The sequence below is a fragment of the Bacillus sp. AK031 genome (genome assembly GCF_053903065.1).
In genome coordinates, this window is sequence record NZ_CP096424.1 from 3,787,109 (window position 1) to 3,844,779 (window position 57,671).

The 57,671-nt window shown below is 43.0% G+C and carries 53 protein-coding genes (2 of these 53 running past the window's edge); 14 read left to right on the forward strand and 39 right to left on the reverse strand.

Going from position 1 to position 57,671, the window contains the following annotated elements:
* The 7 genes from M1E09_RS19335 to M1E09_RS19365 form a co-directional block, all read right to left on the reverse strand.
* Positions 1 to 445, reverse strand: the 5' end (the start) of a protein-coding gene (locus M1E09_RS19335; protein WP_456272450.1) for a histidine kinase dimerization/phospho-acceptor domain-containing protein. Its footprint begins 1,535 nt before the window's first position; 445 of the gene's 1,980 nt are visible here — the first part of the coding sequence; it begins with the start codon at positions 443 to 445; its stop codon lies beyond the left edge, outside the window.
* 79 nt (positions 446 to 524) lie between these two features.
* On the reverse strand, positions 525 to 1,211 hold the full coding sequence (locus M1E09_RS19340) for a response regulator transcription factor (RefSeq protein WP_456272451.1): 687 nt from the start codon (positions 1,209 to 1,211) through the stop codon (positions 525 to 527).
* Positions 1,212 to 1,960: 749 nt separating this feature from the next.
* Entirely contained in the window at positions 1,961 to 2,287 is a 327-nt protein-coding gene (locus M1E09_RS19345) for an antibiotic biosynthesis monooxygenase (RefSeq protein WP_456272452.1), read from the reverse strand.
* Complete coding sequence (locus M1E09_RS19350; protein ID WP_456272453.1) at positions 2,284 to 2,697, reverse strand: ankyrin repeat domain-containing protein; 414 nt, start codon at positions 2,695 to 2,697, stop codon at positions 2,284 to 2,286. Before M1E09_RS19350 ends, M1E09_RS19345 begins: the two co-directional genes overlap by 4 nt.
* Entirely contained in the window at positions 2,682 to 3,482 is an 801-nt protein-coding gene (locus M1E09_RS19355; protein WP_456275037.1) for an ABC transporter ATP-binding protein, read from the reverse strand. The genes M1E09_RS19350 and M1E09_RS19355 overlap by 16 nt, the downstream gene beginning before the upstream one ends.
* A complete protein-coding gene (locus M1E09_RS19360) occupies positions 3,466 to 4,512 on the reverse strand; it encodes a FecCD family ABC transporter permease (RefSeq protein WP_456272454.1) in 1,047 nt (348 codons plus the stop codon). Before M1E09_RS19360 ends, M1E09_RS19355 begins: the two co-directional genes overlap by 17 nt.
* On the reverse strand, positions 4,512 to 5,510 hold the full coding sequence (locus M1E09_RS19365; protein WP_456272455.1) for an ABC transporter substrate-binding protein: 999 nt from the start codon (positions 5,508 to 5,510) through the stop codon (positions 4,512 to 4,514). Before M1E09_RS19365 ends, M1E09_RS19360 begins: the two co-directional genes overlap by 1 nt.
* A 647-nt stretch (positions 5,511 to 6,157) precedes the next feature.
* On the opposite strand from M1E09_RS19365, the gene M1E09_RS19370 reads away from it, so the two are divergent.
* The 5 genes from M1E09_RS19370 to M1E09_RS19390 all read left to right on the forward strand — a co-directional run bounded on the left by M1E09_RS19370 (position 6,158) and on the right by M1E09_RS19390 (position 10,528).
* The gene (locus M1E09_RS19370; protein ID WP_456272456.1) at positions 6,158 to 6,298 is read left to right on the forward strand and encodes a hypothetical protein; all 141 of its coding nucleotides are present in this window, start codon (positions 6,158 to 6,160) and stop codon (positions 6,296 to 6,298) included.
* Between the two features lie 291 nt (positions 6,299 to 6,589).
* Entirely contained in the window at positions 6,590 to 7,645 is a 1,056-nt protein-coding gene (locus M1E09_RS19375; RefSeq protein ID WP_456272457.1) for an iron-siderophore ABC transporter substrate-binding protein, read from the forward strand.
* Positions 7,645 to 8,679, forward strand: coding sequence for a FecCD family ABC transporter permease (locus M1E09_RS19380; protein ID WP_456272458.1), 1,035 nt, complete (start codon positions 7,645 to 7,647; stop codon positions 8,677 to 8,679). Before M1E09_RS19375 ends, M1E09_RS19380 begins: the two co-directional genes overlap by 1 nt.
* Complete coding sequence (locus tag M1E09_RS19385) at positions 8,676 to 9,713, forward strand: FecCD family ABC transporter permease (protein ID WP_456272459.1); 1,038 nt, start codon at positions 8,676 to 8,678, stop codon at positions 9,711 to 9,713. The genes M1E09_RS19380 and M1E09_RS19385 overlap by 4 nt, the downstream gene beginning before the upstream one ends.
* A complete protein-coding gene (locus M1E09_RS19390; RefSeq protein WP_456272460.1) occupies positions 9,713 to 10,528 on the forward strand; it encodes an ABC transporter ATP-binding protein in 816 nt (271 codons plus the stop codon). Before M1E09_RS19385 ends, M1E09_RS19390 begins: the two co-directional genes overlap by 1 nt.
* Before the next feature lie 426 nt (positions 10,529 to 10,954).
* On the opposite strand, the gene M1E09_RS19395 is transcribed toward M1E09_RS19390, so the two are convergent.
* The 5 genes from M1E09_RS19395 to M1E09_RS19415 form a co-directional block, all read right to left on the reverse strand.
* On the reverse strand, positions 10,955 to 11,623 hold the full coding sequence (locus M1E09_RS19395; RefSeq protein WP_456272461.1) for a DNA-binding response regulator: 669 nt from the start codon (positions 11,621 to 11,623) through the stop codon (positions 10,955 to 10,957).
* Between the two features lie 428 nt (positions 11,624 to 12,051).
* Positions 12,052 to 12,702: an SDR family oxidoreductase gene (locus tag M1E09_RS19400; RefSeq protein ID WP_456272462.1), complete on the reverse strand. Its 651-nt coding sequence runs from the start codon at positions 12,700 to 12,702 to the stop codon at positions 12,052 to 12,054.
* A gap of 182 nt (positions 12,703 to 12,884) precedes the next feature.
* A complete protein-coding gene (locus M1E09_RS19405; protein WP_456272463.1) occupies positions 12,885 to 13,175 on the reverse strand; it encodes a DUF2087 domain-containing protein in 291 nt (96 codons plus the stop codon).
* 581 nt (positions 13,176 to 13,756) lie between these two features.
* The gene (locus M1E09_RS19410; RefSeq protein ID WP_456272464.1) at positions 13,757 to 14,848 is read right to left on the reverse strand and encodes a D-TA family PLP-dependent enzyme; all 1,092 of its coding nucleotides are present in this window, start codon (positions 14,846 to 14,848) and stop codon (positions 13,757 to 13,759) included.
* A gap of 3 nt (positions 14,849 to 14,851) precedes the next feature.
* Positions 14,852 to 16,804 carry a DUF4910 domain-containing protein gene (locus M1E09_RS19415; protein ID WP_456272465.1) on the reverse strand — a complete coding sequence of 651 codons (1,953 nt, stop codon included), beginning with the start codon at positions 16,802 to 16,804 and terminating at the stop codon, positions 14,852 to 14,854.
* Positions 16,805 to 17,092: 288 nt separating this feature from the next.
* On the opposite strand from M1E09_RS19415, the gene M1E09_RS19420 reads away from it, so the two are divergent.
* From M1E09_RS19420 to M1E09_RS19430, 3 genes are all read left to right on the forward strand, one after another.
* On the forward strand, positions 17,093 to 17,518 hold the full coding sequence (locus M1E09_RS19420; protein ID WP_456272466.1) for a universal stress protein: 426 nt from the start codon (positions 17,093 to 17,095) through the stop codon (positions 17,516 to 17,518).
* A 262-nt stretch (positions 17,519 to 17,780) separates the two neighbouring features.
* The gene (locus tag M1E09_RS19425; protein WP_456272467.1) at positions 17,781 to 19,226 is read left to right on the forward strand and encodes a DEAD/DEAH box helicase; all 1,446 of its coding nucleotides are present in this window, start codon (positions 17,781 to 17,783) and stop codon (positions 19,224 to 19,226) included.
* Between the two features lie 626 nt (positions 19,227 to 19,852).
* Positions 19,853 to 22,285 (forward strand): penicillin acylase family protein, encoded by a 2,433-nt coding sequence (locus tag M1E09_RS19430; RefSeq protein WP_456272468.1) that lies wholly within the window; start codon positions 19,853 to 19,855, stop codon positions 22,283 to 22,285.
* Positions 22,286 to 23,350: 1,065 nt separating this feature from the next.
* On the opposite strand, the gene M1E09_RS19435 is transcribed toward M1E09_RS19430, so the two are convergent.
* The 5 genes from M1E09_RS19435 to M1E09_RS19455 form a co-directional block, all read right to left on the reverse strand.
* Entirely contained in the window at positions 23,351 to 24,058 is a 708-nt protein-coding gene (locus tag M1E09_RS19435) for a nitroreductase family protein (RefSeq protein ID WP_456272469.1), read from the reverse strand.
* A 125-nt stretch (positions 24,059 to 24,183) separates the two neighbouring features.
* Entirely contained in the window at positions 24,184 to 24,597 is a 414-nt protein-coding gene (locus M1E09_RS19440; RefSeq protein ID WP_456272470.1) for an RrF2 family transcriptional regulator, read from the reverse strand.
* Between the two features lie 204 nt (positions 24,598 to 24,801).
* The gene (locus M1E09_RS19445; RefSeq protein ID WP_456272471.1) at positions 24,802 to 25,530 is read right to left on the reverse strand and encodes a polymer-forming cytoskeletal protein; all 729 of its coding nucleotides are present in this window, start codon (positions 25,528 to 25,530) and stop codon (positions 24,802 to 24,804) included.
* Positions 25,531 to 25,548: 18 nt separating this feature from the next.
* Positions 25,549 to 26,205 carry a bactofilin gene (locus M1E09_RS19450; RefSeq protein ID WP_456272472.1) on the reverse strand — a complete coding sequence of 219 codons (657 nt, stop codon included), beginning with the start codon at positions 26,203 to 26,205 and terminating at the stop codon, positions 25,549 to 25,551.
* Positions 26,206 to 26,841, reverse strand: a complete 636-nt coding sequence (locus tag M1E09_RS19455) for a YhbD family protein (protein ID WP_456272473.1) — start codon at positions 26,839 to 26,841, stop codon at positions 26,206 to 26,208.
* Between the two features lie 173 nt (positions 26,842 to 27,014).
* Between M1E09_RS19455 and M1E09_RS19460 the strand changes: the two genes are divergently transcribed.
* Positions 27,015 to 27,563: a ribonuclease H-like YkuK family protein gene (locus M1E09_RS19460; RefSeq protein ID WP_456272474.1), complete on the forward strand. Its 549-nt coding sequence runs from the start codon at positions 27,015 to 27,017 to the stop codon at positions 27,561 to 27,563.
* Positions 27,564 to 27,655: 92 nt separating this feature from the next.
* Here the strand turns inward: M1E09_RS19460 and M1E09_RS19465 are convergent, their stop codons facing one another.
* From M1E09_RS19465 to M1E09_RS19485, 5 genes are all read right to left on the reverse strand, one after another.
* The gene (locus M1E09_RS19465) at positions 27,656 to 27,901 is read right to left on the reverse strand and encodes a hypothetical protein (protein WP_456272475.1); all 246 of its coding nucleotides are present in this window, start codon (positions 27,899 to 27,901) and stop codon (positions 27,656 to 27,658) included.
* Between the two features lie 92 nt (positions 27,902 to 27,993).
* Positions 27,994 to 28,557, reverse strand: a complete 564-nt coding sequence (locus M1E09_RS19470) for a hypothetical protein (RefSeq protein ID WP_456272476.1) — start codon at positions 28,555 to 28,557, stop codon at positions 27,994 to 27,996.
* A 352-nt stretch (positions 28,558 to 28,909) separates the two neighbouring features.
* A complete protein-coding gene (locus M1E09_RS19475; protein WP_456272477.1) occupies positions 28,910 to 30,481 on the reverse strand; it encodes a diguanylate cyclase in 1,572 nt (523 codons plus the stop codon).
* Between the two features lie 1,259 nt (positions 30,482 to 31,740).
* The gene (locus M1E09_RS19480) at positions 31,741 to 32,592 is read right to left on the reverse strand and encodes a DegV family protein (RefSeq protein WP_456272478.1); all 852 of its coding nucleotides are present in this window, start codon (positions 32,590 to 32,592) and stop codon (positions 31,741 to 31,743) included.
* Positions 32,593 to 32,659: 67 nt separating this feature from the next.
* The gene (locus tag M1E09_RS19485; protein WP_456272479.1) at positions 32,660 to 32,926 is read right to left on the reverse strand and encodes a hypothetical protein; all 267 of its coding nucleotides are present in this window, start codon (positions 32,924 to 32,926) and stop codon (positions 32,660 to 32,662) included.
* 201 nt (positions 32,927 to 33,127) lie between these two features.
* Here M1E09_RS19485 and M1E09_RS19490 point away from each other — a divergent pair, with 201 nt between their 5' ends.
* From M1E09_RS19490 to M1E09_RS19500, 3 genes are all read left to right on the forward strand, one after another.
* A complete protein-coding gene (locus M1E09_RS19490; protein WP_456272480.1) occupies positions 33,128 to 34,228 on the forward strand; it encodes a Fe(3+) ABC transporter substrate-binding protein in 1,101 nt (366 codons plus the stop codon).
* Between the two features lie 193 nt (positions 34,229 to 34,421).
* Positions 34,422 to 36,008: an ABC transporter permease gene (locus M1E09_RS19495; protein WP_456275038.1), complete on the forward strand. Its 1,587-nt coding sequence runs from the start codon at positions 34,422 to 34,424 to the stop codon at positions 36,006 to 36,008.
* Entirely contained in the window at positions 36,008 to 36,694 is a 687-nt protein-coding gene (locus M1E09_RS19500) for an ABC transporter ATP-binding protein (RefSeq protein ID WP_456272481.1), read from the forward strand. The genes M1E09_RS19495 and M1E09_RS19500 overlap by 1 nt, the downstream gene beginning before the upstream one ends.
* A 551-nt stretch (positions 36,695 to 37,245) precedes the next feature.
* Here M1E09_RS19500 and M1E09_RS19505 read toward each other — a convergent pair.
* Together M1E09_RS19505 and M1E09_RS19510 are read right to left on the reverse strand one after the other, a co-directional pair.
* Entirely contained in the window at positions 37,246 to 39,042 is a 1,797-nt protein-coding gene (locus M1E09_RS19505) for a YhgE/Pip domain-containing protein (protein ID WP_456272482.1), read from the reverse strand.
* Positions 39,039 to 41,096, reverse strand: a complete 2,058-nt coding sequence (locus M1E09_RS19510) for an efflux RND transporter permease subunit (protein WP_456272483.1) — start codon at positions 41,094 to 41,096, stop codon at positions 39,039 to 39,041. The genes M1E09_RS19505 and M1E09_RS19510 overlap by 4 nt, the downstream gene beginning before the upstream one ends.
* Before the next feature lie 165 nt (positions 41,097 to 41,261).
* Between M1E09_RS19510 and M1E09_RS19515 the strand changes: the two genes are divergently transcribed.
* A complete protein-coding gene (locus M1E09_RS19515; protein WP_456272484.1) occupies positions 41,262 to 41,828 on the forward strand; it encodes a TetR/AcrR family transcriptional regulator in 567 nt (188 codons plus the stop codon).
* Positions 41,829 to 42,296: 468 nt separating this feature from the next.
* Here the strand turns inward: M1E09_RS19515 and M1E09_RS19520 are convergent, their stop codons facing one another.
* The 6 genes from M1E09_RS19520 to M1E09_RS19545 form a co-directional block, all read right to left on the reverse strand.
* The gene (locus M1E09_RS19520; RefSeq protein WP_456272485.1) at positions 42,297 to 42,623 is read right to left on the reverse strand and encodes a hypothetical protein; all 327 of its coding nucleotides are present in this window, start codon (positions 42,621 to 42,623) and stop codon (positions 42,297 to 42,299) included.
* 479 nt (positions 42,624 to 43,102) lie between these two features.
* The gene (locus M1E09_RS19525; RefSeq protein WP_456272486.1) at positions 43,103 to 43,354 is read right to left on the reverse strand and encodes a zinc-ribbon domain containing protein; all 252 of its coding nucleotides are present in this window, start codon (positions 43,352 to 43,354) and stop codon (positions 43,103 to 43,105) included.
* Entirely contained in the window at positions 43,351 to 43,845 is a 495-nt protein-coding gene (locus tag M1E09_RS19530) for an RQC-minor-1 family DNA-binding protein (protein WP_456272487.1), read from the reverse strand. Before M1E09_RS19530 ends, M1E09_RS19525 begins: the two co-directional genes overlap by 4 nt.
* Positions 43,845 to 44,123, reverse strand: coding sequence for a hypothetical protein (locus M1E09_RS19535; RefSeq protein ID WP_456272488.1), 279 nt, complete (start codon positions 44,121 to 44,123; stop codon positions 43,845 to 43,847). Before M1E09_RS19535 ends, M1E09_RS19530 begins: the two co-directional genes overlap by 1 nt.
* Positions 44,124 to 44,128: 5 nt before the next feature.
* Positions 44,129 to 45,793 (reverse strand): SWIM zinc finger family protein, encoded by a 1,665-nt coding sequence (locus M1E09_RS19540; RefSeq protein ID WP_456272489.1) that lies wholly within the window; start codon positions 45,791 to 45,793, stop codon positions 44,129 to 44,131.
* A 72-nt stretch (positions 45,794 to 45,865) separates the two neighbouring features.
* Positions 45,866 to 47,122 (reverse strand): IS1096 element passenger TnpR family protein, encoded by a 1,257-nt coding sequence (locus M1E09_RS19545; protein ID WP_456272490.1) that lies wholly within the window; start codon positions 47,120 to 47,122, stop codon positions 45,866 to 45,868.
* 631 nt (positions 47,123 to 47,753) lie between these two features.
* Here M1E09_RS19545 and M1E09_RS19550 point away from each other — a divergent pair.
* Positions 47,754 to 48,335 (forward strand): hypothetical protein, encoded by a 582-nt coding sequence (locus M1E09_RS19550; protein ID WP_456272491.1) that lies wholly within the window; start codon positions 47,754 to 47,756, stop codon positions 48,333 to 48,335.
* Positions 48,336 to 48,569: 234 nt separating this feature from the next.
* Here the strand turns inward: M1E09_RS19550 and M1E09_RS19555 are convergent, their stop codons facing one another.
* The 9 genes from M1E09_RS19555 to aceA all read right to left on the reverse strand — a co-directional run.
* Positions 48,570 to 49,154, reverse strand: coding sequence for a nitroreductase family protein (locus M1E09_RS19555; RefSeq protein ID WP_456272492.1), 585 nt, complete (start codon positions 49,152 to 49,154; stop codon positions 48,570 to 48,572).
* A gap of 113 nt (positions 49,155 to 49,267) precedes the next feature.
* Positions 49,268 to 50,278 (reverse strand): siderophore ABC transporter substrate-binding protein, encoded by a 1,011-nt coding sequence (locus tag M1E09_RS19560; RefSeq protein ID WP_456272493.1) that lies wholly within the window; start codon positions 50,276 to 50,278, stop codon positions 49,268 to 49,270.
* Between the two features lie 65 nt (positions 50,279 to 50,343).
* Positions 50,344 to 51,102 carry an iron ABC transporter ATP-binding protein gene (locus M1E09_RS19565; RefSeq protein ID WP_456272494.1) on the reverse strand — a complete coding sequence of 253 codons (759 nt, stop codon included), beginning with the start codon at positions 51,100 to 51,102 and terminating at the stop codon, positions 50,344 to 50,346.
* The gene (locus M1E09_RS19570; RefSeq protein ID WP_456272495.1) at positions 51,096 to 52,049 is read right to left on the reverse strand and encodes an iron chelate uptake ABC transporter family permease subunit; all 954 of its coding nucleotides are present in this window, start codon (positions 52,047 to 52,049) and stop codon (positions 51,096 to 51,098) included. The genes M1E09_RS19565 and M1E09_RS19570 overlap by 7 nt, the downstream gene beginning before the upstream one ends.
* Entirely contained in the window at positions 52,039 to 52,992 is a 954-nt protein-coding gene (locus tag M1E09_RS19575) for an ABC transporter permease (protein WP_456272496.1), read from the reverse strand. The genes M1E09_RS19570 and M1E09_RS19575 overlap by 11 nt, the downstream gene beginning before the upstream one ends.
* 278 nt (positions 52,993 to 53,270) lie before the next feature.
* Positions 53,271 to 53,711, reverse strand: coding sequence for a MarR family winged helix-turn-helix transcriptional regulator (locus M1E09_RS19580; RefSeq protein ID WP_456272497.1), 441 nt, complete (start codon positions 53,709 to 53,711; stop codon positions 53,271 to 53,273).
* 212 nt (positions 53,712 to 53,923) lie between these two features.
* A complete protein-coding gene (locus tag M1E09_RS19585) occupies positions 53,924 to 55,183 on the reverse strand; it encodes a GntP family permease (RefSeq protein ID WP_456275039.1) in 1,260 nt (419 codons plus the stop codon).
* A 1,419-nt stretch (positions 55,184 to 56,602) separates the two neighbouring features.
* Positions 56,603 to 56,731: a protein YhfH gene (gene yhfH / locus M1E09_RS19590; RefSeq protein ID WP_456272498.1), complete on the reverse strand. Its 129-nt coding sequence runs from the start codon at positions 56,729 to 56,731 to the stop codon at positions 56,603 to 56,605.
* A gap of 50 nt (positions 56,732 to 56,781) precedes the next feature.
* Positions 56,782 to 57,671 carry the 3' portion of an isocitrate lyase gene (aceA, locus tag M1E09_RS19595; protein WP_456272499.1) on the reverse strand. 400 nt of this gene lie beyond the right edge of the window, so 890 of the gene's 1,290 nt are visible here — the last part of the coding sequence; its start codon lies beyond the right edge, outside the window — the gene reads right to left on this strand; its stop codon occupies positions 56,782 to 56,784.

Genomic DNA, 57,671 nt, shown 5'->3' on the forward strand with positions numbered 1-57,671 from the left:
TTTCAAACTGTTCCTTTTCTGTCATCGTTGTGTTAGAAAACACATTTTCGCCATTACTGGCATAGAACAGTGGTGCTTCATAATCTTCAAGATTTTGTAAAAGTGCATGAAATTCTTTTAGGTCCTGCTTAATCATCTCATTCTTTACCTGAGAGATTTCGTCAGCGTATTCTTGTAGAAAAGTTTCATAATTTCTTTCTTCACTAAACTCAGGATTATAACTTCTGGATTGGTGTTGATAATTCATAAATAAGTTCTCTTCTTCATTTCTCCAATCATCCTCATTGATTGTTCCGCCGTTTTTAATATATTCCTCACTCTTATAGTCATCTATCAAGGTCGTGAGAGTACCAATGAGATTTTCACTTTCCTGAACATAGGTCCTGCTTTCAAAATAATGGTCATCACCCACGCTGCTAAAGTCTCCGTCATTTACGATTTCCACCTCTACACATGCCTTTATAATACCCGTAACGCATAAAACAGCGAAAATAAAAACCACTATTTTTGTTAGGACTGAATGGCTATATTTTTTCAACTTTGTACCCAACTCCCCACACCACCTTCAAATATTTTGGCTCCTTTGGATTGATTTCTATTTTCTCTCTGATTTTTCTTATATGAACGGATACAGTGTTTTCCGGACTATGAGCTGGTTCATTCCATACCTTCTCATAAATCTCTTCAATGGAGAAAACTCTGCCAGTGTTTGAAATCAAAAGCTTTAAGATCTTATACTGTACAGGAGTAAGATGGACTTCCTCCCCATCGACGGTGATCGTTTTACTTTCATCATCGACCATCAGTCCCCCGGTTTGATATACAGAGCTCTTCGTTTCAAGACCTCCAAAGGTTGTATATCTTCTCAGCTGAGATTTAACCCTTGCTATCAATTCCAAAGGATTAAACGGCTTGGTGATATAGTCATCCGCCCCTAAATTCAACCCGATAATTTTATCCGAATCCTCAGACTTGGCAGACAGCATGATCAAAGGAATATTATTCTCTTCTCTAATCTTCATGGTCGCTCTGATTCCATCCATTTTTGGCATCATAATATCCATGATAATAAGGTGAGTCTCATTCTCTCTAATTACCTCGATCGCTTCCATTCCATTAAAAGCTTTCAATACTGTATAACCTTCATTTTCCAAATAGATTTCTATCGCATCGACAATGGCACGGTCATCATCACAAACCAATATATTCATGAAAATTCACTCCTTAATAGGCTTCAACCTTTATCCCCTCTTTATTATAAGTTCTAAAAGAATCATACCAATCAAATCTTAACAAACACTTTATGCATTTCTTAAGATTTTCTTAGTATGTTTCAAAAAGACCACCAATCGGCCGCGCGGTAAGGGGCCAGGCACCTTCACCTCTTTGAAGATTTTCGAAAAATAAGGGGAGAAATTCCTCTTATTTAAGAAAAAACACGAAAAACAGCTAAAATAAGCGGAAAAATTCCCCTTATTCTCTTAAAAAGATGCGAAAGTGGTTCATTTTGCTGTGCTTAAGGGGAAAAATACCGCTTATTTACTCTAAATCGAATGCTATTCCACAGCTTAACGGGAAAATTTCCCCTTATTATAGATAGGACTTATTCATGTCCTTCACAGGGCATACCTCCTGCTGCAATGGAATGAAGTGCTAGGGAAACCTGATTATCCTTTCATGGAGGGAGAATTTTCCATACCACGCTATAAGCTCTCTTGTCCCCCACGGCATAGCCAGGGAATTTCAGAACCATGAAGAAAAGGGCCTGTCCCCCGATACGTTAGTACGGGGGGCAGGCCCAGATTTCGGAGCTCACCCTTTGTTTCGCTACCAATTCTATTCGGCTTTTAAAAATACCTGAATCGAATCCAGTAATAATTGAAAGAACAAGCCTTCATATTTAAAAATAGGGGACGGTCCTCCCCGCCTCATTCTGAAGCGGAAGAACCGTCCCCTTATTTCATTCATGCTCATAGACGATTTCTGATTTGGTCAGGTATGCTCCTAGAATAGGACTCTCTCCTTTTTCTTGTGAAGAACCTTCTTCGTTTCGTTTGCTATGGGCTTCTTTGAACGCATTACTTTGCGTCCACGCTTTAAACGCTTCTTCGTTCTCCCAAGTCGTGCTCACATGTAGTACATCATGTTCTTCTTGGTCTGTAGAGATTAACAGCTGCATCTTCACAAAGCCAGGTGTCTCTTCAATCCCTTTTCTCTTTTTGAAACGCTCGGCAACCTCGTATGCCTTGCCTTTTTTAATTTTAATATTATTGGTGACCAAAATCATGCCAGCATGTCCCCTTTCATCAATCCTTCTAAGTAGTAGACAACCTTTAATGCTTCTTCTCCACCCATCATAGCATGACGAAGCAATGGAATTCCATGTGGGCCTGGTGTATGCAAGGCACTTGGTTGGACCGCCAGGATTTCTTGTACGATGGATAGCTTACCAAGCATCGCCGCTGTAAAGATATCTATTCGTGCACCATTCTTCAGTAAAAACAACGCAATATCCTTTCGGCCTACATGCGCTGCCGCTCCCAGAGCACTTTCCCAGTCGTCTCCTCCCCAGTTGACGACAGCATGCAGTAAACCGGGTTCGGCATTAAAAAGCTCTACGACACGATCAAAATCACCGTGGGCGGCTCGAACAAATTCGCGGACCAACTCTTCCTTAAGCGCTACCTGCTGCTGCATAAAACATCCTCCTCTTTTCTCATGCGTTTTGGTTTATAAAATAGAGCGCCATCACTTTTATGAATATCGACATCAATATGAAACACCGACTGAAACATCTCTGCTGACATTACTTGATCTGGTGCACCCTCATATTGAATCTTTCCGTGGTTCATCACAAACAGCTCATCGCTATACTCTGCCGCTTGATTGATATCATGCAGCACCATGATAATCGTCATATTCTGCGTTCTGTTTAACTGCTGAACGAGCTCCATCACCTCTAATTGGTGAGCAATATCCAAGTAAGTTGTCGGTTCATCCAGCAATAGAACATTCGGTTGTTGCGCAATCGCCATACTAATCCATGCTCGTTGACGTTCACCGCCAGAAAGCGATGGCAGCAGGCGGTGGGTATATCCCTTCATATTTGTTACCTCTAACGCCCAGTCCACAACATCCCGGTCCTTATCGGTTAACGCAGCACGAGACTTTTGATGAGGATAACGACCGAATTCCACTAGTTCTTTCACCGTCAAATCAAGAAAATGATCATGCATTTGAGGGAGCATTGCCATCTGCTTCGCTACATCTCTCGTCTTCATCCGATGAATCGCTTCACCATCAAGCAGGATACTCCCTTCCTTAGGTGCTAATAAGCGCGCCATCAACCGTAAGAGCGTTGATTTACCCGAACCGTTTGGACCTATGAGACTGATAATTTCACCAGTGGAGATCGTCATACTAATTTCTTTTAACTCGAAATGCTCGGAATGATCGTACGTCACCCTATCCAAATGAAGCATCATCGTTCCTCCTTCTCGAAATCAATAGCATAAAGAACGGCCCGCCGATAAATGAAAGCAGAATGCCTACAGGCAGTTCAATCGGGTCAAACAACGTTCGCGCAAGGGTGTCGGCAAAAACAACAAGCACACCGCCGCCAATCGCAGAAAAAGGAAGCAGATATCGAAAATCATTTCCAATCAGGAGACGAATGATATGCGGAACGACGAGTCCTACAAACCCGATGAGACCGGAAACACTCACGGCAATTCCTGCTAGCAGGGAGCTTAGGATAATGAGGTAAAAGCGACTTCGCTCTACTTTGTGACCTAACAATTTAGCGACCTCATCCCCTAATTGCAGGATTCGGATATGCTTAATCGAAAGCATGGCTAACGCAAAGGCCGCAAGCGTGTAATAGATAATCATCTCGAACTGAAGCCAGCCTGTTCCCGCAATCCCGCCAGCCAGCCAAGGTAAAATTGCCTGAACACGGTCACTATACAACAGCATGATCGCACTCATCACCGCTCCAATCAGCGCATTGACCGCCACACCTACTAAAATAATTCGCACCGGGCTCGCTCCCCGTTTCCAAGACATCGCATAAATGATCAGTGTCGTTAACAACGCCCCCAAAAACGCTCCCAATGGCAAAAAGTGAATCATTGTCGGGAAAAGGATCATAATAAATGTTGCGACAAGACCTGCTCCTGATGATACCCCGATAATTCCTGGATCAGCGAGAGGATTTCTCATAATCCCTTGTAATATCGCTCCCGCTGCCGCTAAGCACATCCCAACGATAAACCCGATCAGTACTCTTGGAATCCGTAAATCCCACACAATCCGCCGCGCAAAAGAGTCTTCCGCGTTCACAACCCCTTTGACCGCTTCAGAGATTGAAACCGAAACTGCACCGGTCATGACGCCAAAAGCTAAAGATAATAAAATCAGTCCTGATAAAAGAAAGAGCAGAACCCTTCGCCTTTTCGCGAAAGGGTGTTCCTGAACGTTCATCTGTAACGATTGCGCTGCTTCTTCACTCATTACTTCCTCACCGAGTTCACACTATCACGCATAAACTCTACCGATTCTGTAATCTTCGTTCCTGGGTTCGTTCCGAATAAATGAGAAGGTAAAATCACGACATTTCCATTTTTGACGGCATCTAAGTTTTTCCATGCAGCATTTTGAGACATTTCTTCCTCAAACGCTGCCTTTACCGCTTCCGGCTCACCATGGGTAATCAAATAGACGACTTCAGGATTTTGTTCAATGATTCGTTCAACATTTAGGGTCGCATACTGTGGATACTCTTCATGCTGCGGGAAAGCACTTGCAATGTTCACTCCGCCGGCATACGTTAAAATATCTCCAGGCAGGGAATTTGGTAAAGCCGCAAGATACGTGCCAGGAGCTCCGTAGACAAGAAGCGACCGTACTCCATCTCCTTCAATTTTCTCGCCGATTTCCTTTTGAATGCCTTCTACAATTTCCTCTGCTTGATCACCCTTGTTTAATAACGTTCCAAACAACGTAATCGTGTTCGTAATATCTTCAATTGAATTTGCTTGTGTGTACACAATCTTGGTTCCTTGTGATTCAAGCGTATGAGCTTGGGCTTGGAAGCTCGGGCTTGCCACCAGTACATCCGGATTCAACCCGGCAATCACTTCAAAATTCGGTTGGTGAGGGTTACCGATCTCTTGAACACTCTTCAAATCGTCTGCCACAGGAGCATGTGAAGTCGGTCTTCCAACGAGTTCCCCACCTAATGTATGTATAATATCTAAATCTCCAGTGCTCAACGCAGCAAAAGTTGCAGGTGCCTCTTCAAAAACCAATTCCTGACCAATAGAATCAAGGACTTTTAATTCTTTCGATTCTGCCTCTGTTTCTTTTTCTTCAGAGGAAGCTGTAACGGATTCCGTTTGTGTTTTGACCTCTTCCGTTTCTTCTTTAGAAGTTGAAGCCTCCTCTGTACCGCAAGCTGCAAGCATGAGAGTAAACAAGAATAGTAAACTTAGAAAATAGTTATTTTTCATATGATGACCTCCAAATTTATTTAATTGATAACCGTTATCATTTATGACTATAATTGATAATGATTATCAATGTCAATATAATTTTCGTTATTTTTTCCATAAAAAAAGCACAAAAACATCGGGACGGTTCTCCTGCTTCACTTTGAAGCCGTCCCCATGTTTCTATTACAGAGGCTCTGGTTCCTCTTCCGTCACTCCTTTTTGGTTGGTACCGTTTGACCATCCTTCTTCATACAATCTTTCATATAAACCTTTGTAGTTTTAGAAGAGACAATTTCTTGCTTGCTCCATACCCTTCATCCAGATCCAATTCCCAGTAGTTGTTTTCGCCTTTTTTCGTGGCTGCAGGATCATTACAGAAAAAACCAGCACTTTCTTTAAGCGTAGGCTGCCTCTCTGCACCAAAGTGAGAAAACAAATATTAACCCAACTTCAGTTGACATTGAGAATCATTATCACATATAATGAACACAACAAATGATAACAATTCTCATTTGTTGTGTTCCCTGCGTTCAGAACTTGATACCCCCTCTTTTATCAGGTTCATGTGACTGTTTCTTATTACTTCTGCTACAGAAGTAATAAGAAACAGATTTAAAATAATCCTTTTAAAACATGCTGTTAGCAGGAAAGGCAGGAGAGGAATAATGGAATTTATTATGTGCCAGTGGTGCTTTTATATCTACACACAGGAACTTGATGAAGGTGAATATGGAATTGATGGTGAGCTCTGTCCCTGCTGTGGTTCGGAAAATTGTTTAGAACAGGTACCATTTAATGAAAGCTGAATTTGCTGGGCAGGACCTGCCCCACAACGCCTCCACTCTCTTTAACTAGTATCTTTGAATAGGGAAAGTTCACCTGTCCCTCTGCCCCCCCACTCTCGTTTCTGCATACAAAAACTCTCCATTATCAGAAAAACAATAGTTAAAAATATGAATCTAACTATCTTATTACTAATCTGTAACATTTTTCTCAATTACCTTACCAATATTGTATTGACAACATCATCTATAAGATATATATTTATGACAATGATAATCATTATCAAATAAAATAGTTTAAGGAAGGGTTTACATATGAATTCAAAACGCAAATTCTCATTTATCTCTACATTATTAATTGCATTACTTCTGCTTTTACTCGCCGGCTGTTCTGGTGAGGAATCGAATTCTGATTCGGAACAAGCTTCTGATGAATCATCTGGTTCTGAAGAAACCAACACGGAGTATCCTATTGTGATTGAACACGCATTCGGCGAAACGACAATTGAAGAGAAGCCGGAACGCGTTGCTACTATTGCATGGTCAAACCATGACGTTGCGCTGGCTCTTGGTGTCATGCCTGTTGGATTCTCAGCGGCAAACTACGGAGTTCAAGATGATAGCGGAATGCTGCCTTGGACGGCAGAGAAGGTAGAAGAGCTTGGCGAAGAAAACCCGAATATCTTCCAAGATACAGACGGACTGGATTTTGAAGCGATTTCAGATTCGAATCCGGATGTCATTCTGGCAGCATACTCAGGCATTACGCAAGAAGAATATGATACATTAAGCCAGATCGCTCCAGTTGTTGCTTATCAAACTAGTCCTTGGGTTGCTTCTTGGAGAGAACAAGTAACTTACAACTCAATGGGTATGGGAATGGCAGAAGAAGGGGAAAAATTGATTGCTGAAACTGAACAGTTGATTGAAGAAAGAGCAAGTGAACACCCTGAATTCGAAGGCAAGAAAGCTGCATTCGTAAGCATTGATGCTGCTGATTTATCCAAGTTCTATATTTACTCAGAAACAGATCCACGCGGAGCTTTCCTTACTGAGCTCGGATTTGAATATCCTGAAAGTATTTCCAGCCAGATTGATTCAAGCAGCTTCTATATAGAAGTAAGTGCGGAAAATTCTGATATGCTGAACGATGCTGATATCTTCGTTTCGTATGGTAATGAAAATACACTTGAAGCTCTGCAGGCTGACCCTATTCTTGGAAAGATTCCAGCGGTGGAAAGAGGTTCTGTTGTAATCATTGAAGATAACACACCACTTGCAGCGGCAGGAACTCCAAGCACGCTTTCAATTAATTACACAATTGACAAGTACGTAGAACTGCTCTCAGAAGCTGTAAGCAAAGTTGACTAATGAGTACTATATCCGGTTCAGAAAATAAGCAGTTAATTTTACCAAAAAACTTCATTAAGGTATTGATCCTGTCTATTATCTTACTCGGCATTTGCGTATTGGCTTCACTTGCCTTTGGATCTCGTACAGTAGGATGGAATGAGCTGATGAACGGCTTATTCCACCCTGAGGTACAAACACACGGAGCCAATGTAGTCCGCCAACGAATTGCGAGGACGGTATTTGCCCTTATGTGTGGGGCTGCATTAGGGGTTTCCGGGGCACTCATGCAATCCGTTACCCGGAATCCAATCGCAGATCCCAGCATATTAGGCGTAAACATAGGAGCAGCACTCTTTGTCGTTATTGGTATATCCTTTTTAAATATTGGTTCTGCCAGCCAATACATTTGGTTTGCATTAGCAGGAGCATTCATAACTGCCATTTTTGTATTCGGAATTGGTTCAATGGGGAGTGGCGGCGCCACGCCCCTTAAACTCGTTTTAGCAGGGGCTGCGACAAGTGCTGCGTTATCCTCTCTTGTCATCGCAATTATGATTCCCCGCTCAAGTGTCATGGACCAATTCAGATTCTGGCAAGTAGGCAGTGTCGGAGCAGGAAACTGGGATTCCATCTCCATTTTCCTTCCTTTTCTCAGTGTTGGGATCCTGATCGCCTTATTCACGGCACCAGCATTGAATGCCTTAGCATTAGGTGATGAAGTTGCCACAGGATTTGGAGTGCGAACTGGCACACTTCGTCTTATCGCTTCTTTTGGCGGTGTTTTATTGTGTGGTGTAACAACCGCATTAGCAGGTCCCATTGGCTTTATCGGATTGTTGGCTCCTCACTGGATCCGGCTCATGATTGGTCCGGATTTACGTTTTGTTATCCCGATGTCAGCACTTACAGGGGCTATTGTTTTAACGATTGCCGATGTGAGCGGCAGGCTTCTCGGCAGTCCTGGTGAGTTGGAAGTTGGCGTCGTTACAGCCTTTATTGGTGCACCTATATTAATCTTACTAACTATGAAAGCGAAAATGCGTGCCTTATGATGAATGAATCCATTACTCTAAATACAGTTATGACAGGCAGAATAAAGAGACGCCGCCGTTTCCTATTCGTTACTTCCATACTTGCCATCGTTTCCTTAGCCCTTTGCTGTACGATGCTTATGATGGGAAATACGGTTTATCCCGTTCAGGATGTCGTCCGTGTCCTTCTGGGTGAAGATGTAAAAGGGGTATCATTTGCAGTTGGGACAATCCGGCTGCCAAGAATGATTGCCGGTGTTTTTGCCGGGTTTGCTTTCGGTGTTGCCGGAACGGTATTTCAGACCATGTTGCGGAATCCCCTGGCAAATCCGAATGTAATTGGAATTACAGCTGGTTCTAGTGCTGCCGCTGTGTTCTGCATCATTGTCCTTCATGCCAGTAACATGGTGGTGTCCATTGCCTCTGTTGTTGGCGGACTTGCTGCAGTCGTCATTATTTTTCTACTATCTAAGAGCACTTCTTTTTCAATTGGACGATTAATCTTAGTGGGGATTGGAATTCAAGCGATGCTTGACGCCGTCATTTCCTATCTGTTGCTGATTGGGCAGCACCACGATATCCCTACAGCGATGAGATGGCTGAGCGGCAGTCTGAATGGAGCCAAGATGGAGACTCTGTATCCTCTGATCCTTATGGTTCTGATCTGCGCACCTATTATCATGGTGTTTGGGAAACAATTAGAGATGTTGGAACTTGGAGAGCAAGCTGCCACATCACTGGGAATCCATACAGATAAGACGAGGCTCATCCTCATAGTCAGCTCTGTCCTTATGATTGCGTTAGCTACTGCTGCAACAGGACCCATCGCTTTTGTTGCATTCCTTTCAGGGCCTATCGCCATAAGACTGGTTGGTGTTGGATTCTCACCTCTTATTCCGGCTGGCCTTATTGGAATCATCTTAGTTCTAGGAGCGGACCTTATTGGACAGTTCGCTTTCGTTGCCCGATATCCTGTAGGGGTCATCACAGGCATTCTCGGAGCACCTTATCTCATCTACTTGCTCATTCGAATGAACCGAAAGGGAGATTTATAGTGAAACCAACACATACTTTTCAATCTGAAGGAATCACCGCCGGCTATGATGACAGGACCATCTTGCATGATGTGAGTCTTTCCATACCCAATAACAAAATCAGCGTGATTATTGGCGCCAACGGCTGTGGGAAATCTACACTGCTCAAAACGATGGCCAGGCTGATTAAACCGACTTCCGGACAGGTCACGTTGGATGGGAAACCGATTAATAAAATTCCCCCGAAACAGCTTGCTCGTGTGTTGGGCCTCTTGCCGCAATCCCCGATCGTTCCAGAGGGAATAACGGTTGCGGATTTAATTGGACGAGGCAGGTACCCGCACCAATCGTTTTTGAAGGGTTGGACCAAACAGGATTATGAAGCTGTTGCCGAGGCAATGGATATCATGAACATCGCTGAATTTGCCGACAGGAGTATTGATGAACTTTCAGGCGGACAAAGACAGCGTGTCTGGATCGCTATGGCACTTGCACAGCAAACAGACATCTTGTTTCTTGATGAACCGACGACCTACTTGGACATTACCTATCAGGTCGAAATTCTGGATCTGCTGACAGACCTCAATCGAAAACGCGGAACCACGATTGTCATGGTCCTTCATGATATCAACCTATCAGCGCGGTATGCAGACCATATCTTTGCTCTTCAAAAAGGGAGGCTTGTTGCAGAGGGCGAGCCGTCCAAGGTCATTACAAGCACATTGATAGAAGACATCTTCGGCCTTCATTGTACGGTAGTATCAGACCCAGTTGCAGGTTCCCCTTCAGTGGTACCGATTGGCCGTTATCATAACCGGGTGAAGATGTATTCTTAGTAATATTGTATATAGGAACAGGTAGTGGAACAGCACCTTTGATAAGGGGCATTTTCACTACCTGTTTCTATTTATGGAGTGCAAGTATCCCGTTACACTAAGCGGATACTTCGCAAGTGCGAACCCTTCACTGGCTCCACGGTAACTTCTAATAAGCCTCATTACTGTATGGTACAGTTCTCCGGACCGTCTCTAAGCTCCCCGCCTCCATCTCACTTCCTTTGAACACTAGCGAAAAAATAAGAGAAAATTTTTCCGTTAAATCCAGATTTTTACTTACTTTGGGATAAATAAAGGAACTTTTTTCTCTTATACGCAGAAAATTGCCTGTTTTAGAGTGTTTCAAGGCAAATAAGGGAAATTCTTTCCTTTATTTTACCTGCTTTCAATGTTTCTTCCCGATTAAGGGAAATTCTTTCCGCTATTTTAGTTTAAGTGAAAGTATTTTAGTTGAGCCCCTAACTGGTAGGAGCGAACTCTCACTGTCCCGGATGCCGGAGTCAACATCTGTTTATCGACAAGTTGAGAAAGTATTTTACTAACTGTCCTGGTACTTAAATTAACATATTCCGCAACTTCTATAGGGGATATGGCCTCTCCTTTTCGAATCGCGAGCCGAAGTACTTCTTTTTCGACTAAGGAAAGAGTTATCTGATCCAGTTCATCCCCCAGCCATCGGCCAATCACTTGCTGAATAATTTGCTGGCATCGGCGTGGCTTCTCTTTCACTTGGTCATATGAGAAGCGAATCACGGTCCATCCGTCAATCACCAACTGGTTTTGTCGTTCCAGGCTATCGGAAAATTGCCATCTGCTTATTTTCTGTAAATGTGGGCCGTATCCGTCAATCTCAAAGCAAATCTGCATGGTTGGACGAATATAAGCAAAGTCCAAGTACCTTTTTCCATCCTTAAAATCATTGACTTCATATTCCGGATGCAGATACCGAAAATGCTGAAATAACGGCCACCACACTTGTTTTAAAAACAACATTTCAGCATGTTTGTGACCTTCCTGTAAGCGCCGCAGCCGTTCACCGGTCCTTGTCTGTAAGTGACTATTCATAAAGGCCTGATATTCTTCTTCAAATCCCATAGCATCCCTCTTCCTATCCAATGTTCATGTTCATTATAGGGCCCTTAAATTTGATATCCGGAAAACTTTTTGTGTTAATGCGAGTAAGAAAAACAGTTTCGAGTGGTATTATCCTGGGGGGAATTTAAGCAAATTAAGCTTAAGGAAGCAACTTGAGGGGAGAACTATTTTTAGTTTAATAGAATTCCTATATTTGTCAATCTAATTCTCTTTATATTTCAACGCTTCTATTCTTACCATTCTACTTGGACCAGCCTCTCCAACACTAAAGGAGAGGCATTCTTCTAGAAATAGAGTCACAGTGACACTCCGGCATATGTCGATTATGTGTGAGCAGTTTCAGGTTTTTGTTTCAGGCTTGGGGAGATGACTCCTTCTATGAAAAAGGGACAAAGTGCTTTCACTGCACTTTGCCCCCTTTAACAATCCTAAATATTGCTTAAAGCTTCTTTAATTGATGTAGCCCCACTCACCACTTGAAACTCTTTTCCAATCGTCGAATCATTCTCCAAACATCCAAAGAGAACCTGTGCAACATCCTCACGCGGTACGTCTCCTCTTTCAACTTTCCCGGCGATTTGTACTTTTCCGATTCCGTTCTCATTAGTCAGCCTTCCTGGATGAACGATTGTGTAATCCAGGTCTGTTCCCCGCAGCCACTCATCTGCATAGTGCTTTGCGACGACGTATGGCGCAAAGGATTCAGGTGCTTCCTGTATCGCTTCACGGGTGGTATCGAATGAACTCACCATCACGAACCGCTTCACGCCTGCCTTTTCAGCTGCTTTTATAGTTTTTACAGCACCGTCCAAATCAATCATCAGGGTTTTGTCTGCACCAGTGTGCGGGCCGGATCCCGCTGTGAATACGATGGCGTCGACTCCCTGGGCTGCTTTTGCAATATCTTCAATTTCGCCTTCTAAATCCACAAGGGTCGTCTCAGCACCTGAAGACTCGAAATGTGATGCCTGCTCTTTTTTACGTATCATCGCTGTGGCCGTATGGCTGCCGCTGTCCTGAATCAGTCCGACTAACTGCTTTCCGATTTGTCCGTTTGCTCCTACAACAAGAATTTTCAATGTATCCACCCTTTCTGATTTATGTCTATTAATATCGTAAACCCCATACAAGCCCAATGTCTAATGTCCTGTCTGAAAGCTTGTTAGCTTCCCAACACCCAGAAGGCTGCCCCATATCATTGAGGCAGCCTTTAGAGATTAATCCACTATACGAATGGGGAGTCAAAGCTCCCGCTTCAAATTTAGTTATTCAACCAGTACTTGCTGCAATCCCGGTTACGGGACATGAACTTGTATTCAATGAAATAGCGGCGGATGGTCACAAAGTCATAAAAGACAGCCTTGATCACCTCGTTGACTTCTTTTTCGGTGTACGCTTCTTCCGGATCAAAACGCTTAATTAAGTGCTGGATGATAATGAATTTCCGTTTTTCTTTACTCGGAAACTCGCTTAACGGACCCTCAAGACCCTCCTTGAAGTAAGTTGATAAAACTTTTTCCCTTTCCTGGTTTGTAACGTTGTATTTCTCCATTTTAAAAATTCCCTCCTTAAAAAAAAATGGATTGCGGCCAATTAGATTAGATGAGTATCTAAGTACTTATATTTTATATATTAGATTATTATCTAATTAGATTCAAGTCTAATCGGAAATTTTTTTAATTATTTTTACAGTTCTTCCGGTGATCAGAAGTGTTTATTAAAAAAAGGCTTTGTAAAAGAGTAATGTTGTTGCCAGATTTCCGCTCCAGGTGTGCGACTCCGCGGGGCGGGCGGTGAGCCTCCTCAGCTTCGCCTGCGGGGTCTCACCTGTCCCGCTAATCCCGCAGGAGGTCGCACACCTTCCGCTCCAATCAACCATTGTTTCTATATCTCACTGGAACATTGGGATCTTGAACTTAGAGGGTTTGGTGATTTCTATAAAAGGGTTCATAATACCTATCCACTAATAGCAAAAGTAGCAGCAGAACCAATGCAATTATTAATGGATAATATTTTCAACCTTTCAATCGAAATTACAACATCATCAACTAACAGAGCACAAAAAAATGCTCAACCCTTTGTTATCAAAGAAATGAGCATTTATTATTAATTTATTTTTTTACATCAAATATTTTATCCTTCGACTTTCCAACTACCGACTACCCGTCCATTCTCATGGACCACATACTCCTCAAACATATTGGCAACGGTACAAGCATGGTTAGGAATAATCTCCACCTTATCACTCAATTTCAAAGAAGTTTCTCCTGAAACAACTCCGATCCCATGCTCTTCGGATAATCGTTCTATCGTCATTTCCGGATGGCCGAGGATGTGGCCGAATCCATTAACTGTCGCATTTCCATGCGCTCCCTTATCCAGGCAGAGCGTTTTGCTCCCTGTATCAAAGACAATTCGATCTGGGTACACACCAATGACGGAAGCCAGTACGGTCAGGGCACAGTTTTCATGTGTTGTCACACCTAATCCCGCTTGAATGGCATCAAAGAACACAGCATTCCCCGGCCTGATTTCGGTAATTCCCGGTACCTTTCCAGAAATCTTAAAGGTAGGTGTTGAACCGACACTTCTTACTGGGATTGGGATTCCTGCTTTTTCACATTCCTCTGCACTTTCAACGACTGCCTGCCCTTCCTGAAGTCCAATCCTTTCTATTTCATCGAAACTGGAGGCTGCATAAGAATGCCCGGCATGGGTTAAAATCCCTCCCAGTTTGAGCTTCGAATGCGTGGAAATTTCCCTAGCTAAAGCCAGCGCAGCCTTTCCTGGATCGACCCCGCAGCGGTTCAGCCCGGAGTTGACTTTGATCCATACCTCTAAAATAAATGGCGTGTGCTCCAGTTCATTTTGCAGATAAGCTAACTGGTCCCTGTTATCTACTGATATTTTAAGTTTTACATCATGCTCTAAAAGTTTGATCAATCTCTTAATCTTCTGAGGACTTGAGATTGGATAGGCAATCAGGATGTCGTTGATCCCTCCGGCAGCCATGACTTCCGCTTCCGGGATGGTCGCAGTGGTGACACCGACTGCACCTGCTTTTATTTGCAGCTTCGCAATATCCAAGGATTTATGCGTTTTGATATGGGGTCGGTAAGAAAGTTTATGTTCCTTAGCGAAGCTCGCAATCTCGTTAATATTTTTCATCAGTTTCTGGTAATCAAGCAGCAATGTCGGCGTGTCGAGGCTTGTAAATATCGTCATGAGTTATTCCTCCCCCACTTCTTGTATGACATCCAGCAATAAGTAGATGTCTACGAGAGCCAATACATATTCCGGAAAATGCTGACCTGTTTCGTAATAGGTTAATCGGAGGATTTCCGCCATGGTCCGCTTCCCGTCCATCCAATATAAAATGAAGTCTGCATAGCCCATCGGGATTCCTGATTCCACCTCTTTTAACCATCCGTATCTTGTATTAAGGGACAAGCGGCTGATTTCATCGACCAAGCGGATCGGCCCCTGATACCTTCTTTTGTACGTCCCTTCCATCCAGTTCTTCTTTTCTTTCTGTCTTCCCCCTTCTGTTAATCGATGCACACCAATAGTAGAAATAATTTCAGCTTGCTTTTCAACCAGGTTTTGCAGCTTCCCGATTTCCTCTTGCAAACGGTTAAAACCGCGAATCCTCGCATACTCTTTCAGCTGAGTTAAGGAATCTTTCTCATACTGAACATACAATGAAAACGCATCGCGGAATTCTTTTTTAGAAGGATTCGATTTCATCAGCCACTCTTTGGCATCATTTAAGTGTGAGCTGACTCTGCCCATATGCTGCAAGGTGTACGAAACCCATTCCTCCTCTTCCCCGTTTGCCAATCCGTAACTATATAAGGCCGTGACAGTTCCCACCAGCTTCATCATGTGTTCATCGAGATGGTCCGTAGAATCCGAGGTTGTGTGGTAATGCTTGTCCGGCCATTGAATCAGCATCGGGCATGGGATTCCGATGGTCGGGTCGGAAATGATATAGTGATCACTTCCGCCGGAGAAACGTGTTTTGACATAGTGGACTGTACTGTATTGGGAAGTGCCGGTGAAGTTGGATGTATTGTTGGCTGTTTGCTCAACTAATCCATAGGCAAACCTGTCGAGGAACGTCGGCGCAGCCATTGGCGGCTGTTCAATGCACAGCGGCCCGCCGCCCTTCGTTTGATCCGCTCCGACCATATCCAGGTTTAACGCTGCGATGGTGTTGGCTATCCGGTCTTGGTGCTGTTGGAAGTAAGCTGCTGTTCCCGTCATTTCCGGCATCATCAAGAAACGGATTCCAAGTTCCGGCTGAGACAGTTTTCCTTCTTTTATCAGCCTTGTTAATGTCCGCATGACTTCCATTAATGTACCGGGCCCGGATGCGTTGTCCTGTCCCCCTGGATACGGATGGCATAGGTGGCTGACGAGCAGGATTTCCTGTTCTTTTTTACCGGGAATGAAGTATTCAATGTTTTCGAAATGGCCGTCTTTCAGGTCTGCTTTTACTGAAGCCTTCAGATGGACTGTTTCCTTTTTAGCCAGGTTCCTGAGTTCCTCCCCGATTCTTGGGGATACGACAAAACCGAAGGACTTCACTTCCTCTTCATGATGCCACCAATAAGATGTGTACTGGCGTGTGTCCGGCAAGTCCATGCGAGTTCGCACTGGTTTGAATTCAGCAAGGTTGTCAAAGATCAGCCCTGCACACTTATATTTTTCAACCGCCAAGGCATGGATGATGAACTGATTCCCTCTTACAAGCGCGATCTTCCCTTCGAGGTCCAAGCCATCATAACTGCTTTCTTCCTCTGCGTTTTCGATGACAACCAGCTCAGCCTCCAGTCCTTCTTCCGGTGTGGAGATACTTCTTTGGACGACCGAAATCTCTTCTTCTTGGAATCTGGCAATCCGTTTGCGCTCCGGGGCTTCTATCCACAGCTCGGCACTCTCGCACGACCATTCTTTAAAGGAATGGTGGGATATGAACCGCTCGCCGAATTGTGCCGGATACGAGATCAGTTCGGCATTGACGCCATCTCTTTTTAATAGTTTCATCACTTCATGAGCTGCTTCCCGGTACCCCGGTGATGCCTGAATACGGTGATACTGCGCAATCCGGTCTGCATATCGGAAAGCCTGTCTCCCTGACATCTCTTCTTCTATGATTTTCTTTATTTCTTTGAACATCCGAATCCCCTCCAATGGTATACCTTTTCTATTCGGGTTTTTCCGGAGTAAATCCTTCTTGTTTCCGACGGCATGTACGGAGTAAAGAGCCTTAGTACGGTAGCGTGCTTGGGAGCTGGGCTGATTCTCCACTTCGAACCTAAATACTTCTCTAACGATAAAAAACACCCTCATGAAGGATGTCGCAAAAGCTGCTACTTTTTTCAACAAACTTAAACAAAACCATCCTATATAATGTAGGCAGAAGTATCAGTTCTCAATATACAAATAAGAAAGCGGTGGATAATTGTGAACAAACTTTTAGTACCTATTGATGGATCGGCACACTCCAAAAAGGCATTTGATTTGGCACTTTCCATGGCGAAAGGACCGGACTCAGAAATTGTTCTTCTCAATGTGCAGCCATCTTTCAAGACACCGAATGTAAAACGCTTTGTAAGCCAGCAGGAGGTTCGTGAATACCAGGAGGAACTAAGCAAGGAAGCCTTTCAAAAAATATTGTCTGATGAGACACAAACTGATGATGTCAAGATCAGCAAGAAGTTCAGGTTAGGTGACCCGGGAACAGAAATTTGCAAAGAAGCCAAAGAAATCCAAGCATCCGTTATTGTTATGGGGCATAGAGGTTTGGGCGCTATTAAAACTGCCGTATTGGGAAGCGTGAGTTACAGTGTTATCCATCATTCATCCTGTCCAGTTACCATTGTCCCTTAATTGATATTCACAAGCGTTTATCCCCTTGTCCCTTCAGAGGTGAAATAATAGGAATGGATATATGTTGTGCCAGCCCTTACTGCTTAAAGCTTTAGCAGCTGTGTGGGCAGGTACCTTATTTCTGTTCCTTTTTTTATTTAAAATAAAAGGCAATATGTCCCGCTCTTTTCAAGTATAATGAACCATATTCAGATCATGCATATGATATTTCTTGGAGAGAATCCTATACATAGGACGAAAAAACAAATAAAGAGGTTAAAAAATGAGTAAAAGAAGTTTTGCGGATTATCATGTAAGCGATGAAATTAAAAGAGCGCTGGCTGTGTTAAAATACGAAACGCCAACAGAAGTTCAAAGTAAAGTTATCCCGGCAGCACTGGAAAACCAGGATCTTGTCGTGAAAGCCCAAACAGGAAGCGGAAAGACTGCCGCCTTTGGCATCCCGGTTTCCGATATGATTGAATGGGAAGAAAAAAAGCCACAGGCCCTGATTCTTACCCCAACCAGGGAACTTGCTGTTCAAGTCCGCGAAGATATCACGAATATCGGCAGGTTTAAACGCATTAAAGCAGCGGCCGTTTATGGAAAAGAACCTTTTTCAAAACAAAAGGAAGAACTGAAACATAAAACGCATGTAGTCGTTGGTACGCCTGGCCGGGTCATGGATCACATCGACAGGGAAACGCTTGAGTTGGATCAAATCAAGTATCTTATCATCGACGAAGCGGATGAGATGCTGAATAGAGGGTTCATTGATGAGGTGGAAGCGATCATCAATAAGCTGCCTTCAAACCGGGTAACAATGGTGTTTTCTGCTACCCTGCCTAAAGATGTCGAAAATCTTTGCCATAAATATATGAAAGAACCTCTTCAGATTGAGATCGAATCAACCGGGGTAACGGCTGATACCATTGACCATTCTTTGATTGAAGTGAAAGAAGAAGAAAAGATTTCACTCCTTAAAGACATCACGGTTGTAGAAAATCCGGACAGCTGCCTGATTTTCTGCCGTACGAAAGAAAACGTTGATAATGTGTACAGCGAGCTGGACAGGGCTGGCTATCCTTGTGAGAGACTTCATGGCGGTCTGGAACAAGAGGACCGATTTTCTGTTATGGAAGGGTTCAAATTGGGGAACTTCCGCTATTTGGTGGCAACCGATGTAGCTGCCAGAGGCATTGATATTGATAACGTGACACTTGTCATCAACTATGACGTTCCTATGGAAAGAGAGAGCTATGTCCACAGAACCGGAAGAACCGGCCGTGCCGGGAAGAAAGGAAAGGCGATTACGTTTTCAACGCCTTATGAAGCAAAGTTCATTAAAGCCATCGAAAGATACATTGGCTTTGAACTGCCTGCTGCAGAAGCTCCGAGCTATGTGAAAGTGGCTGCTGGAAAAGCGGCTTTTGAAGAAAAACTCAGCGGCAGGCGGGTCGTAAGGAATAATAAAACAGCCCGTATCAATCAGGATATTCTGAAACTCCATTTCACTGGTGGTAAAAAGAAGAAGATCCGTGCCGTTGATTTTGTCGGAACGATTGCAAAAATCCCTGGAGTCACTGCAGAGGATATCGGCATTATCACCATCCATGATCAAATGTCCTATGTTGATATTTTGAATGGAAAGGGCTCACTGGTTTTACAAGCGATGGAGAATGCGACGATTAAAGGGAAGAAGTTGAAGGTTAGTAAGGCGATTAAATAAGTAGTAAAAGCAGCATCCCGCTCACATTAGCGGGATGCTGCTTTTTTAACTATAAACCCGAACCCTACACTAGAGATTTAATTTAATTCATGCAGTTCTCCGTACCGTTTCTAAATTCCCTGCCTTCATCTTCCTTCCCTTAAACACTAGTGAAAAAATAAGAGGAATTTTTCCCGTTAATTCCGGATTATTGCTTTTTTCAGGAGAAATAACGGGAATTTTTCCGCTTATATATGTAAAATTTCCTGTTTTTGAGTTTTTCAAGTCAAATAAGAGGAATTTTTCCCTTTATTTTAGCTGTTCTCAATGATTTTTCTCAATTAAGGGGAATTTTTCCCGCTAATTCAGTTAAGTGAAAGTGTTTTAGTTGAGCCCCTACCTGGTAAGAGCGAATTCTCACTGTCCCGGATGCCGGAGTCAGCATCTGTTTATCAACAAGTTGAGAAAGTACTTTTCTAACTGTCTTGCCATCCAGCTTCAGACACTTTGCGACTTCTATAGGGGATATTAAACGACAAAACGCAGGGACGGTACTCATGTTCCAAAAGAACTTCTCCACTAACCAACAACATCCTTTATACTAGTATAAAGTGGGAATATTTCAACTATTTAGGGAGGGATTATTTTTGGCTGAAATACTATTACAGAAAAAACCCGTATTTAAAAGGAAATGGGTTAAGATTACAACCATTATCATCAGCGTAGTGCTCTTTTTACTTATGCTGACTGCTGCCTTTGGCTACTGGTTTGTTACGAAAAGTTTGCCAGATTTAGAGGGGGAAATGGTGACAAAGCATGTGCAGGGGGAAGTAACTGTTATCCGCGACGACAGAGGTGTTGCACAGATCAATGCTGCGAATATCAAGGATATGTTTTTCGTACAGGGCTATATTACTGGACAGGATCGTTTGTTTCAAATGGACATGACCCGACGCCTGGCAAGTGGACAGTTATCTGAAGTTGTTGGAGAAGCAGCTCTTGAGACTGACATCTTTTATCGTAGTATTGGAATGCATCGAACGATTGATGCTTTAATGGAAAAAGTAGACCCCGAAACAGAAGAAATCGTAAATGCCTATGCTAACGGGGTCAATGCTTACATAGAGGAAGCTTTTTCAAATGGAAAACAACCACTTGAATTTAGACTATTAGGATATAAGCCAGAACCATGGTCGATTAGAGATACTGGACTGGTTGTAAAGTACATGGGATATATGTTATCCGGTGACCATCGAAACGAGTTAACAAATTACCAACTTATAAAGGAATTAGGACCAGAAGCGGCGAAGGCTTATCTCTCTGAATATCAGGTGGATGATGCTTTTCCAACCATCTATCAAACGGATGAGATTGAACCTTTTTCCGCCCAATCACTCCTGAAACTAGCAGCACATGCACCATCTGAATTTAATGGAAGCAACAACTGGGTTATCAGTGGTGAGCATACAGAATCAGGATTTCCAATGATCGCCAATGATCCTCACTTAGCACTGGACATCCCGGGAATTTGGTACCAAACTCATTTGAATTTAGAAGGGGACTTCCATTCAATCGGGGTTACTGTCCCTGGTGTACCAGGCGTAACCCTTGGACATAATGAGCATATGGCTTGGGGGGTCACTGCCTTATCAGTGGACCAGGAAGACTTATTTTTAGAACGTGTCCATCCCGAGAAACCAAGCTATTATGAGTTTGATGGAAGCTGGGAGCAAGCTGACGTTTTTGAAGAAAAAATCAACATAAAAGATGCAGAAGAGCCCCACATTGAAAGAGTGGAAGTAACTAGAAATGGACCGATTATTAACAAGGTTCTCAATGGGAATGCACCCTACCAGGCCATTGCATTTAACTGGACTGGTTTCCAAGCTGGGGAAGAGATCAATAACTTCCTGAACTTGACCCGTGCAACGAATATCATTGAATTTAATAAAGCACTGGATGGCTTTGTTACCCCTGCATTAAGCTGGGTATTTGCAGACAAACAGGGAAATATCGGCTATCGCGGTCAGGCATTAATGCCGGTTCGTCAATCCAGCGGTCAATTACCTGTACCAGGATGGGACCCACAGTATCAATGGGACGGATTTATTCCGAATTCAGAGGTACCACGCATAGTCAACCCTGACAGAGGTTATATCGTTACAGCAAATAATAAGCCTGTTGATGATTCCTATCCTTATGAAATAGGTCGAAGCTTTTATCCATATCGCGCCGAACGAATAACGGAAATGATAGAAACAAAGATTTCTAAAAACGAACTTTTCAAATTGGAAGATATGCAAGCCATTCAAAACGATTTCTTAAATAGTCAGTCACGAGCTCTCATTCCACTTTTAGTGAAAGCCTTGGAAAGATCTTTTGAGTCCATCGAACAAGCGACAGAACAAGAAGAAGAAGTGTTACAGTTGTTAAAGGATTGGGATTTTGTAGAAACCTCTGATTCGGCTGCCGCATTAATATGGAATCATTGGTACCTGACATTCAATGAAGCTTTATTTAAAGATATAGTCAGCTTCAATTATAGTCATCGAGCAGTAACCCATCGTATGTTGCTGGAAGCTGATCAGCACCCGGAACATCTCCTATTTACTGATTTAGAAAAGGATAAACAAAAATCACTTGACTCTCTGGCCCGCGACACGTTTATAGAAGCGATCAAAAATATAGAGGAGCTTCAAGGAGATAATCCTGCTAAATGGGAGTGGGGAAATTGGCACAGAATGACCTTAGAACATCCATTAGGTTCCGTAAAACCTCTTCATCTGCTCTTTAATGTTGGAGATTGGAAAGTAGGAGGAAGTGGAGCTACTCCAGGGGCTATTTCCTTTGATTCTACTACCGGCTCAGCAAACCATGGCGCAGGCTGGAGGTTCATTGGAGACTTATCTTCAGACGATAACTACTTTGACATCATCATGCCAGGACAATCAGGACAAGTATTTTCACCATTCTACAAAGACCAAGCAGACGAGTGGATAAACCAAGAACTATTTCCAATGATTTATAACAAAGAAGAGAGTAAGGATAAGAAGGTATACATTTTTAAACCTGGGAATTAAGAACAAAAGCGCAAGCGCCTTGACCAGCCCCGACAGGCATAAGACGAGCCGGCGGGAAGGTTGCTCTTTAACCTTCTTGATGGATTGGCTTACGACCCCGAGGGGCTAGGCGCTGGAGCTGGATGCAATCAAAAGCGTAAGCGGCCGTTTAGCTCCGTACAGATTGGAGGGCTTCTGCATGAGATAAAGGAATCACAACGAACGAAGTGAGTTGATGATGACTTATCGCAAGGAAGAAGACCGAAATCTGATAGGAGCTGGCCGCTGGAGCTGGATGCAATCAAAAGCGTAAGCGGCCGTTTAGCTCCGTACAGATTGGAGGGCTTCTGCATGAGATAAAGGAATCACAACGAACGAAGTGAGTTGATGATGACTTATCGCAAGGAAGAAGACCGAAATCTGATAGGAGCTGGCCGCTGGAGCTGGATGCAGAAAGCAATCTGGTTATCCACAACCCACAATTTTTATAAATTCCTAAGCAAAAATAAAGGGGCCGATCTTGTGTTTTTCGTTTTGTGAATCGAAAAATCACAAGACCGGTCCTATTGTTTGTAGACTTATTCTTAGATAATAAATTATCTGCTGGTCTCTTTAATTCGTAAGTTTACTTTTAATTTATGATACGGTTATCCGTACCGTTTCCAAAATTCCCTGCCTTCATCTTACTTCCCTTAAACACTAGTGAAAAAATAAGAGGAATTTTTCCCGCTAAATCCAATTTTTTGCTTGTTTTGGAATAAATAAGGGGAATTTTTCCGCTTATACGTAGCAAATCCTCCTGTTTTAGCGTTTTTTGAGTCAAATAAGAGGAATTTTTCCCTTTATTTTAGCTGTTCTCAATGATTTTTCTCAAATAAGAGGAATTTTTCCCGCTATTTTAGGTTAGGTAAGAGCGAACTCTCACTGTCCCTGATGCCGGAGTCAACATCTGTTTATCAACAAGTTGAGAAGTTTTTTACTAACTGTCTTGGTACTTAAATTAACATATTCCGCAACTTCTAGATCATGCAGCACTACCTAAATCTGATCCATCGGGCAGCCATGCTTTTCACTGGTTAACTCTTATTAGAATCGATTCCATTTTAAAACATCATCAAGAGGAAGGCGAGTTTTCTCAAAACCGGCTTTGGTTCCTTTTCCCAGTGAGATTAACATGATCGGTTCAAAGGTTTCAGGAACGTTGAACGCGTCAAGGAATTTAGCTTCATCGTATCCGCCCATTGGCACAGTGTCATAGCCTTTCGCTTTTGCTGCCAGCATCAATTGATTCGCGACTATTCCACCGTCAATGTGAGCGATTTTGGCTTGGCGCTCTTTAGGGAAATTCCCGTAGGTGTCCAAGATGCTGTTTACGTACATGTCTTTGACGTCTTCTGGCATGTTGCCTTTTTCAGCAATTTGGCTGTAGATAGTATCCGCATTTTTGTAAGCTTCACGATCACCAAGCACCGCGATGACCACGGAAGCATCCACGATTTGCTGCTGATTGTTGGCAATCGGCAGTAACCGCTCTTTTTCCTTCTGGTCTTCAATCACTAGGAATCTCCACGATTGAAGGTTGCTGGATGAAGGCGCCAGAGTTGCTGTTTCCAGCAGTTCTCTGATTTCACTTTCTTCTATTTTAAAATCAGGATCATATTGGCGCACTGAACGGCGTTCTCTCGCAACTGTCAAAAACTCCGTATCCTCCAACTGCTTCGGAGCTTCTTTCGTCGTATCGAGTTCTTTGGCTTTATTTAAATATTCTTCTTTGGTCATTGTTTTATCAGACATAAAAAAATCCTCCTCTTAACTGTATCTTTCACAGGAACAGTATAAAACCTAAACTGTTCCTTTGTCAACTACAGTTAATGGAGAACAAAATAAAAAAGCGAGAAGTGCAGACACCTCTTCGCTTTCTATGGTTTCATTAAATCCTTGATCGTCTTTTGCTGTAACCCGTTCACTACCCAGCTCTCCATCTCATCACGAAGCTCAAAGAGAGATTCGCGTGTAGAAGGGGCAAAACATTCCTTACTTTCCACATTGAAAAATCCCTTTGGGAACGTTTCTGATTTCATCGCATCATAAACATCGGATAATTTAATATCCTCAGGATCCTTCACAAGAAAATAGCCGCCGTCCCGCCCTTCTTTTGCCTGAATTAATTCTTCTTTCACCAGGTGGCGCAGTATTTTCCTTAAAAAAACGGATTTGGAATCCAGCTTTTCGGCCAATTCTCCGCTGGGACAAAGACCTTCATTATTGGCCAGCACTACCAGGGCCTGAATCGCCATGCCAAACCACTTTACACTCGTTACGTTTTCAGCCATCGTTTCACCTCTTCATCTCCTTTTATTTTGAAACAATGCCTTGTAAAAGTCAAAACCTTTTGATACATAGGACCTGACCCCCAGTGCGTTAATACTTTAGTGTACTGGGGCCAGGCCCTATAATTACTGCCTGCTCCATACCAGCATACAAAAATACGCAGGCTCCCATTCAAGCTGCGTATTTCTTTGAGAACTTATGTCCCTTTATGAGATTTTCTCCGTCTTATCCACTTTCGCCTTTTCGGATACTTGCAGGTCATTCTGGTATTCTATAAGCTCGATCTCACAGCCTGGCCCAATCTCTACATTATTCCCGCGGACCACTTTTGCCTTTGTGTATTCGAGTTTGACCACGTCGCCTTCAATGAGATCGGCGTGCAGCTCTTTGCTCCAGGTCTTGATCAGTTTATCGAGATTCAGGATGGATGGACCAGATCGTTTTACCGTGATCGTCTCTCCTCCGATTTCCTTGACCTTTGATTTTCCATGCAGTTCAATCGAGATACGATCCCCATTCAGGAGACCGCCGATTGTAAAGGCGCCGTTGAGATCTGCATTCTCCACTTCGCAGTCGCCCTTAACCTTCATCATTCCTTCGAGGAGAATATAGTCCCCTTTGACAGACTCGACCAATCCCGTATGGCCCTTGATCTCCAACTTCCCGAATGACAGCTTCCCGTCGATCGATGAACTTCCATGTATTTCAATTTCATCAGCAAAAAAATTCCCTTCTACCTTTGCGCTTCCTCTTATGGCCGCAAAGTCTGATTGGATATTGCCATATACCTTCGCAGAACCATTACACTCGAAATCTTTACAATCTAAATCTCCGGTAATCTTTCCACTGCCATTGATTTGGACCTTCTCAAACGAACCGCCTCCTGTCTCACTGCTCCCTGACAGAATCAAATCTCCCATTGTTTCCTGATTCATGCTAAATCCCCCTCATTACTAAATCTTTTCAGCGTCTCCAATATTGGTATCCTTCTTTTCCTTATTGGTAAGCGTCGATCTATATTCCACTTTCTCGATATGACAACCCGGCCCTATTTCAATGTTGTTGCCCCTGACCATTTTGGCCGTTGTGTGTTCTAGATAGATGCTGTCTCCTTCGATTGTGTCTGCTTCAAGGGTGTATGTCTTTTTTAGGAGGCTTCTGCTTTTTACCTGGATCGTCTCTCCGCCAATTTCACCAGCCTTGCTCGGAGCCATCTGTAAATTGATGATCAATTCGCCGACATTCAGCAGTCCTTTAATATCGAAACCGCCTTTCGCGTCCATTTTTTCCAGCTCCACATTTCCAGAACTGTTAAGAAAGCCTCTCATCTTAAGCGTATTGGCCTTCATAGAGCTTCCAACATTCAACTCGCCGATTATGTTTACTTCATTACTGCTTAATTCTTCATCTATTGTCATTTTCCCCGTTACCTTCAACTGGTTCATGGATGCTTTCCCCTTCACACTGCATTCCCCAGTCACCTTTGTTTCGACGGAACGGATATCCCCGGAAACAGTCCCATGACCCGTCACTTTTACCTTGTCATAATCTCCGCCCGGATAGCTGCCATCTCCTATTACCTTCAACCGTTTCGTTCTTTCCCCGCTCATCTAAAAACCTCCCGTTACTAGCTTGTTCATCAGTTGATTTGCTTCAGAATCAATGGACAATGAAACTGCTATTTTCGTTTTCTCATCAACATAAAAGCCATCGGAACCAGTCACAAGCAACACTGTTACAACACCCATTTTCCGCAGTACCACTAAGGAAGCCTGCTTATCCTCCAGTTTCGGATAATGAGCGTGCAGCGTGTGAAGGAGTTGCTTTCCTTCCTCCCATCCGATTTCACCTGTCTCCAACGACCTTTCTAAAAGATATAAGTACAAGCCGTCTTGAAAAGTGATCGCTTCCAAAGGACCGAATTGCTCTTCAAAAATAGACACCGTATTCTGTGAAACAATGTTTCCTTCGACGAAATCCTTCTTCATAATGTTGACGTCTTTCGTCTTTGGCGATAGAGCACCAGCCAATTCATCCAGTGAATGATGATCTTTTAACTCTTTGATCCTGCCGATTCTTTCGAGGATCTGCTCCTTTGGAAAAAAGGTTTCCTGGCCAGTAAACGTTGATTTTCTGATGAACCAGTCCTCCGGAATCAACTTCTTCCTCTTCCAGCGATAAAGCTGGCCGTACGTAATATCTGTCTGCTCCAGCAGATCCTTTTTCGAGATAAGTTCTTTATCCATGTTTTTCACTCCTTGAAAACAATGTAACATAACACTGTTACGTTGTAAAGGCGTAATAGCATAATAAGGTTCCTTGTGGCTTGTGGATTTGCCCACATCAATAAAAAAATCTCATCATAGGATAGGAGTAAGAAGTACTTTCACAAATTTTGAAAAGGCTGTGATATGACAAGATGAAACGTGAACCGGTTGATCACTACTCCTTTCAGAACCTGAAGGAAAGCGGAATGTCTTTTGAACAGGTCTTTAAACATATTGTGAAGTTCATGCAAGTGCAGCCAAATGGAAACTACCGGCTAATGGTTGGGACAGACTCACAGGTCCATGCGAAACACACCACCTTTATAACGGGAATTGTCATTCTTAATGAAGGAAAAGGTGTGTGGGCATGCATCAGGAAAGTCGTTGTACCGAGGAAAATGCTGCATTTGCATGAGCGGATTTCTTATGAGTTATCGTTATCCGAGGAAGTTGTTTCATTATTTACGGAGGAAAGAAAAAATCAGTTGATCGACATAGTCCTTCCCCACCTTTATAAAGGAGCCACCTTTACCATGGAAGGCCATATCGATATCGGTGCTGGAAATAAGAATAAAACAAGTAAATTTGTAAACGAAATGATTGCGAGGATGGAAGCCATGGGCGTGGAGCCGAAGATCAAACCGGATGCATTTGTGGCTTCGAGTTATGCGAACCGGTATACCAAAAGAAGGAATGGGTAGCATGGGGGCCGGTTTGTATATAGGAAAAGCAGGGTTGTGCCCCACTACGTTAATACGTTAGTGTACCGGGGGACAGTCCCTGATATTCATGCTCACTGTATATCTCTATAATCATAATAGAACTTGTTCTTCCCTAGTTTTTTAACTTTTCCGCTCTCCACTGCCTTTTTCCATTTCTGTATAGAAATTTGGTTTAATGCTTCGGCTTCTCCTTCGCTTCTAGTCCTGTTCCTTTTCTTTCTATTAGGACTTTTTGTCTTTGCAATTTGCTCATTCGCCCGCTTGCCGTTTTTCCGAACTGTACTTTCAATATCTCCCAAACTCATTTTCCTTCTCATCTCCACCAACCCTTTTAGCCATCATCTTGGTCAAAATTAGTGGAGTTTATGATTTAAATAAATAAAAAAGAACCGACAATATCTGCGGTCCTTCAAAGCCACGGGCTTAGTAATTTATAAACTTTGGTTCTTTTAGCTTCTGCAATCAGGTAAGCCATATCTATATTCTCGTCCCTATGAATAAGAAACATCCTCTTAGCCCACTCATAATCTTCATCATCTTCTGGATATCGCTTTTCAACAATGCCTTCTAAGCGATGGATGATAATATCTTCAATACCGATGACATACAATTTACGATTATTTGGGAGCTGCAACTCGATTACCTTATCCTCGCTGCCTTCTAAATGACTGGAAGGCACTTCAACTGCCAATTCAGCATCAGCATGGTACCACTCTCTCTGAGTCTTGATAAACCCCAGTTCAGTCAGCAATTCATTAAATTGTTCCCATCCATCACTTACAAAATCAATATCGTGAGTCGTATAATCATTTCTTGTATAAATTTCGACTGAAAGACCACCAACTACAATTGGGTATATCCCTCTGCTGCTAAAATATTCAGTTACGAGGGCAGCAAATTCAATCATCTTATGAAATTTAGGTTTATCTTTTATGTTTTCAAGTTCAACCTTTAGATCTTCAATTGTAATCATAATACATTTTCCGATTCCCTAAAGGTATAATTTTTCCATCTTGCACCGCTTTGTTCCATCGAGAAATAGAGATTTGATCCAGACACTTTATTTCTCCCTTTGTTCGTGTTCGAGACTTTTTTCTACGACCACTAGAACAGGGAGAAGTTCTTAGCTCAAGATTAGCCGATTTTCGATTTTTATCGATTGTCTCATTTATAGATTCCAGAGTCATAGTAATCATATCTCAAACCTCCTTGTTGTCTTAATATTAATACAAAACCCTTTCTGTGAAAAGCACTATTACCAGTAACAGACCCTGCCCCTCCACTACGTTAATGCTTTAGTGTACCGGGGGCCATGCCCTGTTATTCTATAAAACTACTTTTTCCTCTTGATAAACATGAACCTTGTTACGCCCTGCATCTTTGGCTGAATAGAGGGCTTTATCCGCTTTGTTCAGAAGGTCGTATAAGGTCTCTTCCTGTGCTTCCGATGATTGGGCGACTCCAAGGCTTAACGTTGCGGCAATAACGGCATCCTTTGTCACAAGCCGCTTCCCGGCCAGGTAAGTACGGATCCGGTCAGCCAAGCCCTCTGCCTCTGCTCCTGTGAATCCCTTCAGGCCAAGAACAAACTCCTCGCCGCCATAACGGGCAAACAGTTCTCCGTCAGTCAGTTGAATCTGGCAGGTCTGGGCAATATGTACAAGCAATTGGTCGCCCACGAAATGTCCATAGGTGTCATTGACTCTTTTAAAGTGATCAACATCCATCAGAATGACAGAGAACGGAATATCCTTCTCCCTCGCCTCTTCAAACTCCCGGACACATTTATGAAAGAATGCCCGCCGATTATGAATTCCTGTCAGTTCATCATAATAGGCAAGCTTCTCTAACTTAACCTGCAGGTCCTTCACCTCTGTCATATCATTAAAAATAATCAGGATGCCATTTCGCTGGTAGGAATGGTGCAGCTTCGAGATGCGGACCTGATAAGTACGCAGAGATTGGCCGCCGGCCAGATACTCGAGCTCGTGAGTGGTGGAACTGCTTTTCAATGGAAATGGGAAAGGTTTCCCAGTAAAGCTTTTCCACACTTTCAACAAGTCTTCACCCAGCATCCGTTTTGTGAGCTGCGGAAACATCCTTTGAGATGCCTGGTTGAACTCTATGACTCTATTCGTTTCATCCAAAACGAGGACGCCGTCATTAATACTGTTGAAGATTGCGTCTTTCGCAATCGGCATCAAACTGAACATTCGGGATGAGCTGATGGACCAGAAATACAGGAGTGAAGTAAGCCATAAGACCATAGGCACCGGGTCGACCCCCGGTGGTGTCAGTCCCATCAAATAAACAAACGCGGTGATGATCGGGACAAGCTGTCCCCACATTAACGAAACAAGCTGGGGACGATATTCCTTTGCGGTTTCCCTCCAACGGGAGAATACCAGTAACAAAGCAACAAACAGGCTGCCGAATGTGTAAATCCCCTGAACAACATACCAGATACCGATCTCCTGGTATACGAACGGAATACCTAAATCAGGATGGACTTCAAGTACCCTGTAATAAAGGTGATGAAAATCATTGGTCGCTACCATGATCAAGCTGATAAAAGGGATCGCCAGAAGGGCTGTATAACTTTTTACCGTCAGCCTCATTCCCAGATACTTCATAATGAACATCAATCCGAGAGTAGTGGAAAAGAGCATGCCCATTATAAGAATGACCGTCCAGAACTTGATCTCGGACAGGGTCGTGGATATTAAAGTAAAAGCTGTACCAAAACAGTAGACGGCAGTGAACAGTGCGTGAAGAATGAACAAAGGGGCAATATCCTTATAACGGTGGCGCTTGAGAAAAACATAGGAACACAAACACAAATTGAGCACTAACGAAGTGCATATCAAGGAAATATAAGCAGTCAAATCTGAATTCACAATTGAGGACCTCTTTTAAGACTTTTTATTTAAATTTAGCATATTTTGAAAAGCTTGTCCTTACTATCTTTCATCTCCTGAAACGCTCTCATCAAGTCCCGCCAGAGGGGTTTCCGGTTTATTAGCGGGAGCCCCATCATTTTTCAGCTGCTTTACTGCTTTCATCATTAGTGAACCCTCTCCATCTATCGGCGCAAACCGCTCATGTACCGGCCAGCCGACTGCGGTCTCTACTCTCCAGAAAACAAGACAAAGCACCTATCCAAAAAAGACCAACCCTTGGCTGGAATTGGTCTCTCTGCTATTCAGCGATACTATTGGAGAATCGCAATCCGAATTAAAATTAAACATGTTTCTTGCCTGCCATGCTCCCTGAACTTAGAACAAGCGAAAACAAAAGATGGGTGCTGATTGAAACCTTTCAGATCAGCCTCCATCTTCTTTTAAGCTAATGAAAAAAAGCACTGCGTACCTTAACGGGTTCAGTTTTGAAGTACAAACATCTAATTAACAAATGAAATTGTGGAGCTTTTTGTAGTTGAAATTCAATCATATCTGAATAAAAAAATGGTCAGAGGCTGATGTGCACCTGACCGGTTTTTTTTATTGCCGGTTATTCAACTAACGCCCCAGATGGCTGAATAGTTGAGCATCAGATCCACCGTTCACCTTTTGCATTCTTAAAAAAATGAAATCAGGTTCTCTGCTAGTTGAGATTTATAAAGGGAAAAATTCCCCTTATTTAGCAAATTGTGCTGAAAACAGCTTAAATAGCGGGAGAAATTCCTCTTATTTGAATCAAAAATTGTAAAAATAGGTACCTTTGACTGAAATAGAGGGAAAAATCCCCCTTATTTTATCAAAAACTACTTCTAATCTGCATTTAACGGGAAAATTTCCCTTTATTTAAGCTAACAGCATTTTTAGCCAACTCGTGAGTTTCTTCAAGTAATCTGCTCCGTTAATGGAAGATTCTGTTCTTTTCATTTTATCATACATACTGATCTTTTTTTAAAAATATCTGTCACTTAAATGTATCGGAAACCGCACAACAAATTTAGAAGAACAGAAAGTTCTGTCACCTGCATTTTGGGTTACATTTTATAATACAAAAAGAGCATAATTATTGGCATAAACACCGCTAAATCAAGAAAAAACAAGTGACAAATTCGATGCGAATTGTCACTCATTTTGATGTGCATTTTTTAGTTGTGTACTCCAAAACCGAACCCGTTATGCGTACCTTGCCCTTTATCCTTTTAATTCTCCAAACCAGCTATCCCGAATCCGCCTGGTCCGGAATGAGTCGAAATCATCCCTCCCGCTTGTATCCATTTTACGTTGTGGAACCCTGCTTCTTTGGCGATTTCATCCATTCTCTGCTTGGTGCCTTCATCGAGTCCGATTGAATAAATTAAATAAAGCTGCCCTCTGTCGATGTTGAATTCATTCAAGTAGTCCCTCATGAGTTTTTCTGCCACTCCGCTCATCTTTCCGCGATATTTCTTCGTGGAAACAAGCTTGCCATCAATTAATTCTATGCATGGCTTTATTTTTAACAGAGCCCCCACAAGGGAAGCCATATTGCTTACACGCCCTCCTGCTCTTAGGAACTCCAGACTGCCTGGAACGAATGCGAGCCTTGACTTAGGCACCATCGATTCTATTTTTTCTACTAATTGAGACGGATTTATTTCTGGTTCGTTCTCCAGCATTTGCGCCGCATATATCACCACCGCCGCTAACCCGCCTGTAACGTTCAATGCGTCAATCAGGAAAAGGTCTTCGAAATCTTCGGAGGCAATGACCGCGTTTTGAAAGGAAGAAGAGGCTCTCGATGTATAGCCTATATGGATAATGACGCAATCAGGGAAATCTGCTTTTATCCTCGTAAAGAACTCATGATACTCATGGATATTGGTGGCGGTTGTAGAGGGTATTTTTTTCGTGCGGCCATAATAGTCATAGATATCTTCAACCGGCAATGAACCATCCAAGTAATCCTTCCCATCCATGATGATGTGCATCGGCACGACTTGGACATTGTACTTTTCGGCTAAATCAGCTGGTACATCAGCACCGCTTTCGGTCGATAAAATGATCCTCGGCATTCCATTTTCCCCCTTTATATGATTGAACCTGACAACGGTGTCCTTGTTTCTCTTTGATGATCTATCTCTAACTACACATGAGAATGGAGCGCCATGTAGTCAGTTCGTTTAAACCGGCCACTCTCTTGAACGGGTATCTGCTTGTTGAGACAGGGGGCGGTTGTGTCGTTTTTTGTCGTTTGGCCGATAAATTGCTCATTTTCGCTGATAAATTCATTTTTCCGCCGATAAACTTCGAAAAAGCGCCGATAAATCCTTCAAAAATGCCGATAAAAAAATTCTCCGGCCTTACAGGAAGCGTTACCCGATTAGGAGCACCCGTTAATCGACGCACCCCCATTCCGTACAAAAATCTCGAAATAAGAACTTTTCTACTTATGTAAGCAGTACCATTTTCCTATTTTACGAACAAACTAGTGATTTATTTATAAAATGTTAATTTTTTTCACCAGATTCCCATTGACCTGAGAATGATTTTCATTTATAAATAAGAATGAGAATCATATTCAATTAAAAAACATCCAGGGGTGAAGGTATGAAGAAAAAATCATTATGGACTTCCCTGTTGGCGCTATTGCTGGTTTTTGGCGTTATGGCAGGCTGTTCCAACACTAACGCAGGGAATGAAGCAGCAAACAACACAGGAAATGAAGGTACTAACAACGAACAAGAAGAGGCAGATGCGGGCGAGGTTAATGTGTATACTGCCCGCCATTATGATACGGACGATGCCATCTACAAGCAGTTTGAAGAAGAAACAGGCATCAAAGTCAATGTCATCAAAGGGGAAGGCGATGAATTGATGGAGCGCCTAAAGCGTGAAGGTGAAGCGACAGAAGGCGATGTATTCATCACTGCAGATGCAGGTAACTTACATAAAGCGAAGGAAGCTGGCCTTTTACAAAGTATTGAAAGTGAAACTGTGAATAATAACATCGATGAGAACCTTCGTGATACAGATAATCAGTGGGTGGCTCTAACACAGCGCGGCCGTGTCATTGTGTATTCAAAGGACCGTGTCGACCCTTCTGAACTATCAACCTATGAAGATCTGACAAATGAAAAGTGGAAAGGCAAAGTCCTGATCCGCTCTTCTGAAAACATTTACAACCAGTCTCTTTTAGCTTCATTCATTGAACTGCATGGAGCAGACAAAGCAAAAGAATGGGCTGCTGGAATCGTAGAAAACATGGCCAGAGACCCTAAAGGCGGAGATACGGACCAGGTGAAAGCCATCGTTGCCGGTGAAGGCGATGTTGCAATTGCCAACACGTATTATGTCGGCAGACTCCTTAACTCTTCCGATCCTGAAGAAGTGAAAGTCGCTGAACAAGTTAGCGTGTTCTTCCCGAACCAAGATACGACTGGCACACACTTCAACATCTCTGGAGCAGGCTTGCTGAAGCATGCGAAGAACAACGAAAATGCCATTAAATTCATTGAATACATGACAGATGCGGAAGCACAGGGTGCATTTGCTGAAGGCAACAATGAGTATCCGGCAAACGCGGATGTGGAAGCTTCTGAAACACTGCAGGCATGGGGAGATTACACGAAACAAGATATCCCGATGGCCGTTCTTGGAGAAAATAATGCCGATGCTGTAAAACTTTTCAACGAAGTTGGTTGGAAATAATTAATCTTGTTAAAAAATGGCCGTATCAATTAATTATTGATACGGCCATAGGTATAATTTCCGTGTTACAATCAAAAAGGTATGAAACGTTTATCCATTTACTATAATTCAAGTTTTATAGATAGAGGAAGTGCATCCATTGAAACTTATACGTGATATTAAAAGACAATCAAATAGCTGGGCAATACTAAGCATGTTGTTCTTTATTGTCCTTGCTCTGCCTGTTTTTTCAATGGGGGTGCACTTTTTCTCTGAACCTAACGAAAACTGGTATCATATCAAAGAATATTTGCTGGGAAACTATATCCATAATACGCTGGTGCTGATCCTCTTCACTGGTGTGTTTTCAGTGTTGATCGGGTTAAGCATTGCCTGGTTCGTGTCCGTTTACGACTTCCCTTTCAGAAGGTTTTTTAAATGGGCCTTGATCCTGCCACTGGCCATTCCACCGTATATCGGTGCTTACACGTACAATGGGATGCTCAATTATACGGGCATCATCCAGACGACCTTGCGGAACTCCTTCGGTATGGAAGTGAATCAAAAGTATTTTGATATTATGACGATGCAGGGAGCCATCTTCATTTTCACTATCTTCCTGTATCCCTATGTTTATATCATTACAAGGGCCTTCCTTGAAAATCAATCTTCTGCACTGATCGAAAATGCGAGATTGTTAGGAAGCGGTTCCTTTGAAGTGTTTTTCCGGATCATTCTCCCTCTCTCCAGGACAGCTATTGTTGGCGGCGTAAGCCTGGTGATCCTTGAGGTTCTGAACGACTACGGGGTGGTGAAGTTCTTTGGCATCCAGACCTTCAGCACAGCCATCTTCCAGGCATGGTTCGGCATGGCAGATATCGATTCCGCCATCAAGCTAGCCGGTATTTTGATGTCCATCGTCCTTTTGCTGCTCATCCTGGAAAAAGTTCTGCGTGGACGGAAGAAATTCAGTTATTCGACCTCAAAGGTGAAGCCGATTCAGCCTGCAAGACTGCCTAAGTGGAAAGGCTGGCTGATGTTCAGTTATGTCATGCTGGTATTTTCCGCTGGTTTTCTCATCCCGTTTTTACAGCTGGCCGAGTGGTTGTTCATGACCTTTGAGTTAATTGCCAGTGAAGAATTTCTTGGACTGATTTGGAACTCCGTATCCGTTGCTTTTACAGCGGCCGCGGCCATCACTTTCATTGCCGTCATTATCGCCAATTTCAGCAGGCTTCATGAGGGGATTATTCCTAAGTTTCTTTCAAAAACGACCCTGATCGGCTACTCCATACCAGGGGCAGTCATCGCAATCGGCGTATTAACCTTATTCCTTGAGCTCGATAAAGTGCAAAGGTTTCTCTATGACCTTATGGGACAGCAGCCATCCGTCATTCTAAGCTTGAGTATTGCCATGCTGATCTTTGCTTATATCATCCGCTTTCTTGCAATCGGATATAATTCAATTGAAGCTGGCTTCGATAAAGTCGGGCGCAGCTTTACGGAAGCTTCCAGGCTTCTGGGGATGAATATGACCCAGTCCTTTTTCAAGGTCGACTTCAAAATGGTCAAAGGAGCGATATTCGGCGGGTTCATTCTTGTCTTTGTCGAAGTGTTGAAGGAGCTGCCCTTAACCCTGATCCTTCAGCCGTTCAACTTTTACACCCTGGCCACCAAAGCTTTTCAATACGCAGGGGATGAAATGGTCCATGAGGCTGCACTTGCCTCCGTTCTCATCATCTTGATCAGCGGGGCATCAATCTATGTTTTTCACAGTATCTTAGAAAAGGAGACTAACTAATGTTTGTTCAATTAAAGAATATCGATTTCCGTTACCCTAACTCTAAGGAACTTGCTCTCAATGGTATTTCTTTCTCAATTGAAAAAGGTGAGTTCATCTCCATTCTTGGAAAAAGCGGAAGCGGGAAAAGTACGATCCTGCGCCTGATTGCCGGACTTGAGGTGCCGGTGAACGGTTCCATCCTCATCAATGAGCAGGTAATGGCGAGCAGCACCCAGTTTGTTCAGCCGGAGAAACGCGGAGTAGGATTCGTCTTTCAGGATTATGCCCTTTTCCCTCATATGAACGTCGCCAATAATGTTAAATACGGCCTCAGGAAAATGAGCAGAAAAGAGAAGGACCTCCGCTTGAAGGAAGTATTGGAACTGGTCGGACTGGCCGACTATGCGAAACGTTATCCCTACGAACTCAGCGGAGGCCAGCAGCAACGGGTTGCCCTGGCAAGAGCGATAGCGCCGAATCCTTCTTTGATTCTGTTTGATGAGCCTTTTAGCAACCTGGATGCCGACCTGCAGATTCAAATCAGAAGCGACTTGCGGGAAATCATCAAAAAGGCAGGAATCACCTCAATCTTTGTGACACATGACAAGTCTGACGCCAGGGCGCTTGCCGACCGCATCATCATCATGGAAGACGGCCAAGTGAAGCAATCCGGATCTGCCTGTGAGCTTGTGGCGATGAATTGATATATGAACGGAGCCAGCCTGCGGATGGGCTGGTTTTTTATTTTCGGGGAGGGTGGTGACTGTCACTACCCGGTTTTTGTTGGTTTTTGTCGACACGCCAAAAAGGACAAGCGCCATACTTGTCCTTCAGCTTCTAGTCCCTTTGAAATTTGAGAAAAATAAGGGGAGAAATTCCTCTTATTTAAGAAAAAGCACGAAAATCAACTAAAATAAGCGGAGAAATTCCCCTTATTCTCTTAAAAAGAGGATCAAATGGTTCACTTGCCTGTGCTTAAGGGGAAAAATTCCCCTTATTTAGCCTGAATCGTGTTCTATTCCACAGCTTAACGGTAAAATTTCCCCTTATTTTAGATAGGATTATTCATGTCCTTTACAGGGCATGCCTCCTGCTACAATGAAATGAAATGATAGGGAAACCTGCTTATCCTCATGAAGGGAGAATTTTTAATACCATACTATAAAAGCTCTCTGGAATCCCTGGCATAGCCGGGGGTTTTTAGAACCATGAAATAAAAAGCAGGGAACCTATCACTGGCTCCCTGCTTTCCTGGTTATTTGAACAAATCCATCAACAATTCCCAGAACCCTTTCTCTTTTTCAGGTTCTGCTTTTTTCTCTTCCTGCTCTTCCATCTCAATGCTTTCCGTCTTGATGACGAATTGAACGGAAGAAACATTATCATTCTCCGTGGAAACAAATGATACCGGTTCGAAATCCGACTTGTCGTACTCCGAAATCATCTTATCGATTTCCGCTTGCATTTGATTCGGCAGGTCTTTGGTTTCTTCGTATAATTCGCTGGTTCCGTCGTGAAGTTCACCGACACCGTTTTCGAGCTCTGTTGTTCCACCTGTCAGTTCCACTATGCCTGAATGCAGCTTGCTATAGGAAGATGATAGCTGACTTACTCCATCCGTGTAGCTGACTAACCCGGAATGGAATTCGTTGTAATTGGCCGACAAACCGGCTAAGCCTTTTTGCAAATCACTGAGACCACTTAAGTCCATCTCAGCAAGAGAGGATGAAAGGTTGCTAGCCGTTGCTTTCAACTCCCCGCTCATGTCGCTTACCGATGTACTGATTCGTGTAAGGGATTGTTCAACATTGGTAAAAACTTTCTTTTGCTCAGCATAGGTTTCTCTTACGTTTTGTGCAGCATTATGGGACTTCTCCAGTTTGTCAATGACACTGGCATCGCCCCCGCTCTCACGCAGCCCAGCGATCTCTTCTTTTGAGACTTGGGTCGCAGGGATTGCCCCAATAGCTCCATCCAAAGCAGCAAAGGCTTGTGTGAAATCCGCTTCCTGAGCCGATAATTCTGCCGCTGCTTCTGTCAGGCGGTCTGCTAAGTTTGTCAAGCTTGCAGGCAGTTCAGCCAGGCTGGATAAGTCCACGTCAGACGACTGTCCGGATAGTGATTGATTGATATTTTTGAGTGCGTCACGAATCGAACTGGATCCACTGGCAATTCCAGCAGACGAGCCGCCCAGTTTGTTTATGCCAGTATTATATTCAGCAGATCCATTCCGAAGGCCCTCAGCACCGCTGTTCAATTCCTTGATTCCAGTCTCCAGCTCCGCCACACCAGCATTCAATTCCTTGATCCCGTTCGACAATTCCGCCATGTCTTCTGTCATGCTTTTCGTTTCCGATGTATCAATCGGAAGAGTCGATGGCACTGCTGAAAGCTGTACTCCCTGGAATTCAAAATCTTCGACGTTTGCCTCTACGCTCAAGTTTTCCTCTTGGCCGGGCATGACGGTAAACGTGATCTGTTTGTTCTTCCCTGCATTTGCAATCATTCCACCGGAGGCTTCAATGCCCTGATACGTATTCGGAAGCGTCAGTGATACTTGCAGCAGATAGTTTTCGTAGAATACGGAATCCGCCTCTTCGTTCTCTTTTATATCAACAGAGATTTCCAGGTGGCCGTTTTTCCCTGCCATTTCCTCAGGCTTCACTTCCTTGCCATCAAGCAGGTAGGAAACCTTCACATCCCAAGGAAGTTCTGTGTTTTCATCCATGTTGCCCTGGTAAAAAAATTTACCTTCCGGGGCTTCCATTTCAATTTTTTGGCCCTCTTGTTCGATTTCCGACAGGTCCGTCAGGTTTTTAACGCTGATGTATTTCCCGTAATCAAGGATCTCTCCAGCCTTCGCCACATCAAGGGTATTTACGACATAGATATTATCCAGACCGCCACCCGCGTTCAAGGTTGCATACACCACTTCATCTTTTGAAGTGACTTTGCCTTCCGTTGCCGCCTGGGCAGGATGACTAAGAAATGAAGGCAAGACGAGCATGGCAGCGAGAGCAGTATAGCGTAATTGTTTTTTTCTCATCATCATTTCTCCTCATAGTAATTTGCTTTATAGGTTGTTTTTTTAATCAATTTATCGAATACCAGTAACATTGCCGGCAGAGCGAACAGCACCATGATGAACGCGAGCAGCGCCCCTCTCCCCATCAACAGGCCGATGGAGCCGACAATCGGATTGGATGATGTAATCCATAAAATGAAACCGACACCGGATAAAATGGCTGCCGAAATCGAGATGGAGAACGTCTTTTCATCCAACGTTTTCACAATTGCTTTACGTGCAGGCATCTCTTTCCGGAAGTGGTTATATGATTCTGTGAAAAGAATCGCGTAATCCACCGTCGCGGCAAGCTGTACGGTACTGACGATCAAATACCCGACAAACACGAGCGATGTATTTGTGAAGTAAGGAATCGACAGGTTGATCCATACGGCTGCTTCTATCGTAATCAACAGGATAATCGGGATTGTAATCGACCTGAAGCTGAGCAGCAGGACGATCGCAATCGTCACAACCGTCAATACAGTGACGACGACATTGTCCTTATTGACTGTGTTTTTTATATCATAAAGCGTAACACTTTCTCCTAGAGCAAGTGCCTCATCACCATAGTAATCCTGGGCGGCACTTTCTACATTTTCCACAATCTCGAAGGGAATCTCCCCTTCTGTCGCCTGATTAGTATTGATAACGATCCGGCTGTAATTCTCTGAGTAAAACTCCTTAGTGATCGATTCATCGAGGTATTCAGGTGGAATTTCCGCTCCGACCTGGTTCGCATATGCGATCACCCCGGTCACATAATCGATTGCTTCAATATCATCAACAAGCTCCGCCTCCTTCGCTGCATCTCCTCTAGGGACCAGCAGAACGATTGGCGTGGTCTCACCAAACGCCTCATTGATGATTTTCGCATCACTTCCAACCCTCGTATCTTCAGGCTGCGTGCCCGTTCCATAGATGAACGAAGTATTGCTCTGTGCCAAAAACGCAGGAATGAGAACCGCAAAAATGAGAATCAGGCTTGGGAATTTCAGCTTCATCACTTTATTGCCGATCCCTTTGAAACTCGGCACAAAGCTTTTATGCTTGGTTTTATCCATCCATTTATAAAAATAAAGAGTCAATGCGGGCAGGAATACCATGACACTGATGAAGCTGAGGATAATCCCTTTTACCAGGTTCAAGCCAAGGTCGGAACCAATTTCAAACTTCATGAACGTAAGAGCGATAAATCCAAAGAATGTCGTGGCCGCACTCGCCGTGATGGCCGGGAATGACTTCTTCATCGCCAGCTCCATCGCTTCTTCTGGATTATTCGTTGTCTTCCGGTAATCGGAAAAACTGTGCAGCAGGAACACGGCGTAATCCAGTGAAACCGCCAGCTGCAAAATAGGGGCGACCGACTGTGTCACGAAGGAAACTTCACCTATGAAAATGTTTGTTCCTAAGTTGATCAGGACCGAAACCCCGATGGCTGTCAGGAAAAACACCGGTTCTATCCAAGAAGTTGTTGAAACGACCAGGATCAAGATAATGAGCGGCACCAGCAGCATTGCAGCATACATGGATTCCGAACCAGCCATCTGCTGCGAATTAGCCGTATTGATGGCTTCTCCTGCCAGCGCACCTTCTTCACCGATGATTTCATAGATGGCATCGGTAATTCGTACCTCATCACCTGAACGGACACTTATTGAAAACAGCGCACTGCCGTCTTTATAATAGTTTTCAACCGTCTCTTCATCGGCCATTTCCAACGGCTTTTTCAAATCAACCATATCATCGAGCCACATGACACTGGACACGCCGTCAATGGCTTCTAATTGCTCCTTATATCCAAGAGCTTCCTGTATAGTGACATCAGGGACCATAACCCGCGTATCCGGCACATCCCCCGTAAATTCCTCTTCCATGATGTCCATCGCCTGAGTCGATTGGGCATCTTCCGGTAAATAATCGACCATATTGTAATTGACCGATACAAAAAACTGCGCGGCTGTTGAGAGTACCGTAATAAGGACGAAGGCAATCAAAACAGCTTTTTTATGTTTTATGATACGTGATGCAATATTTATCATTTTTCATCCTCTCTTGTGTCTTTCCGATTTTCACTTTATCATTATATTAAACACCGTGTTGGATATTCAACAAACAGTTGCGTATATAATGTACAGTACACAACAGATGTTAAAGTTATGTTGGATAACTTTGTGAAAATATTGTGAAGGAAAGGATTATGGACGATGAGTTCAAAAATGGACCGAAGAAAACAATACACCCGGATGGTTTTAAAAGACAGCTTATTGGAGCTCCTGCAAAAGAAATCCATTTCAAGCATTACCATCAAGGAGATCTGCGAGATGGCGGATATCAACCGCTCCACCTATTATGCCCATTACGCAAACCAATACGAGCTGCTCAATGCAATCGAAGAAGAGTTCATCGAGGACTTAGTCCGGACGCTCACTCAATATAATTTTTCAAAAGAAGATGACTCCCTGCAGATGACCGAAAAATTCTTTGAATACATCGCTGACAATAGTGAGGTATGCCAAACCCTCTTAAGTGAGAATACCGATATCCACTTTCAGAAAAAGGGCATGATGATCACTCAGCAATTCATCTTCAAGGACTGGATCGCCGACATGAAAATGGACGAAGAAACCTATGAATACATCAACCTCTTTATCGTCAGCGGCAGCATCTATGTAACGAAGAATTGGCTGGAGAATGGGCAGAACAAAACGCCTAAGGAGATGGCGGAGATCCTCCATCAATTTATTAATAAAGGATTGTCGAATATGCGTTAGGGATGAAAGGTGTTTCGGTTTGTGCTAACTGACAGCTTGGTTTTGAGCCTGGCTCATTTCCGCCTTTCTGAGCCTGGCTCAATTCCACCCTTCTGTGCCTGGCTCAATTCCACCCTTCTGAGCCTGGCTCAATTCCACCCTTCTGTGCCTGGCTCAATTCCACCCTTCTGTGCCTGGCTCAATTCCACCCTTCTGAGCCTGGCTCAACCCAATCGTGCGGAGGCTCTCAATAGCTGTTCCATACAAAAAAGGCAGCTTAAGAATCCAGCTGCCTTCTTTCAGAAAAACCACGATAGTACTACAGTTGATGAAATTTCATAGCAAGTTTGGGTACTGCACTATTTTCAGTGGGGGGTTGCGCTATTTTAAATAAGATAGGTGTCTTTCTGAAGCTTAGAAGTGTGATAGTGGGTGAGGGTAAAAAGAGTTGATTTCTAGAGCAGGGACATCCTGGAGAGCCAAAAAGCTCTAGCAAAATATGACTTCTACTCTCCCTTCTTTTTGTGCTGTTTTTAAACAATTAATGATGAAACCATTTATTTGTTTTCCATCCCAATTCACGGTTCCGCTTTTTGATTGAGTAGATTTCCCGTATATTTTTTTCCAGGCAGTTAAAGCCTTTTCCAGTTGGAGCGGTGAATAGGTCAAACTATTTCCTGATCCACTGACTCCTGCATTATAGTGATGTGCTTCAAGTAAACTATACAGAACAAACGCATTGGAGTTACTCATACTGAAACGTGCATAAGCAACTTCTTCTCCTGCCAAATTGCGCCCTAGCATTTCATGGCTCATGAACCATCCTCCTTCAAGTTATGAAATTTTTTAATAGAGAAAAGATAATAGGTTATCAGCTTCGTTATCACCCCTTTCAGGCCTTAAACAACATTCATTGAAACAGCATGGAAGATTAGAAGGATTAGAGAGTAATAAAAGATTCAGTAAGAGGATATAAGGGATTGGTTTATCTAGTACTTGATTTCACGGGTAAAATGAGGGAATAACAGGTGAAAGACAGAGGAAAAATATGGGCGTTGGTATTATTTTTGCATAATTCAATAAACTTGTCATCAACTATAACTCGACAAATTTCGACTTTCCCTTAAAAAGCAGGCTCAATAAACACAAGCGGGACGAGCTGCCTGTGATCTGCCCGTCCCTTACTGCTTCATTTTTCACCTGGCCTGTGGGTTCGAATCCTATACAATAATAATTTTGTCTCTTCTTCACAAATTTGATATGCTCCTAACCGTGCATTTATTCTTCCTGCCTTATCAAAACGAATACTCATCACGGCATTCCTTACATCTCTTTGGAAGTGTAAACCCTTTCTGTTTATAAAATTGCTGTTCTCCGACAGAAAAATTAAATCGTTCTCCGCATTCAAAGCATTTTAAGAGATAGTCATACGGGGCTGAACCCATTAATGCTTCATTAATCCTGTTTTGTCGTTCTTTGACCGCCGATTCATCGACTGGTTCTTCAGATTCCAACACCCTGATCACCTTACGAATCTCAGCTCTCATTTTTTATACTCAATCTCTGCCCAAAGTTTTAAGTAAGGGATAAATTCCTGATTATCGAACTCCTTGATCTTTTCCAGCATTAAAAGCATCATCTGCCGGTTCCGGTCTTTTAAATAGGACATGTCCGGATTCTCACTTCCCTCCCTGATCCAATTCCGCCATTCGGAAATTAGTTCATCAACATATTGATCGGATTCAATCAACCAGCCCCTCTCCGTATAAACGATCATCGGGAGTTTTCCAAAATACTCGATGTCCAAGAAGTCATGGTCTATCATCCAGTCTATTTTTCCCGCTACAGATTCCGGTTTTTCCGATTTGAAATATCCATAACCTGGAGTCTTGTCCAGCTCCAGCTCCAACAGCTTTTTCTCTTTTGAACCTTTTAATATTTTCGCGAGGAGTGTCCTGCCTCCTTGGGCAATGATCGGGTCGGCCGCCCTCAAGATTACTTTGACTTCTTCTGCGGATAGTTGATTTTGATTAGTCATTAGAATGGGAGATCCTCCTCGTAAATTGGTGTTCTAGGGCGAGCTGCTGCTTTTCCTGAAGCACGCTCCGGCTGCAGCACCTTTCCGAACTTTTTCTCATAAAGCTCCCTGACCCATTCTTTCACAGGCATTTTCCATTGTTGTTTAGGTAATGGGATGTTCTTTATCAAACTCTTTGGTTTCATTCCCAGCGCTTTCGCCATTCGTATATCTGCTTCGTTCATCCGGCAGCGCTTTTTTGCATCGGCCCATGCATCCCCGTCCTTCTTTTTGGCCATTGAAATCAATCCTTAGCTATCTTTCCTAATTCATCTAAAAAGGCAGGCTTTTTCTTATATAATTCCTTTAGTTCATCGATTACTTTCTGTTGTTTCAGTTTCCCTGCAATCTGTTTATACCGGTTTATTTTGCGGCCTATTTCCCGGTAGCTGCTTCGATTCGATGAAGTTTTTGCTTCTTTGAATAGATAGTTCCTATAGATCTCGATTACTTCATCTTGAAAATTATCTTCCAGCCGCTCAGCATATTTTTCGATGTATCCCGGATTTTCCCTGACGAATTCCAACAAGGCTTCCACATCATTTTCTTCTTCTATTAATTGAAGTAAAATCCGATCAGTGTACCATCCTCTGTTGTTTATAATCTCCTGTTTAAGATTTGTATAGAATTCTCCGCTGTTCTCTTCTGCCAGCTCTTTCAAGTCTTGATAATAATGAAAGTCCCCATTCATCAGTAATTCCTTTGCGAGTAATTCTTGTTCTTTTTTTAACGAAAGAGATTTATAGGCTGTATAACGGTACTTCTTCCATCGCGATACAAGACCAGGATATTTCTGGTCCGTCACTTCTCCCTCTATAGCAGCTTCCAGGACTTTTTGGTAATTCTGCTCCTGGAGATACTTATCCAACAATCTTTCTCTAAAGGATGAGAAGTCCAGGTGACTCTCGATGAACTGCAGCGCTTCTTCCTTCGATCCGTACTGATCAATTAACTCATACTGCAATTGGAGCAGGTTTTCCTTCATATAGTTTTCGCCTGGTTCTTTTTCTAACAGGGACTGGAGTTTACTACTTAACTGTTCTCTCAACATCTCATCTTCTGAGAACACCAAACAGATTCTCAGCAGGTCAATCCTGAAGTTTTCCCAGCCGTCAAAAACTTCACTACCGGCAAAAGCAAGTAGTTTCATAAAAACTTCTTCACTGCCGCCATCCTCATTGGCTTTCAATGCAATCCCCTCTATCGTATCAAGGGTCACACTGACAAGACCGCCGATATCTCCACCAGAGTCATCTGCATATTGGAACGAATAGACTGCTTCCTCAAGAAGGAGTAAAGAAATATCCACTGCCAGGTTTGGATCGGCTGTTTCCCTTGCCTTTTCGAGTACCGTTTCCAACTCACTCATAAAACGCGAGGTTTCCCGATAAGGAATGAATGAATTCCTCCCCGTATATTTCCTCACAATTCCATCAATCAGTTTTTGGCATGACTCCAGCTCTTGTTCACTGTCACTATGAGAATACTTCATCATTAAACTGTTTTCGATGATTCCATCTGTGTTGGTTATATCGATGATAATCTGGATCAATTCGTCTTTTGACAGATTACTTAACACGCCCTGGATTGTTGGATTTTCTTCTATCTTCTTCACTACTTTGCCGTTCCCTGAATCCTCATTCAGAATTTCATACAGTTGAAAATAGGCCGCAGCTTCGTGTTTACAAATCGGTCCATAGTCATAAGGACAATCACATTGAGAATCAATGATCTCTCCATCCTCATCAAGTTTAACTTCTACTTCATAATTATGGGTTCCTTCAATAATAAAATGGTACTCATTGCCGCTCTTGCTAATGGCTTCAGCAATATTTCCCTCCATGTAATAGTCACGACCTCTGGCAAGGATCTTCTTATTCACTGTTTTTTTAAAATTACTAAGGTTCATCTGCCTGACCTCACAATACATTTTTCTACCATATTATCCTCTGGCCCTATTTATCACAGCTGCCATTCATATTTAGTCTGGAACCTCAGCGGATTTCTGTTTCATTAATGGTTCTTCAACCTCTTCTCCTTCAGTGACATCCTGTAATTGAATACGGAACTCCCACTCATCCATGAAGTCATATAAATAGAGAAACGTTTGCCCTTCTTGGAGATCCAGACTGCCGATCTGCGCTTCATGGACATAGGGACCTATGGTATCCGTTGGAGCATTATAGAAATGCTTGCCGAACTTTTTCCCATCCATATAGAAAGCATACAAATGGTCATCATATAATTCAAAACCATTTTGAATAGAATCATGCAAGTCCAATAGTGTATGAGAACTGGAGAGTATCAGAGTTATCCAGTCAGAAGGACCCTCACTCACTTTGAAAAGATAATTTCCATTCTTAAAGACCGGCTGCTTCTTTTTTAAAGTCGTTCTTAATTCTTTTTCTGAAAAAAACGGGCTTAATAAGGTGACAAGCGATTCTTCAGCCTCTTCCTTTTCCTCTTCTGCTTCTTCCATATCGCTTGGGACACCCAACAGTTCTTCCAGTTGAGCAAAAGCTTGCTCCTGCCGGGGGTCTGAGTACATTTCCCAAGTGTCACTTAATACATGCTGGATTATTTTGAAGAATGGTGTTAATTCAATAGTTTTAGCGAAAGTGCGCTCATTTGTTTTTTCCTCATCTATCGTAAATGTCCAAAATCCAAAATAACTAAAATAGTGGAAAAAGGGACCATACTCCCTCACATAATTATTTATATCCGTATAATGTTTTAGCTTAATGACTTCATTGGCAGGAAATCGCTCTAATTCTTCAAACAAAAGATCCACTGCAAGCGGCGCTTTCCCCCACTTCTCGCCTTGAAGCTCATCCCAATCTGCTTCCATCCAGAATGCCTCAAGCAATGAGAGATACTGCTCAGTAGCTGTCAGCCCCATAAATGTATCAATCCGTTCTGTTTGAATTACAGCAGATGCTGTAGACTGAGTACGATGGACTTTAATGAAATCAAGAACAATTGAAAGTTCGTAAAACAAATGAAGAATAGGATAGCCGGTCTGTGTGGCGTTATCGGGAACCTCTCTTTTGTCAATATTCATTTGAGAATAGAGGTATAACAAATCTTTTTTTGTAAAATAAGCGTTTGTTTTTGTTAACTTAATTTTGTGTGTCGATATGTAGTTTAAGTACATTCTAAAGTCTTCGATTATGCGAGAAGGACAGTCAGGAGTAACCAGTATTCTGTTGTTTTCATTGTATGATTTAGGGTCTATCACATGGATTCTCCTTCCAGAATATTATTTACCGTATTATGACCTCGGCTAGTATGCCGGCCCCTTAAATAAAAAATTGAAAGTTTTTCGTCCTGTTTTAGGCTCTTTTCGTAAACTTTCTTGCTATTTAGTACGAATTACAAAAGATAAAACTATAATTCACAAGAAAATCCCCTGGTAAGCAGGAAAGAAAAGAGCTGCTCTCCTTGTTCATAAGAAAATCTTTGTAAACAGGGGAAAAATCCGGCTCTTGGGATTTTTCCAAAAGCAACAATTTATACTAAAACAGCCTTTAATTAAATTTCTGCAAGAACATTCCATCAAATGTATCTATCATTCTTTCTATAATTCCGGAATGCCAAACCTTAAAATCACTGATGTTTACCCAACATAATAGCATTAATCCCCTTTTTCTTTCTACCTGACAGATTAGAAGTGTATACAAAACCTTTCTGTTAATCCGTGACTCTTACTCTCCAGGTACAGAGGGACCTGGACGCCGTTTCAGGGAAAAACCAACCAGGTGATTGGTCCTATTTGCAGGAAATATTCCCCCTTAACTAGAAAAGATACAGCAGAGAGTCCTTGGGATGTTTTCACCCCAAAACTAAATAGATAGGAGATTAATCAGTGTATGTACAGAGCAAGTATGTTGATGGTCCTTTTGCTGCTGTTAAGCGGCTGCCGCATAGAGTTGAATTTAGACGAAGGGCGTTCTTCCGGGACAGTCGCCCAATCCACTCAATCCAATGCCGGAGGGACGAATATCCAGGAGGATGAACCTTTAAGTGTGTACCTTAATGGAGATGTTGAATACAATGAAACCGAAATCACCCTGATATTGCATACGGAATTACAGAAGGGAACGCTATTAAACGTTATTTTAAGAGAGTATTCAAAGGACGCCTCCTTAAAGGGAATTGCTGATGGAAGTGTGGATCCTGTTGAGGCTCCTGTTTATGAAGGGACAATAGAAGCGGAGACAAAAGACATTACCTTACCGATAAAGCGGGAGGAAGATAAAGTGTATACCTTATCGGTTGAATTCAAGCCTGAGATCCAGCCTGATTCGCTGAAAGAAGTCTACGGCGAACGCGGGGAAAACATCGTGATTGCTTCAAACATCCATAAATATGAACATGAGGGCCAAACAATGATCGGAGTCAAAGCATCTTCTTATATTGGATACCCGCCAGGATGGGGATATCTTGAATAGCAGAGGCTGGACAGTATGAATAAGTGGAAAAGCTGAAGATCCCTCAAGGTCTTCAGCTTTTGTATGTGCCATTCTCGCTGGGAATAGCCCTTTTTTTCGAGAGACATTTCGCTTTCGGTCCATCCCCTCTCTGAATAGACGATTTCTTCGGTCGACACTGGGAGGGTACCCCGAAACTGGAATGGGAGCAAAAAATAGCACGTGCATAACCCTTCAGTGCATGCGCTGTTCACATCAAACTTCAAGGGCTTCCGGCTTATTCGAACGAGTGACCATTTCCACTTTCTCTTCAATCGAAGTTCTTGGCCTGGCTTCAGGCACTTTCTCCGGATACCCGGTATGAATAAGCCCGACAATTTTTTCACCCGGCTTCACGCCAACCTGCTCTCTGAAGTATGGGGAGTGAATGAACGGATTTGTCTTCCAAATGGTGCCGATGCCTTTTTCCCATGAGGCCAACTGGAAGTTTTGGATGAAAGCACAGACAGCGGCATAGTCTTCTTCCCATTCTTTTTGGCGTGGATCTTCATTCATGATCACAAGTAAGTGCACCGGGATATTCATAATCATATCCTGAATCATTTCCGGTGTTTTCTTTTTGCCGCCTTTGACCGGATTATTGATGATAGCTTCGGCAAGCTGCTCGCGGCCTTCTTCCATAAAAAGAACAAATCTCCACGGCTCCCGGAGACCATGATTCGGAGCCCATGCAGCCGTGTTTAATAATTCAAATAAAACGTCTTTCGGAATGGCATCGCCCTTAAAGCGTTTAATGGACCTGCGTTCTTTGATGATCTCACTGATACTCAGATTCGTCATGGCTATTATCTCCCCTTTATTTTAGTTGGTGTTGAAATAGGATAAAACGAATGCCCATCATGAATGGGCACCCGCATCAGCATTATGTTACTTTAAAAGAACATTCAATGATCTTACTGCTCAAGACCAGCCTTCACTTCATCCACTTGCTGGGCAACAGATGTCAAACCGCCGCCGGAAAGGTACCAAACTGTCGGGTCTAAGTAGATCATTTTCCCTTCTTTAGCAGCATTCGTTTTATTGACAAGATCATTATTGAATACTTCACTTGCTTTTGCGTCTTCACCTACAGCCTGGTCGCGGTCGATGATGAACAGGTAGTCAGGGTTCTTCTCTTTAATGTATTCGAATGTTACGTTCATTCCGTGGGTGGAAGCCTCGATGTTTTCATCCGCTTGCTTTACACCAAAGACATCATGAACGATTCCGAACCTTGAACCAGCACCATAAGCGCTTAGTTTACCGCCAGTTGTTAACGTTAACAAAGCTTTTTTATCATCTGCTTTTGTCATTTCCTGAAGTTCTGCAATTTTGTCATTGATAGCTGTAAGTTCTTCTGCAGCCGCATCTTCCTTGCCGAAGATTTCACCTAATAGTTCAACATTATGAGTGAACGACTCCATGTAATTCGCATTATCGACACCAATGAATACAGTAGGGGCGATTTTGTTCAACTCTTCGTAAGCAGCCGATTGTCTGCCGGAGATCAGGATCAATTCCGGCTCCATGCCGTAGATAGTTTCAAAGTCAGGCTCTTTCAGGCTTCCGACGTTTTCATACTTGCCATCTTCATATTTTGATAGATAACCAGGCAGTGAGCTCCCTTTTGCAACACCTGCTACTTCAACTCCCAGCTTATCCAATGTATCCAATGCACCGAAATCAAACACAACGACATTCTTAGGATTTTTCGTTACGACTGCTTCGCCAAGTTCGTGCTTCACTGTGATTTCCACTGGCTCTTCTGCTTCTTCTTCAGTTGAATCAGTTGACGCTGTTGCTGACTCCGTAGCTGTTTCTACACTTTCTGTATCACCGGATGCTTCCTCGTTCGTTCCGCAAGCTGCAAGGACAAACATCAGCATTGCTGCCATTACTAATAGACCCAGAAGATTTTTCTTCATGTATACCACTCCTTGAAATATGTTTTTTAAAATATGTGTAAATTATTTTTAAAATAATTTAAGACCTAAGTAAAATAGACACAGATACGGTTGCCGTTGATTTCCTCGATGTGAAACTCCATTCCAAATACTTCTTTCAAAACCTCATTCGTAATGATGTCTTCGGTTTTGCCTTCCCTGATGACCTTGCCGTATTTCAGGGCGACAATATAATCGGAATAGCAGGAGGCAAAATTGATGTCATGGATGACGATGACAATCGTTTTTCCAAGTTCGTCACTCATTTTCCGCAGCGCTTTCATGATCTGGACCGAGTGTTTCATGTCCAGGTTATTAAGCGGCTCATCCAGGAGGATATATTCTGTATTCTGGGCGACAACCATCGCGATATAAGCTCTCTGCAGCTGCCCTCCACTCAATTCATCGATGAATTTTTCCTGCAATTCTTCTAATTCCATATAGCGGATCGCTTCATCAACATATTTCTCATCCTCTTTTCTCAACCTTCCTTGTGAATACGGAAAACGTCCAAAGCTCACCAATTCTCGTATCGTAATCCGGACACTCACATTGTTGGACTGTTTCAGGATGGAAATTGTCTTGGCGAGATCATTGCTTTTATAAGAAGTAATCTCTTTACCCTCCAGCAGGACAGCGCCTTCATTCCTCGGAATCAATCTTGCCACTATGGACAGCAGCGTACTTTTTCCGGCGCCATTTGAACCGATGAAAGAAGTGATCTTCCCTTTTTGGATATTGACGGAGACATCTTCAACTACTTTCTTATTGCCATACAGCTTCGATACATTTTTCACTTCTACCATGATCTATTCTCCTTTAGCAGCAGATAAATAAAGTACACTCCACCTGTAAAGTTAATGATGACACTGACGGTTGTAGAGAAGGTGAATACTCTTTCCACAATGAGCTGCCCTCCGACCAAGGCCGTGATGCTGATTAATATCGAACCGGTGATCAGGACGGAATGCCGGTATGTTTTTAAAAATTCATGAGCGACGTTGACGACAAGCAGGCCTAAGAATGTAATCGGCCCAACCAGTGCTGTTGAAATTGCCACAAGGATCGCAATGACAATGAGCAGGCGCTGGACAACATAGTCATACGGAACCCCCAGGTTTACCGCTTGATCCCTGCCGAGTGAAAGGACATCCAAATACTTAATGAACCTGAAGAAATACAGTGTCACAAGAATCAACAGAATAACGGAAACCCACAACAAGTCTGTATTCACATTGTTAAAACTCGCAAACATCGAATCTTGTACGACCAGGAATTCATTGGGATCGATGAGTAACTGCATAAAGGACGAAATACTTCCAAAGAAGGTCCCCATGATAATCCCGATCAATAGAAGGAAGTAAATGTTCCTGCCTTCCTTTTTCAAGAAGATGAACCTGAACAAGATCAGTGCGAATATGACCATCAATCCTACAGACAAAAGATAGTGATGCTGCTTGCTCATCATGGCCAGCGTGGCGCCGCCGAAGAAAAATACAATGAACGTCTGGATCAGCATATACAGTGAATCCAGCCCGATTAAGCTCGGAGTCAGGATCCTGTTGTTCGTAATTGTTTGAAACACGACGGTGGAAAATGCAATGCAGCTTCCCGTCAGGATGATCGCGAATATTTTGATTCCTCTTTTCGGGAGGACGTATTCCCAGTGCTCTCCAATATCCCAAAATACGAATACAGCTGACAGTACGATGGATAAGACTGCGAGAATGATCAGTTTTGTTTTATAACCCATGCGCTCTTCTCCTTATCAGTAAATAAAGGAAAATTCCGCTTCCGATGACCCCTACAGTCAATCCGATCGACACTTCGTAAGGGAAGATGATAATCCGTCCGAAAATGTCACAGACCAATACGAACACAGCACCAAGAAGCGCGGTATGATGCAAACTCTTTTTCAAATGATCTCCTTGATAAATCGTAACGATGTTCGGGATGATCAAACCTAAGAACGGCAGCGATCCAACTGTAAGCATGACGCAAGAAGATACGAGAGCAACAATGATCAATCCAATATTCACTACCTGTTTAAAGTTAAGTCCCAGATTAGTAGCAAAATCCTCACCCATTCCTGCGATGGTAAAGCGGTTGGCAAATATGTAAGCAAGAATGACGGCGGGTATGCTGATGTATAAAAGTTCGTACCTCCCTTTGATAATCATTGAAAAATCACCATGCAGCCATGAGCCGATACTTTGGATGAGGTTATACTTGTAGGCAAAGAATGTCGTGATCGAGCCAACAATATTCCCAAACATCAAGCCCACCAATGGAATGAAGATGGCATCCTTAAACTTGATCCTGTCTAGTATTCTCATAAAAATAAACGTACCAAGCAAAGCGAAAATGAATGCGACTGCCATCTTTTCAAGCATGCCCGCTGCCGGGAATAAAATTAAAGCAACCAAGATCCCGAGCCTGGCTGAATCCATCGTTCCGGCTGTTGTCGGGGAAACGAATTTGTTTCTGCTGAGCTGCTGCATGATCAACCCGACAATGCTCATCGCCATCCCAGCTATCAGGATGCTGACGAGCCTTGGTATACGGCTGATAAGCAAAATTTCAATCTGGTCTTCACTTAAATGAAAGATATCCAATGGCGACACACTGGAAACCCCTACAAAAAGTGAAGTAATGGATAAGAGCACTAACAAAATCACTAAATAGATCAGCTTCATAACCTTTACTTCCCCACCACTATGACTTCTTGTTGACCTTATTGTTAATGATAATCATTATCAATATAGCTTAAAAAAAAGAGTGAGAACCTCTCACTGCCATTACTTGTTTAAACAAGTATCATTAACACTTCTAAATGATAACAATTATCATTATCGTTTGTCAATAAGTAAATGGAAAATAATTTCACTTTTTGTGGTTTTTATTCCCATTGTAAAAATGGTAAATAAAAAAGCTGCAAGAAGATGGATACGTTTCCTAACCACCGACTTGCAGCTTATTTGAGATTTCCCCGTATTTGATCAAGCATTCTCAAGCACGCCTCTAAATCTTTCTCATTTATATTCCTGGTCGCCTGAGCAATGGTCTTTTTCGCCAACTTCTCAAGTTCCGCCTTGATATCTTTGCTTCCTTCCGTCAAATGAATGCGTTTGATCCGCCTGTCCTTGTCATCTTGAACCCGGCTTACTAATTTGTTTTTAATCATATTGTCAATCAGGCGTGAAATCCCCGCCTGGTCTCTTTCAATCTTAAGTGCCAATTGATTTTGTGTCAGTCCATCTTCCTCATACAGCCGGCTGAGGACCTGCCATTGTTCATATGTAACGGAGTGATGATGGAGGCGGAAATTTTGATTCAATCTGCTGTTCATTAACCGGGAAGCCTGAAACAATTTATAGCCGATCGATTCATCCAACAGATAATCTTCTTCTCCCATACCCTTCACTCCTTCTGCTCATTAACGTCTTTTTTACTGTAACCTTGGTGCTGCAACACATATGTGCGGGGCTGTGATGTTACAAAATAATCATTTTCAACACTGTTACCAATTATTATATCATGTACTAAATGAGTCATAACTACTCAGTTTCCCCGTGAGCAACGGAGGCAAAGGGTCACTGAAACCGGACACGGCCCTCCATTCCCCGTTTATATCAATCCTACAAAAATAATCACAGAAAAGACTGCCATTACAACGGCAATTACTATTTCATAGGGCAGTGCTTTCAGTCGTTCTTTCATATCCATAAAGAGGCTCTCACGTGATATGTGGAAAAGCGGACCGTGCGGCAGGAAATCAAATCCGACAGCTCCAGCATTGATCATAGCTGCGCTTGCCAGGGCAGTGACGCCATTCTCCAGCAGCATTTCCCCAAACACATTACTGGAAATGGCAGATGCGGATGTTGCGGAAGCTGTTGCCATTGACATAAAGGCACCGGAGAAAGGCGCAATGAAAGAAACAGGTAAATGAAGCAGATTTAAACCGCTCAAAATCATATCATTTAGCGAAGAATGAACAATGATTCCTGCTAATGTCCCCGTTCCCAGGATGACAATGGCAATTCCGGACATCTTTTGAAGCCCGCTTGAAATATGAAACTTAAATTCTTTTATTTTGCCCATCATGAGCAAACCAAAGAGACCTCCGGCAGGCAATGCAACTAAAGAATCGACCTTGATACCGGCTATTGGCTGGAGCGAAAGCAGAAAGATTGTGAATAATGGCCCGGAAATCGCTCCCGCAAAGGAAGGTTCGGCTTTTTTATCTACCTTCACTTTTTCCATTTCAGTGACCTTTGAACCTTTGTGATTCAATTTTTTCGCAATAAAATATGTAACTCCCGCCCCAACGGCTGCCGGAATAATCCCCGCAGCCATAACATTCGTCAATGGCAGCGAAAACCCATCAGCGGCTGCAATCGTACTTGGGTTGGGCGATATCGCATTCCCCGCTCTCCCTCCACAAACAACAGCTATTAATATACTTAACCTCGATATTCCCGTTCGTTTGGCAATCATCAGCGCAATCGGCGCCACCGTCAAAATGGCAGCCGCAATAAACACCCCAACTGCCGTTAAAACCAAAGATGATAACGTAATCGCTAACAATGCCCTCGTCTCACCCAATTTCGAAACAATGGTGTTGGCAATCACATTGGCTGCACCGGATTCAATCAATACCCCTACTAATACTCCGGCTGCCAGTATGCGTAAAACAGCGGGAGTCAGCAGCTGTGCACCACCGATCATATAGTCTATTGTAGTCGGCAGATTAAGCCCGCCGATGATCCCCCCCGCGCAGGCACCCGCCATCATGGCATATGCCGGGTTGATCTTCCGGAAAATCAAGATGATCGTTAATGCCATTGCCAGAAGCACACCGAAGATACTAACTTGTAAATCTATCATGCCCACCGCCTTTTTATTACCTGAAAGAGGACTATTATTAGTGCCCCCAGCACTTTTAAGTCATTTGTTATTAGATATCATTTTTCAACAAATGACACTGTAATTCCTTCCTAATTATTCTTTTGCTGGTGAGACGTGATCGTGCGGATTTGAAGTCTGAGAGAAAACTATGCTTGGACAAAATGGTGCGACTGTAAAATAGTGCAAGTGCCCTGTTCATGCCAGGCGGGCTAATGTTCCAGAGAGGAAAAGGTGAGATTACATTTTTATCTGGCATCTATTTCAAAAGTTCTTTTTTAGATGGTACAAAAGCTCTTTTTATTTACCAGCTAGGCGTGACCTTTTCTGGTTAGATGGGACATATACCCTTCTTATTTACCAGCTAGGCGAGTTCTTTTCTGGTTAGATGGTACATACACCCCTTTTATTTACCAGCTAGGCGAGGCCTTTCCTGTTTAGATGGTACATAAACTCTTCTTATCTACCAGCTAGGCGAGTTCTTTTCTGGTTAGATGGTACATAAACTCTTCTTATCTACCAGCTAGGCGAGGTCTTTTCTGGTTAGATGGTACATACACCCCTTTTATTTACCAGCTAGGCGTGGCCTTTTCTGGTTAGGTGGTACATACACCCCTCTTATTTACCAGCTATGCGAGACCTTTCCTGTTTAGATGGTACATAAACCCTTATTATCTACCAGCTATGCGAGTTCTTTTCTGGTTAGATGGCACATACACCCCTCTTATCTACCAGCTAGGCGTGGCCTTTTCTGGTTAGGTGGTACATACACCCCTCTTATCTACCAGCTATGCGAGTTCTTTTTTGTTTAGCTGGTACATACACCCCTCTTATCTACCAGCTAGGCGTGGCCTTTTCTGGTTAGGTGGTACATACACCCCTCTTATTTACCAGCTATGCGAGACCTTTCCTGTTTAGATGGTACATAAACCCTTATTATCTACCAGCTAGGCGAGTTCTTTTCTGGTTAGATGGCACATACACCCCTCTTATCTACCAGCTAGGCGTGGCCTTTTCTGGTTAGGTGGTACATACACCCCTCTTATTTACCAGCTAGGCGAGGCCTTTCCTGTTTAGATGGTACATAAACTCTTCTTATCTACCAGCTAGGCGCCGCCTTTTCTGGTTAGGTAGTACATAAACCCTCCTTATCTACCAGCTAGGCGAGTTCTTTTCTGGTTAGATGGTATATACAACCTTCTTATCTACCAGCTAGGCGCCGCCTTTTCTGGTTAGGTAGTACATAAACCCTCCTTATCTACCAGCTATGCGAGTTCTTTTCTGTTTAGTTGGTCAACAAAACTCGCTTAACTCCTGACCAGAAACTTTACACTTTCTCATCTAATAAAAAACGCCGCCAAGCTATCTGGCAGCGCTGCTATTTTTAAAAGTGCCCTCTTAAATGTGATCCGCATTCCTTAAGCATTTTTCACATTGGTTGAAATAAGCGAATTGGCTGTTATCAATGGTTTTTCCGCAATCTGAACATTCCTTTGAACCTTTTTTTGCAGTTTTCAGTTCCTTCATTCCCAATCCCTCCAATCTGTTTTGATTTCATCATCGCTCTATCTAATGATTTAGTTTTGAAATTGAGCTGTCTCCGTTGAGCCTTTCAAAGCGGTTGTAGAGGACGTGCCCCCGGTAATGACTTGTGTGACTTCGTCAAAATACCCCGTTCCAACCTCGCGCTGATGTCTGGTTGCTGTGTATCCGTTTTTCTCAGCTGCAAACTCTGCTTGCTGCAGCTCAGAATAGGCGCCCATTCCGCGGATTTTATATCCGCGCGCAAGTTCAAACATTCCATAATTGAGTGCGTGGAAGCCGGCAAGGGTAACGAATTGGAATTTGTAGCCCATTTTACTGAGTTCGACTTGGAAGGTTTCAATGGTGTCCTTATCGAGATTTGCTTCCCAGTTAAAAGAAGGTGAACAGTTATAAGCCAGCAGCTTCCCTGGGAATTTTTCATGAATGGCATCTGCAAATTTTTTGGCTTCCTCCAGGCAAGGTTTTGATGTTTCACACCAGATTAAGTCGGCGTATGGAGCATAAGCGAGTCCGCGTGCAATGGCTTGCCCAATGCCGGCTTTCGTGCGATAGAAGCCTTCTTGTGTTCTTTCGCCTGTGATAAACGCCGCATCCGCCGGATCGATATCACTTGTAATTAAATCGGCGGCATCTGCATCTGTACGGGCAACCAATACGGTTGGCACACCGGATACATCTGCGGCAAGCCGGGCCGAAATTAGATTTTTAACAGCTGTTTGTGTTGGCAGTAATACTTTTCCTCCTAAATGTCCGCATTTTTTCTCTGATGCCAATTGATCTTCAAAGTGAACCCCCGACGCTCCTGCTTCAATCATGCTTTTCATCAATTCAAATACATTTAATTGACCGCCAAACCCTGCTTCCGCATCGGCTACAATCGGCGCGAAATAATCGATATCCCCTTCGCCCTCCATGTGTTGAA

Excerpts from the sequence above, each read along its gene's own strand:
- M1E09_RS19455 (WP_456272473.1), bottom strand. The coding sequence starts at position 26,841 with ATGGATAAAGAACTTATCTCGAAAAAGGATCTGCTGGAGCAGACAGAT.
- M1E09_RS19470 (WP_456272476.1), bottom strand. The coding sequence starts at position 28,557 with ATGATTACAATTGAAGATCTAAAGGTTGAACTTGAAAACATAAAAGAT.
- M1E09_RS19375 (WP_456272457.1), top strand. The coding sequence starts at position 6,590 with ATGAATTCAAAACGCAAATTCTCATTTATCTCTACATTATTAATTGCA.
- M1E09_RS19350 (WP_456272453.1), bottom strand. The coding sequence starts at position 2,697 with ATGCAGCAGCAGGTAGCGCTTAAGGAAGAGTTGGTCCGCGAATTTGTT.
- M1E09_RS19440 (WP_456272470.1), bottom strand. The coding sequence starts at position 24,597 with ATGGCTGAAAACGTAACGAGTGTAAAGTGGTTTGGCATGGCGATTCAG.
- M1E09_RS19505 (WP_456272482.1), bottom strand. The coding sequence starts at position 39,042 with ATGATGATGAGAAAAAAACAATTACGCTATACTGCTCTCGCTGCCATG.
- M1E09_RS19520 (WP_456272485.1), bottom strand. The coding sequence starts at position 42,623 with ATGAGCCATGAAATGCTAGGGCGCAATTTGGCAGGAGAAGAAGTTGCT.
- M1E09_RS19480 (WP_456272478.1), bottom strand. The coding sequence starts at position 32,592 with ATGCCGAGGATCATTTTATCGACCGAAAGCGGTGCTGATGTACCAGCT.
- M1E09_RS19465 (WP_456272475.1), bottom strand. The coding sequence starts at position 27,901 with ATGAGAAGGAAAATGAGTTTGGGAGATATTGAAAGTACAGTTCGGAAA.
- M1E09_RS19580 (WP_456272497.1), bottom strand. The coding sequence starts at position 53,711 with ATGGGAGAAGAAGATTATCTGTTGGATGAATCGATCGGCTATAAATTG.
- M1E09_RS19445 (WP_456272471.1), bottom strand. The coding sequence starts at position 25,530 with ATGAATCAGGAAACAATGGGAGATTTGATTCTGTCAGGGAGCAGTGAG.
- M1E09_RS19510 (WP_456272483.1), bottom strand. The coding sequence starts at position 41,096 with ATGATAAATATTGCATCACGTATCATAAAACATAAAAAAGCTGTTTTG.
- M1E09_RS19450 (WP_456272472.1), bottom strand. The coding sequence starts at position 26,205 with ATGAGCGGGGAAAGAACGAAACGGTTGAAGGTAATAGGAGATGGCAGC.
- M1E09_RS19370 (WP_456272456.1), top strand. The coding sequence starts at position 6,158 with ATGGAATTTATTATGTGCCAGTGGTGCTTTTATATCTACACACAGGAA.
- M1E09_RS19360 (WP_456272454.1), bottom strand. The coding sequence starts at position 4,512 with ATGAGTGAAGAAGCAGCGCAATCGTTACAGATGAACGTTCAGGAACAC.
- M1E09_RS19490 (WP_456272480.1), top strand. The coding sequence starts at position 33,128 with ATGAAGAAAAAATCATTATGGACTTCCCTGTTGGCGCTATTGCTGGTT.
- M1E09_RS19550 (WP_456272491.1), top strand. The coding sequence starts at position 47,754 with ATGTACAGAGCAAGTATGTTGATGGTCCTTTTGCTGCTGTTAAGCGGC.
- M1E09_RS19525 (WP_456272486.1), bottom strand. The coding sequence starts at position 43,354 with ATGAGAGCTGAGATTCGTAAGGTGATCAGGGTGTTGGAATCTGAAGAA.
- M1E09_RS19500 (WP_456272481.1), top strand. The coding sequence starts at position 36,008 with ATGTTTGTTCAATTAAAGAATATCGATTTCCGTTACCCTAACTCTAAG.
- M1E09_RS19425 (WP_456272467.1), top strand. The coding sequence starts at position 17,781 with ATGAGTAAAAGAAGTTTTGCGGATTATCATGTAAGCGATGAAATTAAA.
- M1E09_RS19415 (WP_456272465.1), bottom strand. The coding sequence starts at position 16,804 with ATGTTCAAAGAAATAAAGAAAATCATAGAAGAAGAGATGTCAGGGAGA.
- M1E09_RS19565 (WP_456272494.1), bottom strand. The coding sequence starts at position 51,102 with ATGGTAGAAGTGAAAAATGTATCGAAGCTGTATGGCAATAAGAAAGTA.
- M1E09_RS19460 (WP_456272474.1), top strand. The coding sequence starts at position 27,015 with ATGAAACGTGAACCGGTTGATCACTACTCCTTTCAGAACCTGAAGGAA.
- M1E09_RS19385 (WP_456272459.1), top strand. The coding sequence starts at position 8,676 with ATGATGAATGAATCCATTACTCTAAATACAGTTATGACAGGCAGAATA.
- M1E09_RS19495 (WP_456275038.1), top strand. The coding sequence starts at position 34,422 with ATGTTGTTCTTTATTGTCCTTGCTCTGCCTGTTTTTTCAATGGGGGTG.
- M1E09_RS19410 (WP_456272464.1), bottom strand. The coding sequence starts at position 14,848 with ATGACGATATTTACAAGCCTCGACACGCCGACATTGCTGCTTGATTAC.
- M1E09_RS19435 (WP_456272469.1), bottom strand. The coding sequence starts at position 24,058 with ATGTCTGATAAAACAATGACCAAAGAAGAATATTTAAATAAAGCCAAA.
- M1E09_RS19380 (WP_456272458.1), top strand. The coding sequence starts at position 7,645 with ATGAGTACTATATCCGGTTCAGAAAATAAGCAGTTAATTTTACCAAAA.
- M1E09_RS19570 (WP_456272495.1), bottom strand. The coding sequence starts at position 52,049 with ATGGGTTATAAAACAAAACTGATCATTCTCGCAGTCTTATCCATCGTA.
- M1E09_RS19345 (WP_456272452.1), bottom strand. The coding sequence starts at position 2,287 with ATGATTTTGGTCACCAATAATATTAAAATTAAAAAAGGCAAGGCATAC.
- M1E09_RS19340 (WP_456272451.1), bottom strand. The coding sequence starts at position 1,211 with ATGAATATATTGGTTTGTGATGATGACCGTGCCATTGTCGATGCGATA.
- M1E09_RS19355 (WP_456275037.1), bottom strand. The coding sequence starts at position 3,482 with ATGCTTCATTTGGATAGGGTGACGTACGATCATTCCGAGCATTTCGAG.
- M1E09_RS19395 (WP_456272461.1), bottom strand. The coding sequence starts at position 11,623 with ATGGGATTTGAAGAAGAATATCAGGCCTTTATGAATAGTCACTTACAG.
- M1E09_RS19540 (WP_456272489.1), bottom strand. The coding sequence starts at position 45,793 with ATGAACCTTAGTAATTTTAAAAAAACAGTGAATAAGAAGATCCTTGCC.
- M1E09_RS19530 (WP_456272487.1), bottom strand. The coding sequence starts at position 43,845 with ATGACTAATCAAAATCAACTATCCGCAGAAGAAGTCAAAGTAATCTTG.
- yhfH (WP_456272498.1), bottom strand. The coding sequence starts at position 56,731 with ATGAAGGAACTGAAAACTGCAAAAAAAGGTTCAAAGGAATGTTCAGAT.
- M1E09_RS19405 (WP_456272463.1), bottom strand. The coding sequence starts at position 13,175 with ATGGAGAAATACAACGTTACAAACCAGGAAAGGGAAAAAGTTTTATCA.
- M1E09_RS19515 (WP_456272484.1), top strand. The coding sequence starts at position 41,262 with ATGAGTTCAAAAATGGACCGAAGAAAACAATACACCCGGATGGTTTTA.
- M1E09_RS19575 (WP_456272496.1), bottom strand. The coding sequence starts at position 52,992 with ATGAAGCTGATCTATTTAGTGATTTTGTTAGTGCTCTTATCCATTACT.
- M1E09_RS19560 (WP_456272493.1), bottom strand. The coding sequence starts at position 50,278 with ATGAAGAAAAATCTTCTGGGTCTATTAGTAATGGCAGCAATGCTGATG.
- M1E09_RS19365 (WP_456272455.1), bottom strand. The coding sequence starts at position 5,510 with ATGAAAAATAACTATTTTCTAAGTTTACTATTCTTGTTTACTCTCATG.
- M1E09_RS19535 (WP_456272488.1), bottom strand. The coding sequence starts at position 44,123 with ATGGCCAAAAAGAAGGACGGGGATGCATGGGCCGATGCAAAAAAGCGC.
- M1E09_RS19555 (WP_456272492.1), bottom strand. The coding sequence starts at position 49,154 with ATGACGAATCTGAGTATCAGTGAGATCATCAAAGAACGCAGGTCCATT.